Here is a 54,711-nt window from a genome sequence, read left to right as displayed (position 1 = left end):
TAGAACGGGCCGAGCACGACGCGACGCAGCTGCTTGGGATGCAGCGGCTCGAAATCCTTGTCGAGGTTGACCGCGATGGTCGCCGGCGACAGCGCGTAGGCGGAATTCTTCTCGGTGAAATCGTCGAAACGGTGGGCAAGCTCGGGATTGAGCAAGCCGTCGACCGGCAGCGGAATGTCGACCCTCTCATTAAGTTTGCCACTGGAGTCGACAAGCTGCCGGATCATGTCGTCCGAGGAATCCTCGACCGTCACCATATAGACAAGCGGCAGGTTGGCGCTGCCGTCGAAGCAGGCCCAGTGGACCAGATAATAGGGCCGCAACGTCTTCGGATTGACCGACACCTTGACCGTCTGGGCCAGGGTGAACGGGCCGAAGGGGGTCTCGCTCTTGACGTCCTCGAGGTAAAGCCGCTCGGCCATCGACTTCTGCAGCGCTTCGGGGAATTCCTTGTGGCGCAGGATGAAGTCCGCCATTTCCTCGCGCAGCTCGTCGGCCAGCGGGAGATTGGCGAGGCGCGCATCAGCCTGGAGCCGGTCGTTTTCCAGCTCCAGCAGGTTCTGGAAGACCGGGAAACCGCTTTCGGCGCGCGAGATGCGGAACGTCTCGGTGAAGCCCAGCCGGTTGCGCCAGCACGAGAACGACTTGTCGAGCCGCGCAATATATTCGGCGACGACCTTGGCGACGATGCCGTGCCGGTAGAGCGGCGAGCGATCGTCGCGCATGAACACTTCGAGGCCGCCAAGTGCCGCCGCGATCGCCGAGAAATAGCGCGCCGCGGCTTCGTTTTCGGGGGTCATGCTGCCAGCCCTTGGAAGCAGTGCACGTGCAGCAATTACGACTGAACGTAATTTGCCGAATTGTGCTTCTTCATCACATCGTCGAAGCGGCGGGCGAAGGCATCGTCGGCGAGCTTCTTGCGGCGCTGGATGTCGGCGGTGGCGACCATGTTCTTCTCATGCATTTCAAGCAGATCGCCGATGTGCTTTTGCGAGGCGGCACCGATGCCGGCCATGGTCTCTTCGGCGGTGTTGTCGACCTGGCTGCCCAGCGTGTTGATCTTGTGGGCGACATCCTGCTGGGCGGCGGTCTTCAGCGAATCTTCCAGCGCCTTGTACAGTACGATGCGCTGCTCGGTATCGATGGTCAGTTTGTTGATCAGCGTCGATTGCGCCGCGATCTGGTTGTTGAGCGAATCGACGAAGGTCTGGAACATCGAGGTATAGCGCTCCAGCGTCTGGCTTTCGGCCAGCAATTCCTGCTCCTTGGCTTGCTTCTCGTTGTATTCCGTGGCCAGTTTCGAGCGTTCGCCTTCAAGCTGCGTGCGCTCCTTCTGGCTGGTCGAGGCGGCGATCTTGTTCTCGATGTCGAGCAGCATCGGGTTGAGTTCCTCGATGCGCTTCTGCACGGTCTCGAGATTGGACATGGTGGTCTTGCGGCGCTCGATCACCTGCGACAGGCTGGCCTCGGAGGTCTTGTAGCGGGTGTCGAGAACCTGCTTCTGCGCCTTGAGGATGCCGACGATGGTGTCGGATTTCGCCAGCAGCTCCTGCAAATTGCCGGCCAGCGACATGTTGCGGACGCGGTCGGTGCGCAGGCGCTGCTTGCGCTGGCTGGAGAAGACACCGACGAAATTTTCCCAGCCGGTGTAGTTCTTCATGCTCTCGAATTCGGCGCCGAAGACGTTGGTGGCGTCCTCGAGGCCGATGATCAGGTCGGCAATATTGCCTTCCATCACCTTCTGCTGCTTCAGCACATCCTCGATGCGGGCATTCTCGATATCGAAATTGGCGTCCCCGATCTTCTTGTCGGCGGTGGCGAGCGTGTCGAGCACGGTACCGGACTGCTCGATCTTGGTGCGCATGTCCTCCACGACCTGCTTGGTCTTGGCAATCTCGGCATCGAAATTCTGCAATGTCGCCATTGGGGCCTCCCGCTTCGGCATCGGTTTCGTTTCGCAAACCGCCGCGAATATATGTGCCGGGTTTGGCGAATGAAAGACGGAAGACATGGGATTACAGGAAAACAAAAGAATTTCAGGAGGCCGACCGCAGGATAGTCAGGCAATGATTACGGTGTAACTGCCGTCCGGTCAGACACCGCTTCAACCATGCTCGGGAGCGACGCTCAGGGCTTGGGATCGGCCTTGAGGTAGGCGATGACGTTGGCGATGTCGTCGTCGCTGGTCAGGCCGGAGAAGGCCATTTTGTTGCCGGGGACCTTCTGCCGCGGCGCGCGCAGGTATTCGGCAAGGTTTGCTTCGTCCCAGACCAGGCCGGTGGCGCCGGCGTCCTTCATCCCCTGCGAGTAGCGGCCGAGATAGCTGTCCGCGGTGCCGGCGGTGCGGCCGACGACACCCAGCAGATGCGGGCCGACCTTGTCGCGGTCGCTCGTTGCCTCGTGACAGGCCATGCATCTGTTGAAGACTTTCTTGCCGAGAGCAGCATCGCCGTCGGCATGCGCGGCAAGAGCGCCGGCGATGAGGAAAGCAGCGGCAGACGAAATGGCTCGAAGCATGAGAACTCCCCGACGGCTCTGGCTGCGGATCAAAATAGGCGGCACGCTTAACAAACGCCGCATGATGGCGGAAACGATTGCTGTTTCAAGCTGTTCGGCGTGCGCCAAGTCAAGGCCGGATGAAACAAATAGCGCTGGTCAGGTTTTGGTGAAGCCGATGAAATCGTCGGGCACGGCGCGGCCCATTTCTTCTTCCCAATGGCGGCGGCAGAGCGAGACATAGACATCCTTGCCGATCGCCACCTGTTCGCCCTGTTTCGCCACCTTGCCGTCGGCGCCGAGGCGCACCACCATCGTCGCCTTGCGGCCGCAACGGCAGATGGTGCGCACCTCGCGCAGGTCGTCGGCGATCGCCAGCAGGGCGCGCGAGCCGGAAAACAGCTTGCCCTGGAAATCGGTGCGCAGGCCGTAGCACATGACAGGGATGTTGAGCCGGTCGGCGATGCGGGCGAGTTGCCAGACTTGCTCCTCTTCCAGGAATTGCGCCTCGTCGACGAAGACGCAATGGACCGTGGCGTGGTCGTGATGCTCGGCGACCCGGGCAAACAGATCGTCGCCGTCCCGGAACATCTCGGCTTCCGTCTCCAGGCCAATGCGCGACGAGATCAGCCCGGTATCGCCCTTGCGGTAGTGGCCGGCGATGAACAGCATCGTCGTCATGCCGCGCTCGCGGTAATTGTACGAGGCCTGCAACAGCATCGTCGTCTTGCCGGCATTCATCGTCGCATAATGGAAGTACAGCTTGGCCATGCCGTCCTTTTAAGCCGAGTTGCAACAAAGCGGGGAGGGGGAGAGCCTACATTCCACCGGGAAAAGGCGACTTCCATCCGGAAAGCGGCGGGCGTGTCGCTGATCGGCCAGCCCGCGCCGTTGTTCGTGATTGCCTTAGTGCTTGAAACCGCAGCAGAATGATGTTTGGCTGACGTGACAAGGCGGAGATAAAACCGTCGCTTCACTTCACCGAGAACTGAAATGGGAGAATTTTCATGTCGCGTATGAGTTCATTCGTCGCCGGCCTCGGCCTGGCGGCTTTTCTATCCACGACTGGGGCATTTGCCGGCGATCCGGAAAGCTGCAAGACGGTGCGGCTGTCCGATGTCGGCTGGACCGACATCCAGGCGACCACCGGCGTCGCCTCGGTGCTGCTCACGGCGCTCGGCTACGAGCCGCAGGTGATCCAGCTTTCGGTGCCGGTGACCTATGCGTCCCTGAAGAACAAAGACCTCGACGTGTTTCTTGGAAACTGGATGCCGTCGATGACCAACGACATCAAGGACTACACCGCCGAAGGCTCGGTCGAGACCGTCAGCGAAAACCTCAGCGGTGCCGGCTACGGCATCGTGGTCCCGACCTATGTCGCCGATGCCGGTGTCAAGACGCTGACCGATCTCGGCAAGTTCAAGGACAAGTTCGACGGCAAGATCTACGGTATCGAGGCCGGCAATGACGGCAACCGCATCATCCTCGATATGATCAAGGATCCGAAGACCAATCTCGAAGGCTTCGAACTGGTCGAATCTTCCGAGGCCGGCATGCTCACCCAGGCCGAGCAGTCGATGAAGAACAATGAATGGATCGCCTTCCTCGGCTGGACGCCGCATCCGGTGATGGGCGCCATGAAGATCACCTATCTCGAGGGGATGGGCGATAGCGGCTTTGGCGCTGCCACCGTGCATACCAATGTGCGCAAGGGCTACATGAGCGAATGCCCCAATGCCGGCAAGTTCATCGCCAACCTGAAGTTCAACCTGGACATGGAAGGCGAGATGATGGACGCGATCCTGAAGGGCGGCGACGCCAATACGGTCGCCACCGACTGGTTGAAGAAGCACCCGGACGCGGTCGCTCCCTGGATCGCCGGCATCACCACCTTCGACGGCGGCGATGCGGCGGCAGCGGTGAAAACAGCGCTCGGAAGCTGACCCGACCATCTGGCATGACGAGACAAGGGGCAGCCACGGTAGAAATGGCTGCCCTTTTTCATATCCTGTGACAAGATGACCGTCCGGCAAGGACGGCGCCGGCAGAAGAGGGGCTAGATGGATCCGATCTCCAAATTCCTGGTCAGCTACAAGATCCCCATTGGGGCGTGGGGGAAGGCGTTTTTCGGCTTTCTCACCGACAATTTCGACACCGTCTTCAGGGCTTTTTCCAACAGCCTCAACTTTCTGCTCGACGGCATCGTCGACGGACTGCTGTTGCTGCCGCCGGTTCTGCTGATCGCCCTGATCGCTTTGCTCGCCTATTTCCTGCAGCGTTCGAAAGGCCTGGCCCTCGCGGTGTTCATCGGATTGCTGTTCATTCTGAACCAGAACCTGTGGAAGCAGACGGTGGAGACGCTGGTGCTGGTCGTTGCCGCGGCCGCCGTCTCGATGGCTATCGGCGTGCCGCTCGGCATCTGGGCCGCGCACAAGCCGAAAGTCTATCGCGTCATGCTGCCGGTGCTCGACCTGATGCAGACGCTGCCGACCTTCGTCTACCTGATCCCGGTGCTGACCCTGTTCGGCCTCGGCAACGCGCCCGGCCTGATCGTCACCATCATCTTCGTCATTCCGACCTCGGTTCGGCTCACCCATCTCGGCGTCATCTCGGTGCCGAAATCGATCGTCGAGGCGGGTGAGGCGTTCGGCGCCACCAAGCGCCAGCTGCTGTGGAAGGTCGAGCTGCCTTCGGCGCTGCCGACCATCATGGCCGGGCTGACCCAGTCGATCATGCTGTCGCTGTCGATGGTGGTGTTCGCCGCGCTGATCGGCGCCGGCGGCCTCGGTACGGAAATCAACCGGGCGCTCGGGTCGCGCAGGATCGACCTCGGGCTTGAGGCAGGGTTGGCCATCGTCGTGCTCGCCATCGTGCTCGACCGGATGACGCGCATCGGCGTGGGAGGCAAGAAATGACCGTCGCCGTCGATTTCAGGAATGTCGACATCGTCTTCGGCGCCGACCAGGCAGGCTCGCTGGCGCTGATCGACAGTGGTGCCACCCGAGCCGAGATCCTCGAACAGACGGGCAACGTGCTGGGCTGCGCCGGCGCCAGCCTCACCGTGAACGAGGGCGAGATCTCGGTGCTGATGGGGCTTTCCGGCTCCGGCAAATCGACGCTGCTCAGAGCCGTCAACCGGCTGAACGTCGTCTCGCGCGGTCAGGTGCTGGTCAAGGACGGCGACGGTACGGTCGACGTCGTCACCTGCGACGAGGCGACGCTTCGTCGGCTGCGGCAGAAGCAGGTGGCGATGGTGTTCCAGCAGTTCGGCCTGCTGCCGTGGCGCACCGTGGAGGAGAATGTCGGCCTTGGCCTCGAGCTCGCCGGGGTACCCGAAGCCGAGCGCAAGGAGCGGGTGAACAGGCAGCTGAAGCTGGTCCATCTCGACCAGTGGTCGAAAAAGTATGCGCATGAGCTTTCCGGCGGCATGCAGCAGCGCGTCGGCCTGGCGCGCGCCTTTGCCACCGAGGCGCCGATCCTGTTGATGGACGAGCCGTTCTCGGCGCTCGATCCGCTGATCCGGACCAAGCTGCAGGACGAGTTGCTGCAGCTCCAGGCCGAGCTGAAGAAGACCATTATCTTCGTCAGCCACGACCTCGAGGAGGCGCTGAAGATCGGCACCCATATCACCATCATGGAGGGCGGGCGCATCGTGCAGACCGGTGCGCCGGAAGACATCGTGCTGCGGCCCGCCAACGACTATGTCCGCGACTTCATCGCCAATGTGAACCCGCTCTCGGTGCTGACCGCCTGGAACGTCATGCGCGACCGCCGCGACCTCGAGCACGGCGAGAACGGCTGGGTGTGGCTCGACCGGCGCAAGACGACGCGTTTCAAGATCGACGAACACGGGCTGGTGGCGGCGGCCGAGCGCGACGGCAAGCCGGCGGTATGGGTGTCCTGCGCCGATGTCGAAGCCCAGCCGGAGGAGACGGCGCAGGTATTCTGGGCCAATCCCGGCACGTCGCTGAAAACCGTGATGCTGGCCATGCATCGCTCGCAGACCGCACCGGTGGCGCTGTTCGACGACCAGTCACGCTTCGTCGGCGCCATCGGCGTCAGGGATGTGCTGAGCGCGGTGCTGCGAAGATAGTTTTTCTCCTTGGGAGAGAACCAAGACCAAACGTCGGCTTAGCCCGATACCGCAAGCTAAACCGCCAGCGGCAGGCGCAGCTCGGTCAGCAGGCCGCCATCGGGATGGTTGGACAGGCTGACTTCGCCGCCGGCGCTACGGGCGATGTTGCGGGCGATGGTCAAGCCGAGGCCGAGGCCGCCGGTCTGGCGGTTGCGCGATTGTTCCAGGCGCACGAACGAGCCGAACACGGCGTCGAGCTCGGCCTGCGGTATGCCCGGACCCTCGTCATGGATCGCCAGCGTGATGATCCTGCCCGATTGACGCAGGCTGAGATGCGCCTTCTTGCCGTAGGTCACCGCGTTCTGGACGAGGTTGGTGACGCAGCGCCGGAGCGCGACCGGCCGCGCGACGCAGATCAGGCCGCGCGAGCGCGCATCGTCATTGTCGAAGGAGACCTCGTCGAAGCCGTCGGCGATCGATTCCACCAGCGACCAGAAATCGATCCTCTCGCTCTTCTCCTCGGTCACCTCGAAAGTGGCGAAGTCGATAACCGAGCTGGCAATACCTTCGATGTCGGCGAGGTCGTGCGCCAGTGCGGCGCGCACGGACGAATTCCTCAGCAGTTCGAGGCGCAGCCGCATCCTGGTCAGCGGCGTGCGCAGGTCGTGCGCCAGTGCGGCCGCAAGATGCTCGCGGTCCTCGACATAGGCGCGCAGCCTCGCCTGCATGGCATTGACCGCCTTTGCCGCGGTACGCACCTCGCGGCTGCCGCTCTCGGCGATCGGCGGGCTCTTCAGGTCCTTGCCGATCCGCTTCACCGCGGTCTCCATCATCCGGTAGGGCGCCGTCAGCCGGCGCAGCGACCAGATCGAGGAAGCTACCACCAGCCCGGCGATCAAGGCATAGAGCGGCAGGCTGTCGAAGCTCAGTATCGGCCCAGCCGGTGTGTTCGGCTCGGTGAAGTTCAGCCATTGGCCGTCGGCAAAGCGAAGCGAGGCGGTCAGCTTGTCGCTCTGGGCGAAATCGGCCGCCAGCACCAGCAGGTCGCGCTCGACCTGGCCGATATCGGGACCGGCGACCGTCCCACCGGGAGCGTCGGCTTCGTGCGTTGCAGGGTCGCGGCGGACCCGCGCGTCGGTGATGCCGAACTTCGATAACCGGCCGACCAATATGTCTTCCAATTCGGCCAGTTCGTCGTCGCCGGCTATCGAGGAAGTAACAGCGGGCGTGTTGGAAACGGTGAGCGCATAAGTGGCGTTGAACAGGCCGGAGGCCGTCGCCTTGCGCTGTTCCGGCGTAGCGTCATGCATCAGCTGTACCAGTGAGAAGGCGCGGTCGTTGAGCCGGTAGAGATCGACGACGTCATTGGCGGCGGCACGGTCGCGCGAAACGATGTAAAGGGTCGCGATCTGGCTGATCAGCAGGCCGGCGATGACGATGAGCAGCACCCAGACCGGCAGCGTTTGCGGCAGGATGCGTCTCATTCGGAGGTCGTCTCAGGCAGGAACTGATAGCCGCCGCTGCGCACGGTCAGGATCAGCTTCGGCGTTTTCGGGTCGTCCTCCATCTTGCGCCGCAGCCGGCTGACCAGAATGTCGACGCTGCGGTCGAAGCTGTAGCCGCTGTCGCCGCCGGACAGCTCGATCAGCTGCTCGCGGCTCAGTACGCGCTGCGCGCTCTTGACGAAGGTCTGCAGGAGATTGAATTCGGCCATCGTCAGCTCGATCCTGACGTCGCCGGGCGCCATCAGCCGGCGGCGCGAACAGTCCATCGTCCAGCCGGCGAAATGGTAGATCTGCCGCGAGGCGGCGCGTCGCGGTTCGGCGGCGCCATTGCGCCTCAAGACGGCACGGATGCGGGCGAGCAGCTCGCGCGGATCGAAGGGTTTCGGCACGTAGTCGTCGGCGCCCATCTCCAGGCCGACGACGCGGTCGGTAGTTTCGGTAACCGCGGTCAGCATGATGATCGGCGTCGAATAATTGGCGCGCAACTCGCGGCAGAGCTCCAGCCCGCTCTTGCCGGGCAGCATGACGTCCAGGACGATCAGGTCGACCTGGGCGCGGCGCAGGACGGTCTCCATCTCGGTGCCGTCGGCGGCGACCGATGTATGCAGCCCTCGCTTCTGGAAGAATTCCTGAAGCAGGTCGCGAATGCCCTTGTCGTCGTCGACGATCAGTATGTGGGGGTCGGATTTCACAGGGAACCTGTCATTTGTGGATCGCCCAAGCGGTGCTTCGGCCGTCAGCCAGACGATAGAATTCAGGCCATAAGTTGGCCAGTGGAGATCGGCGGCCCGATCCGGGCTGCCCAGAAACAATCCAGAAACAAAATTCTACAATCCGGAAAAACTGCCGAAAAAAATCAAAGGCATAAGTGGTGCCGTGGCGGTCAGGTCATCGGCTGCGACACGCGTTACGGGATTACGGATAGACCAATGCAAAGGTTCGCGATCAGTCTGATGGGTGCGTTGCTTTCCATTTCGCTCGTCACGGCCGCGGTTGAACAAGCCGATGCAAAACTGGCCGATGCAAAGGTGGCCAATGCAAAGGCGGCCGATGCAAAGGTGGCGACCACCCGCAGCGAGCGTTGCATCGATCTGAACCGCCAGTTTGACGAAGCCCTCGAAACCCATGCCGCGGCAACGCAGGTCACCGCGGCGAAAGCACTTCAAAGAAAGGGAAACCGGTTCTGCGCCAACAAGAAACAGGCACAGGGAATCCGGATGCTCGCGAACGCTTTGAAGCTGCTTGGAGTGACACCGATCGATCCCGTTCAGTGACACTCAATCCGATCTGCACAAAAAGGAAGTGAAGCCATGAAAAAGTCCCTCCTCTCCGCCCTCGGTCTCGCCATCGCGCTGGCTGTCTCGATGCCCGTTCTCGGCGCCAGCAGCGCCAATGCCGCGACCACTACCCCGGCTGCGACGACAACGACGACCGCTGCGCCGGCCAAGGCCGTGAAGAAGGTCGCTGCCAAGAAGACCGTGAAGAAGCACAAGAAGCACGTGGTCAAGGCAGCTCCGAAGGCCTGATCAAGCGACACCTTTCTACCCCATGAGAAGACCGCTCCAGTTGCGATTTGCCTGGAGCGGTCGTCTTTGTTGGCGTGCGGACAGTAGGGCCAGTCCCGGCCCACACTGCCAGTTGAACGCCAGACGGCAGTTCCCACATAGGCACGGACTTTTGAACTGCGCCCGCCGGGAAGCCGATCGCGCGCGGTTGAATGGACGACCGCTTTTGCCCATGTCAAAATGACCGCAAAGCTGTCGTACGCAATTGCCGGTCCAATGCCTGAAATCACGACAAAACCCCGTACCAGCACGAAGCCGAAGGTCGAACGGCCGAAGCTCTACAAGGTCATCCTGGTCAATGACGATTTCACGCCGCGCGAGTTCGTCGTGACGGTGCTGAAGGCCGAGTTCAAGCTCAGCGAAGACCAGGCGCATAGGATAATGATCACCGCGCACCGGCGCGGCGTCTGCGTTGTCGCCGTCTTCACCAGGGATGTCGCCGAGACCAAGGCGGCGCGGGCAACCGATGCCGGCAAGGCCAAGGGCTACCCGCTGATGTTCACGACGGAGCCGGAGGAGTAGGCGGCGGTTTGTCCTTCTCCCCTTGTGGGAGAAGGTGGCCGAGCGAAGCTCGGTCGGATGAGGGGTGTTCCAGCTTGGCGCCGACAGCGTTCCGTTCAGCACCCCTCAACCGTCTTGGCGCTTCGCGCCAATCCACCTTCTCCCACAAGGGGAGAAGGATAGACCGCCGCGCTACCGCCCTTCGCGATACCACATCGAGCCCATCGCCAGAAGCAGCAGGCCGAGGCCGAGGAAGCCGCCGAACAGCGGCACGCGCGAGACGGCCTTGAGTACGCTGTCGTCGGTGGTGCGCAGGCCGATCCAGTCATTGCCTGAGGCTGCGCCCGAGGAACGGACCGGAACGATTGAGGGCAGCGTGACCGTGCTGGTGAGATTGCCGAGCGCCGAGGCCGGCGCCAGCCGACGAACGCTGCCGCCGGTTGCCTCAGCCGGTGGTTTGAGCCGGTTCTCGGTGGAGACGACGTCGGTGAATTCCGGCGCGTTGACCGGCCCGACATGGGCCAACGCCGTCAGGTCGCCATTGCCGACCTGATAGAGACCGATTTCGCTGGTCTCGACGCTGCCGAGGAAGACGCCTGGTTCGGATTTCTCGAGCCTGACGATCAGTGCCTTGCCGGACGGCGTGATGACTTGCGCCGGGCCGGGGTCGTCGCTCATCGTCTGGCGGCGGATTTCCAGCACCATGCCGCGGCCGTCGGCGGTCAGCCGCTCTTCCTCGAGTTCGGGCTCCTTCATCAGCCAGTGGGCGATGCGCCGGTAGAGCTGGACGTGCGGGCCACCGCCCTCGAAGCCGCGCGCCCACAGCCAGCCCTGGTCGGACAGAAGCATGCCGACGCGGCCTTCGCCCTTGCGGTCGAGCAGCAGCAGCGGCCGGTTGTCGGCGCCCTTCATCACCACCTCGCCCTCGGGGTTCTCGACGCCGATGGTGCGGAACCAGCGGCTCCAATGCGGCGGCTCGGTGGCGGAGCCGTCGAGCCCGCGCGTTACCGGATGACGCTGGCCGGTATCGGTGAGGCGCGGATAGAAGGCCTTGTCGATGACTTCGCCGGTCGGCATTGCCGGCAGCGCCGACATCAGCGGCGTGCGGGCGATCGAGCTTTCGCCGGCATATTCGGGGCCCGCCGCGATCAGCAGCGCGCCGCCCTTTTCGACATATTCGGAGATATAGTCGTAATAGAGGATCGGCAGCACGTCGCGGTGCTGATAGCGGTCGAAGATGATCAGGTCGAAATCCTTGATCTTCTCGACGAACAGCTCGCGCGTCGGGAAGGCGATCAGCGACAATTCGTTGATCGGAGTACCGTCCTGCTTTTCCGGCGGGCGCAGGATGGTGAAGTGCACGAGGTCGACCGAAGCGTCGGATTTCAGCAAATTGCGCCAGGTGCGCTCGCCGGCATGCGGTTCGCCGGAAACAAGCAGCACGCGCAGATTTTCGCGGATGCCGTCGATCAGCGCGATGGCGCGGTTGTTGGTGTCGGTGAGTTCGCCCGGCTCGTGGTTGATGGCGAGTTCGACGATGTTGCGCCCGGCGCTGGGAATCGTCACCTGCAGCGGCATCGCCTGGCCGATGTTGGCGTGCTCGACCGATACCTGCTCGCCGTTGACCGATACGCGGACATCGACCGGACCGGTTTCGTTGTTGGTGGCGATGACGCGATAGGTCATGTCGAGCGGCTTGCCAACGAGGCCGAAGCGCGGCGCATTCTCGAAGCGGATGCGGCGGTCCTTCTCATGCTCGTTGCCGGTAATCAGCGCGTGCAGCGGGGCATTGAAGTCAGGTGCGCCGGGTGGCGCGTCATGCACCTCGCCATCGGTGATCATGATGGCGCCGCCAATGCGCGACGGCGGCACGTCGCGGAAAGCATTTTCGAGTGAGGAAAACAACCGCGTCTCGGTGCGCTCGTCGGCGGCTTCGGACTTGCCGGTTTCGACGACACGAACGTCGAACTGCTTGAAGCGGCCGAGACGCTGCCGAAGCCCGGCCAACGCCGCATCGGTCTGCTTGGTACGGTCGCCGATATCCTGGCTCTGGCTGCGATCGACGACGACGGCGACGATGCTTTTCAGCGGCTCGCGTTCTTCGTCGAGGAACACGGGATTGAGCAGCGCCGCAGCCAGGGCAATCAGGGCTGCCAGGCGGAAGACCGCGCCGCGCTGGCGAAACCAAAGGCCGACCAGCGCCAGCAGCAGCAGCGGCACCAGAACCACTGCGAGCAGCGGCCAGGTGGTGAGCGGTTCGAAGGCGAGCGACCAGTTCACGGTCTATTGCCCCAGCCGTTCGAGCAGCACCGGGACGTGCACCTGATCGGATTTGTAGTTGCCGGTCAGCATGTACATCATGATGTTGACGCCGGCGCGCAGCGCATAGATGCGCTGCATCGGATCCGATGGCACGGTCGGCAATAGCGGGTCGCCATTCTCGTCGACGGCCCAAGCGCCGGCGAAATCATTGGCGGTGATCATGATTGGCGAAACGCCGTCGCCGGTGCGCACCGGGCGGTTCTCGGTGTTGCTGGCTTCAAGCGATGCCTCGACCCAAAGCGGGCTGCCGGCAAAACGGCCGGGAAACTCCGGAAGGATGTAGAAGGATTTGGTCAGCACGTGGTCCGACGGCACCGGTTCCAGCGGTGGCACGTTGAGGTTGCCGAGGATGTCACGCAGCCGCTCCGTCGCCGGGCTGGTCGAATCCGCACCAATGCCATTGGCGAACTGGTCGCGGGTGTCGAACAAGACCGTTCCGCCCTGCTGCATGTAGGCGTCGATGCGGGCGATAGCGGCCTCGCTCGGCATCGGGGCCGAGGGATCGATCGGCCAGTAGATCAGTGGATAGAAGGAAAGTTCGTCCTTCGAGATGTCGACGCCGGCCGGTGCTCCGGGTTCGAGCGCGGTTTTTTCTATGAGGAAGCGGGTCAGGCCTTCGAGCCCGGCGCGGCTGATCGAATCGACACCCGGCTCGCCGGTCAGCACGTAGGCGATCCGGGTCTTTGAAATGTCCCCGATCGCCTCCGTATCTCCCGGTTTGGCGTCGTCGGCACGCGCGACGTCCGCGTGGCCAATCAGGCCGCCGAGCGCAATCAGCAGGACGGCTGCCGTCGCCGCAGCGCCGGCACGGCGCGGCCGGCGCGACAACAGGCCGCCCATCCAGAATACGGCAAGCGTGTCGAGCACCATCAGCACCAGGGCCGCCGTGACCAGCGGACCTTTGAGGTTGCGCTGCTCGTCGAAGGCATACTGGATGGTGGTGACCGGTACCGTGATTTCAGGCCGGGCCAGCGGCGTGAATGCGCTGTCGCCACCGAGCAGATTGTGAGCGAACACTCCCGTCTCGGAGCCGTAGAGGCCGGGCGGGTTTTCCAGCGTCACCGGCAGCGGGCCGGCGCCGGGCACCAGCGGCCTGGCATCCGGCGTCGGCGGCACCAGCGTGCCGTCGGCGGCGATCATGCGATAAGGTGCCAGCGACGTGGCGGCGGCCTCGGCATTGGCGACAGCCGCGCCCTGGTTGCGCGACAATTGCACGATGCGCCGCAGCATCTCGACGAAGCTGCCGGAGATCGGCAGGTTGGACCACGTCGCCTCGGGGGTGACGTGGAACAGCACGAGGGTGCCCTTGTCCTTCTTCATCCCGGTCACCAACGGCGTGCCGTCGGCAAGCGTGGCCCAGGTGCGCTCGACGATGTCGGGCGTCGGTTCGCCCAGCACCTGCCTGGTGACGGTGACCTCGGTGGGCGGCGCGAGGTCGGCGAAGGGGCCGGTTTTCGGGAATTCGGTGACCGGCTGCGGCGCCGTCCATGACAGCGCGCCGCCAAGCGATCGCTCGCCGGTGCGCAGCCGGACCGGCAGCAGGTCGTCGTCATTGCCGGCAGCGGCCAGCCGCGAACCGGCAAAACGCACCAGCGTGCCGCCCTTGTCGACCCAGTCGACCAGCCTTTGCCGCGCCTGTTCCGGAATGGTGCCGACATCCGCCATGACGATCATTGCCGGCTTCTGGTCGAGCAGTTGCGGGATGGCGTCGGCGAGATCGACGCTCGACGGCTCGACGAGATCGGCGAAGGGCTGCAGGGCGCGGCGAATGTAGTAGAGCGGCGACAGCAGCGGTTGCGCCTGATCGGCCTCGGACTGCGAAAGCAGCCCGACGCGGCGGCGTTTTGAGCTCTCATCGAGCACGCGGACGGCACCGGCCTGGCGCTCCCCATCGAGCGCGATGTAGGCGAAGTCGTTACGCAGTTCGAACGGCACCGCCATCGTGCCGGTGGCGGTGGTTCCGCCCGGGGCGAAGGTCAGCGTCGCGTCGGCAATGCGGCGGCCCTTGTCGTCAAAGGCGCCGGCGGTCACCTGTGCAGGTGCCGGATCGCCCGGTGCGCGGATGGCGGTCAGGGCGAAGCCGTCGACCTGATTGTCGGCGCCGGTCAGGCCGGTCAGCGACAGCCGGTCGGAGACGGCCCAGACGACGCGTGCCGCGTTCTTTGACAACAACGTGTTGAACGCGGCTTCGTCGCCTTGCGCCGCCAAGCCATCGGCGAGCACCGCGACGCTGGCGCCCGGCAGCGACTCCAAGGCTGACGCGACGCGGGCGTAGACGGCGGGGCGGTCGGTCGGGATCGGCCGCGGCTTTGCCGCGCGCAGCCGGTCGAGCGCGGCAGCGGCATCGAAGGGACCGATCTCGGCATTCGGCTTCTCGGCGGTGAAAGCGATGAGCACCGGCACGCCGTTCGAATTGGCATCGGCGATCAGCCGCTCGGCGGTGGCGACGCGCTTGCCCCAGTCGGCGGCACTTGCCCAGTCATTGTCGATCACCAGCGCCAAGGCGGCGCCCTCGGCCGGCAGCTTTTCGCGCGGGTTGAAGACGGGTTCGGCAAGTGCCGCCACGACAAGCGCGGCCATCAGCAGCCTGAGCAGCGTCAGCCACCAAGGGCTCTGCTGCGGCGTTTCTTCGCGCCTCAGCACGCGGGCGAGAATCCTGAGCGGCGGAAACACCTCAGTTTGCGGCCTGGGCGGGGTCAGCCGCAGAAGCCACCAGATCACCGGCAGCGCCAGCAGGCCCCACAGCACCATCGGCGCCCCGAAAGAGAGCGGCAGCCAACTCATGCGCGGGCCCTCCCGGCAAAGCTGCCCTCGGCGGTCATGGCCATGTGGATGCGCACCAGCGCCTCGGAGGCAAGGCGATCGGTATGATTGACGGTAAAGCTCCAGCCAAGCCGTTTGCACCAGGCGGCCAGTTCCTGGCGGCGGGCGGCATAAAGCAGGCGATATTCCTCGCCCAGCATTTCGGCACGGCCGGCGGTCAGCTTGTCGCCGGTCTCAGGATCGGTGAATTCGGTGCGCCCGGCATAGGGGAAGCTTTCCTCGGCCGGATCGGCGACCTCGATCAGATGGGCGCGCACGCCGTGGCGGGCGAGCACGTCCAGCCAGGCTATGGTGTCCTCGACCGGGTCGAGGAAATCGCTGACGAGGACGATGTCGCAGAAGCGGCGAATGCCGGACAGGTCGGGCTTTGCCGGCAGGTCGGCGGCGTGCATCAGTTGCGCAGCGATGCGCTCGGCGCCATTGCGGGCGGTGAATGGGTCAGTCAGGCCCGGCCAGGCAATGCGCTCGCCGCTGCGCGACAAAAGCTCGGCCATGGCCAGCGCCAGCACCAGGGCGCGCGATTCCTTGGAAACGCTGGCTCCGGTCGATTTGTAGAGCATGGAAGGCGAGGGGTCGGCCCACAGCCACACCGTATGGGCGGCCTCCCATTCACGGTCGCGGACATAGGTGTGGTCGTCGCGAGCGGAACGGCGCCAGTCAATGCGCGAGGAATCGCCTTCGACATAGGGCCGGAACTGCCAGAAATTCTCGCCGATGCCGCGCTTGCGGCGGCCATGCCAGCCGGCAATTACCGTGTTGACGATGCGGCGCGCCTCGACCAGCAGGTCCGGCACCAACGAAGCCCGCAACCGGCCTCTGGCGAGCGCATCGCGCGTCGCTGCCGGTGCCTGCGCTTCACCGATGCGCGCCATCAAATCCCTTTCGCGAGCTTCGCCACAACATCGCGAACCGTGGTACCCTCGGCGCGGGCGGCGAACGTCAGCGCCATGCGGTGCTGCAGCACCGGCTCGGCCAGCGCCCGGACGTCGTCGACCGACGGCGCCAGTCGGCCGTCATAGAGGGCGCGGGCGCGGGCGCACAGCGTCAGCGCCTGACTGGCGCGCGGGCCTGGGCCCCAGGCGACGTGCTTGTCGGTATCGGCATTGCCCTGGCCAGGACGCGCCGAGCGTACCAGCTTCAGGATCGCCTCGACGACGCTTTCCGGTACCGGCATGCGGCGGATGAGCGTCTGGATGTCCTTCAGTCGCGCCGGCTGCAGCACGTTTTCGGCCTTGGCATCCTCGATACCTGTGGTCTCCAGCAGGATGCGGCGCTCCGCCTCGATCTCGGGGTAGAGGATGTCGACCTGCATCAGGAAACGGTCGAGCTGTGCCTCGGGCAGCGGATAGGTGCCTTCCTGCTCCAGCGGGTTCTGCGTCGCGAGAACGTGGAACGGTGACGGCAGGTCATGGCGCACGCCGGCAATGGTGACGTGGTATTCCTGCATCGCCTGCAGCAGCGCCGACTGGGTACGCGGCGAGGCGCGGTTGATCTCGTCGGCCATCAGCAATTGCGCGAAGATCGGCCCGGAAATGAAGCGGAACGAACGCTTGCCGAATTCATCCTGCTCCATCACCTCTGAGCCGAGAATGTCGGACGGCATTAGGTCGGGCGTGAACTGGATGCGACGCGAATCGAGGCCGAGCACGATGCCCAGCGTTTCGACCAGCTTGGTCTTGGCTAGGCCGGGCACGCCGACCAGCAGTGCGTGGCCGCCGGCCAGCAATGCGACGAGCGTGCGCTCGACGACGCTTTCCTGGCCGAAAATGACCCGCCCGACGCCGTCACGGACCCTCGAAATGTCGGCCAGCGCTTTCTCGGCCTGCGCCACCATGTCCTTTTCGCTGATCGGGCTTTCCTTGATCATAACGCTCATGCAGCATCGATCCTTCTGTTGGAAACACCGCTTGGCACCTTGGTGCCGCAGAGAATGCCGCGATTCGGCCTCGCATGGCGCCTGCAATGAACTTAAATCACAGACTTAGGCTGACAAGCGGAACAACAGTGACTATTTCGTGACCATGACGGAAGCCGCCGACCATCGTGAAGAGAGCCTGACGGCCGCGACCGAGGCGCGCGGGCTGGAAGCGCTGGTCTCGCGTGCGACGCGCGCCGGCAAGGGGCCGGCGCCGGTGGAACGCTGGAATCCGGCGTTCTGTGGCGATCTCGACATGGAAATCAAGCAGGACGGCACCTGGTTCTACCTGGGAACGCCGATCGGCCGGATGCCGCTGGTGCAGCTTTTCTCCTCGGTGCTGCGTAAGGACGAGGACGGCAGGACCTACCTGGTGACGCCGGTGGAAAAGGTCGGCATCCGCGTCGCCGACGCGCCCTTTATTGCCGTCGAGATGGACGTGTCGGGCGCAGGCGACGGACAAATCATAACCTTTCGCACCAATGTCGGGGACTTGGTCGAGGCTGGGGCGGGGCACCCGTTGCGCTTCGTCGATGAGGACGAGACAGGTGGCCTGAAGCCCTATGTGCTGGTGCGCGGGCGGCTGGAGGCGCTGGTGGCGCGGCCGGTGATGTACGAGCTGGTCGAGCACGGCGAAGAGATCGACATCGGTGGCAAGACGATGTTTGCCGTCCGTTCCAAGGGCGAGGTCTATCCAATCATGCCGGCTGAGAAACTGAAACGGCTGAGCGCATGATGGACCGCCTATGATGGATCAGGTGACGCCGCTGCCGTTTTCCGCTGCCGAGTTTCGCCAGCGCGTGGCGGCGCAGCCGTTGGCGCATGCCGGCGACGATTTTGGCGACCACCGCTTCAATCCGGGCCATCCCAGGCTGAAGCTAGCCAAGGCGCTGCGCGATGCCGCCGTGCTGATCCCGGTCGTCGATCATGGCCATGAAGCCACGGTCCTTTTGACCAGGCGGGCGGAAAAGCTGCGCAACCATTCGGGGCAGGTGGCTTTTCCCGGTGGAACCATCGATCCAACCGATGCGAGTCCGGAAGCGGCGGCGTTGCGCGAGACATTCGAGGAGATCGGTCTCGATAGGGATCACATCGAGGTCATCGGCCGTCTGCCGGACTACGTCTCCGGCAGCGGCTATCGCATCGCCCCGGTGCTCGGGATTGTGCGGCCCGGTTTCGGCCTGACACTGAATCCCGACGAGGTCGATGCCGTCTTCGAGGTGCCGCTGGGCTTTCTGATGGACCCCGCCAACCACAGCAGGGACAGTCGCATGTGGAACGACCTCGAATGGTTCTATTACGAGATGCCCTATGGCGGCCAGCGCATCTGGGGCGTCACCGCGGGCATCATCCGAACGCTTTATGAAAGGCTCTATTCGTGAGCAATCCGGTGTCGATTGCTGGCAAGGCCGGCTGGCTCGGCGAAAGCCACCTGCAGCGCCTGCTCGCCGCGCTCACCGACGGCGGCGAGGAGGCGCGTGTCGCCGGCGGTGCGGTGCGCAACGCGCTCATCGGCCAGCCGGTCGCCGACATCGACATCGCCACCACGACGGTGCCCGAGGAAACCATCCGGCGCGCCGAGGCGGCGGGCTTCAAGACGGTGCCGACCGGCATCGAGCATGGCACCGTCACCGCGGTCGCCCACGGCAAGGCCTATGAGGTCACCACGCTGCGTGCCGATATCGAAACCGACGGCCGGCGCGCCAAAGTGTCGTTCGGCCGCGACTGGAAAGCCGACGCTGAGCGGCGCGATTTCACCATCAATGCACTCTATGCCGAAGCCGATGGAACGGTCGTCGATCTGGTCGGCGGTATCGCCGATATCGAAGCGCGGCGGCTGCGCTTCATCGGCGATCCGGAAGCGCGTATCCGCGAGGATTATCTGCGCATCCTGCGTTTCTTCCGTTTCTTCGCCTGGTATGGCGACGGCAGGCCGGATGCCGAAGGATTGAAGGCTTGTGCCAGGCTGAAGCAGGGGCTCGACCAGCTCTCGGTCGAGCGCGTCTGGTGGGAATTGAAGAAATTGCTGTCAGCGCCAGATCCGTCGCGGGCGCTGCTGTGGATGCGCCAGGCCGGCGTTCTGACCGCCGTTTTGCCGGAAAGCGAGAAATGGGGCATCGATGCCATTCACGGGCTGACCAAGACCGAGAAGGATCTGGCCTGGGCGCCGGACCCGCTGCTCAGGCTGGAAGCCATCGTGCCGCCGGATGCCGCGCGCATGAAAACGCTTGCCGAGAGATTGAGGCTTTCCGTGAGCGAGGCAAGCCGGCTGCGGAATTGGGCGATCACGGCGGCCGTCGATCCGAAAACAACCGAAGGAGAGTTGGCGAAAAGGCTCTATTTTGGCGACCGCCAAGGCTTTGTCGATCGGTTGCGGCTGTTGCTCGCTTCCGCTCGAGCCCGCGCGGTCGAAGACAATGACGCACTGCTCGAAGCCGGCGGCTTCTCGCGCCTGCTTGCCTTCGCTGCAAAATGGCAAAACCCTGTTTTTCCGGTCAAGGGCGCCGATCTGACGACGCTTGGCGCATCACCGGGGCCGAAGCTTGGTGCAACGTTGAAGAATCTCGAAAAGGAATGGGTCGAGTCCGGTTTTGCGCTTGATCGCGGCGCGCTGCTCAAGCGCGCCGCGGAGGCACTCGAATCCTGACCGTCACGCTGCGTCGCGGACCTTTTCGATGCGCGAGCGGATCGCCTCGATCATCGTCTCGCGGATCACCGTCTCGCCATGCGTCTCGCGCAGATGCTCGACGGCACGACGCATGACCTCAGCCTCCTCCTCGGCGCGTGTGTGCCACTCGCAGCCGGGTACGAGCGACCCGCAATGGAATTCCTTCATTTGGCTTCTCCTCATCTCCTCCTTGGAGCGTCGCGCCGCGCAATGACACGGAAGCTCCAGACCTTTGATTGCGCGATCCGGAAACCGGGTCCGGTATCCGGGTTACACGCTGGCCAGCTAAGCATAACACGATCGAACGGTTTTGGTTGCCCTACGCCGCGCGTGCAAGCCGACACGCAGTGCTCAAGGGGTACGGATTGCGAAAAAGGCGGAGCAGCGCTGCTCCGCCCTCTTGCGCTACCCCGGAGGCAAGACCTCCGGCGGGCAGGACATCACTTCACGATCTTGACTGCCTCGGCAATTTTGTCCTTGCCGCTCATATCCCACGTGACGCGGACCTTTTCGCCGACCTTCAGGCCAGGATCCTTGAAGGTCTGGGGCAACGTAAAGGTGGCTCCGTTATCCAGAACCAGGCTCATTGCCGTTCCATCAAAGCTTTTGATCGTGCCGGTGGTGTGCTTGACCGCAGCGAGTGCGGCAGTACCAGAGGCGAGAACGGCAGCGGCGGCTGCGGTCATAATAAGCTTGCGCATGGCATGCTCTCCTGGAAAATGCGGGCACCCGCTTGGGAAGGTGCCCCATTCAATCATGGGCCGTCCGGTCACGTCGGGTCGCGGCTCTCGGGAGTAAAGGACCGCCGGCGTTTCCCGGCCCGACGCGACAAATAGCCCAATCTTTTCAATAGAATATTAGACGAAAAAGATATTTTCTGGCGCGCCTTGCGCCACATTTGCCGTCAAATTCTGGGGATTTAGACCCGATTGCGGCTCACATCATGCTCACCGAGATTTTACGGCCATTTCACCTCAGGCGGCAGGCTGGACAGGATCGAGGCGACATTGCCGCCGGTCTTCAGCCCGAAGATGGTGCCGCGATCGTGAAGCAAGTTGAATTCGACATAGCGGCCGCGGCGGATGAGCTGCTCGTCACGGTCGCCATCGGTCCAGTTGTCATTGAAGTTGGCGCGCACCAGATGTCCGTAGACGACGAGAAAAGATCGCCCGACGTCCTGGACGAAGTTGAAATCGGCGTCCCAGCCGCCTTTGTCCTCGCCCGAATGCAGCCAGTCGAAGAAGATACCGCCGGTACCGCGTGGCTCGTCGCGGTGCGGCAGATAGAAGTACTCGTCGCACCAGGCCTTGAATTTCGCGTAGTCGGCGATCGCCGCGTTCTTCTCGCAGGCAAATTGCATCGCCCTGTGGAAGGCGATCGTGTCGGGGTCGTCCTGGCTGCGGCGGCGGTCGAGCACCGGTGTCAGGTCGGCGCCGCCGCCGAACCACTGGCGCGAGGTGACGACCATGCGCGTGTTCATATGCACGGCCGGCACGTTGGGGTTCCACGGATGGGCGATCAGCGAAATGCCGCTCGCCCAGAAGGACGGGTCCTCTTCGGCGCCCGGCATCTGCTTCCTGAATTCGGGCGAGAACTCGCCATGGACGGTCGAGGTGTGGACGCCGACCTTCTCGAAGACGCGGCCGTGCATCATCGACATGGTACCGCCGCCGCCCTTGCCGGCATCGCGTTGCCACGGCGTCTTTTCGAAGCGACCGGGCGACCAGCTGGCCTGCGGCCCCTGCAGGTCCTGCTCGATCTGCTCGAAGCTGGCGCAGATGCGCTCGCGCAACGTCTCGAACCACAGCCGTGCCTTCATCTTCTTCTGTTCGATGTCGGCTGGCAGCCCCGCCGGTATCTCGGGTCGTTGCAAATCCTGTCTCCGGTTGCGGGGCGTACCCCGACAAATGACTCGTCTTTTCCGGCCGCGATCCCTAATCTCTTAGGTGCAAGGGTCAAGTGTGAATGGAGTTCTTTCGTGCGCACCCCGGCAAGACCGCCGCTGGATGGCCTGAAGAAGAGGCTCGACCGTTCGCGCGCTGAGAACGCGCGCATGCCGCGCGACGGATTCCTGCGCGAGACCTTCGTGCTGCCGCGCTCCGACGCTCGTCTCAAGGCGAAGGAATGGTTCGAGCGCTTTCCCAAGCAGGCCTATTGGACCGAGATCGAGAGCTGGTTCGAGCGGCCGGGCGACGTCATCGAATTTACAATCAGGCGGCTGCCGGCGGCGGATTAACGCTCGATCAGCAAGCGTCTCGCTCCCGGCCCCCGGATGCTCAGCCTGTCGTCCTTATTCCTCAGCGGACATTTGTCGATCGACATGCAGCCGCAGCCGATGCAGTCGGTCAGCCCGTCGCGCAGCTTCTTGAGCTGACTGATCTTCTGGTCGAGCTCGTCGCGCCAAGCCGTCGAAAGCAGGTTCCAATCCTCGCGCGTCGGCGTTCGGCCTTCGGGCAATGATCGAAGGGCTCTGCCGATCTCGGCCAGCGAAATGCCGACCTCCTGCGCTACCTTGATGATCGCCACCCGCCGCAGCACGTCGCGGCCGTAACGCCGCTGGTTGCCTGATGTGCGGTGGCTGCGGATCAGCCCGCGCGCTTCGTAGAAATGCAGCGCCGACACCGCCACGCCGCTGCGCATCGCCACCTGGCCGACTGTTAATTCCGTTGCCGCAGCCATCTCCGATTTTCCGCTTGACCTCAAGTTAAGTTGAGCTTGTAGCGAAGAAGCCTCGAAGATGCAAACGGCAGGAGAAGGCGATGTGCGTCTGGATGAGAATGACCGGAGAGGACGCAGTGTTGCGTGAGGACGACGCCTTGGTCGCTGCGGCCGGCGATTGCGTACACATCCTAGCGAAGCTGCCGGATCGCTTCGCCCGCCACCATCGCAACGGAAAGCGCGACGTTGATGCTGCGCGCGCCGGGCTGCATCGGAATGGTCAGGCGTGCATCCGCCGCCTCGTGGACGGCATCCGGCACGCCTGCGGATTCGCGGCCGAACAGGAGAATGTCGTCGCCGGCAAAGACGAAATCCGTGTAGGCGACAGCTGCTTTGGTCGACAGCAGCACCAGCCGCCGCTTGGCAAGCTTGCGCCAGTCCTCGAAGGCGTGCCAGTCGACATGCCGGGTGAGCGCCGCCATTTCGAGGTAGTCCATGCCGGCCCGTTTCAGCGCCCGGTCACTGAGCGGGAAGCCCGCCGGTTCGACAATGTCGACGCCGAGACCGAGGCAAGCGGCGAAGCGCAGGATAGTCCCGGTATTGCCGGCGATATCAGGTTGGTAGAGCGCGATGCGGAGACGGTCGTTCATTTCCGCGTCTTTCTAATAAGTGGCAGATCAGCCACAGAGCTCTCGCGGTTTTGGAAATTCCTGGACTGGCGGGTGGTCATTTTCTGCGAAGTCGGTTATACGGCCAGCATTGTCAACCCGAACCGATGGAGGGGTAATTCATGATGGCCATGCACATCCACCACCCCTCTCGTGGGCTTACCAGCCCGACGGCGGTTTCGGTACGACGATTCTCCTGACCTTTTAGACTTCAATCGCACCGATTCCCGCCGAAACCTTTTCGGCCCTTGAAGGAATCCTGCGATGTTTTTCAAGCTGTGGAAGGGGCTGAACGCCCCACCTGAACACGCTTCGACCGATGCCACCTTTGCCGTGCCGCGCATGCCCGCGACCTGGGTTGGTTCACCCTTCTACCTGCATCTTCAACTGGAGGACGGACCGATGTTCGATCCCTGTAGAATACCCGGCTCAAGAAGCCTGCACGAGCGCAAGACTGCGACCTGGGCGCTTTTGATCGGCGAGACCTACTCGTCGGCGGTTCACGCCGAGACCCGCCGGCGTCCGCATCGCGGCATGCTGCCGGACGTCGATTTCTCGCGCGCCGTTCCGGACTATAGCCGGCCGTCGCTGGTGCGCCGGATCATCAGGCTGATCCGGCCTGGTGCAAAAACCGGCGCGAAAATCCGGATCGTCAAAACGTCGTCAGCATCGTCAAACGAGACTGTCGGCGAAAGGCCCGCGACAACCTATATAGCGCGAAGCAGGACCGGCGAGGCGGACGATTCCGTATCGCCGGTCCTTGGCGCCATGCGGTCTGGGCACCTCGTCCGTTCTCGTGCCGCGTGAGCGGAAACAGTACTGTGAGCATCACTATGTTTAGCTGGTTTGAAAAAAGGCTCGATCCGTTCCCTACCAAGGAGCCGGTCGAGCCGCCGCGGACACTGATCGCCTTTTGCGTGCATTATACGCGCGGCGCGTGGCCCTACATCGCTCTCGATGCGGTGCTGGTGACGGCCATCGCCCTTGCCGAGGTGTGGATGTTCGGCTTCATGGGCCGGATCGTCGACTGGCTGTCCGGACAGAATCGCGAGACGTTCCTGCAGACCGAAGGCTTGAAGCTGGCCGGCATGGCCTTCATCGTGGTTTTCGCGCTGCCGGCAACGGTCTGGTTCCATTCGCTGCTCAACCAGCAGACGCTGATGGGCAACTATCCGATGCGTATCCGCTGGCAGGTGCATCGATACCTGCTCAAGCAGTCGATGAGCTTCTATCAGGACGAGTTTGCCGGGCGCATCGCGACCAAGCTGATGCAGACGGCGCTCGCGGTGCGCGAGTGCGTCATCAAGCTCATCGACGTGCTCAATTATATCGTCGTCTATTTTCTCGGCATGCTGTTCATCGTCGGCTCGGCAGACTGGCGGCTGGCCGCGCCGCTTGCCGTCTGGCTTGCCGGATATGTCCTGCTGTTGCGCTATTTCATCCCGCGGCTGGGCAAGGTCGGCGAGGAGCAGGCCAATGCGCGCTCAACCATGACCGGCCGTGTCGTCGACAGCTACTCCAACATCCAGACGGTCAAGCTGTTCTCGCATGCGCGGCGCGAGGCATCCTTCGCCAAGGACGGTATGGCCGGCTTTCTCGACACGGTTTACCGATCGATGCGGTTGGTGACGCAGCTCTACGGCCTGCTCTACGTCCTGAATTCGCTGCTGTTGTTTTCGGTCACCGCAATCTCGCTATGGCTGTGGCTCGGCCAAGCCGTGACGATCGGAGCCGTCGCCCTGGTCATCGGCCTCGTGCTGCGACTCTGGGGCATGTCGCAATGGATCATGTGGGAGATGTCCACGCTGTTCGAGAATATCGGCACGGTGCAGGACGGCATCGCCTCGATCTCGCTGCCGCGCCTCGTCGAAGACCGGCCTGGCGCCAAGGATATTGCCGTGACCAAGGGAGAGATCCGTTTTGAGGACATCCGCTTCCACTACGGCAAGCAGAAGGGCGTGATCGAAAGCCTGTCGCTGACGGTGAAGCCGGGCGAGAAGGTCGGCATCGTCGGCCGTTCGGGTGCCGGCAAGTCGACGCTGGTCAACCTTCTGTTGCGCTTCTACGACCTCGAAAGCGGCAAGGTCCTGATCGACGGCCAGGACATCGCGGCGGTGACGCAGGACTCGCTCCGCGCCCAGATCGGCATGGTAACGCAGGACACCTCGCTGCTGCATCGCTCGGTACGCGAAAATATCCTCTATGGCCGGCCGGACGCCAGCAACGAGATGCTGATCGAGGCGGCGCGGCGCGCCGAGGCGCTGGATTTCATTGCCGGCTTGTCGGATTCGAACGGCCGCAAGGGTTTCGACGCGCATGTCGGCGATCGCGGCGTCAAATTGTCCGGCGGCCAGCGGCAACGCATCGCCATAGCCCGTGTCATGCTGAAGGACGCGCCGATCCTCATCCTCGACGAGGCGACCTCCGCCCTCGATTCCGAGGCCGAGGCGGCCATCCAGGAGAATCTCTACAAGCTGATGCAAGGCAAGACCGTCATCGCCATTGCCCACCGGCTGTCGACGATCGCGGCCATGGACCGGCTCGTCGTCTTGGACAAGGGCCGCGTCGTCGAGGAAGGTTCGCATGAGGAACTCGTTGCCAAAAGCGGGCTCTACGCCCAACTCTGGCACCGCCAGTCGGGCGGATTCCTGCTCGACGACGGCCCCTCTGCCAACGATGCAGCCGCCAACGATGCAATCGCCAAGGGTGAAGCCGCCGAATGATGACTGCCATCTACCGCTGGTTCGAGAACTGGGTCTATCCATTCCGGGAGCCCGCGGACCTTCGGCCACCTGCCGGAGTCAGGGGTTTCCTCTGGCATTATGTCGGGCAGGCGAAGATTGCCTTCTTCGCAATGCTGGTGATCGGCGGCATCGCGCCGCTGGTCGAAGCCGGACTGTTCTATTTCGTCGGGCGGCTGGTCGACATCCTCGATCAGCTTCCCGGCGAACGCAGCTGGCACGCGCTGTGGACTGCCGCCGGCCCGGAACTTGTCTTCATGATCGCGGTGGTGCTGGTCATCCGCACCATCGTCGTCAGCCTGTCGGCGCTGGTCGACGAGCAGACGATCACGCCGGGTTTCTATAATCTGGTGCGCTGGCAGGCGCATCGCCATGTCTCGCGCCAATCCTACGCCTTCTTCCAGAACGACTTTGCCGGACGTATCGCGACCAAGGTCTGGCAGGCGGGACAGGCGACCGGCGATCTGATGGAAAGCTTCATCGAGGTCGTCTGGTTCATGGTCGTGTATACGGTGACGACGCTGGCGCTGGTCGCCGGGCTTGATCTCCGGCTAGCGATGCTGGTGGTGATCTGGATTACCGCCTTCGGCTTGCTGGCCAGGCGCTATGTGCCGGCGATCCGCAAGCATGCCGAAGCCACAGCCGAAGCCGGCTCGATGATCACCGGCCGCCTTGTCGATTCCTATTCGAACGTGCAGACGTTGAAACTGTTCTCGGCCGATGGCGACGACCGCTACATCAGGAACGGCTTCGACATCTATCTCGACGCGCTGCGCCCGTTCACCCGCCGGCTGACAGGCGTGCGCATGGCGCTGACGATGCTGTCGGGCGTCATGATCACGGCGATCGCCTGCTTTGCCGTTTATCTTTGGGTCGAGGGCTCGATCACGGTCGGTGCCGTGGCCTTCACGCTGTCTTTGGTGCTGCGGCTGAACATGCTGCTCGGCCGGCTGATGATGCAGCTAAACGGCATATTGCGAAACCTCGGCGTGCTGGAAAACTCCAAGGCGCTGATCTCGCAGCCGCTCGGTCTGACCGATGCGCCGGACGCGAAAGAGCTTGTCGTCGGCGGCGGGCGCATCGACGTCAGCAATGTCGAGTTCCACTACGGCAAGGGGTCCGGCGTGCTTAACGGCATCGACCTCGTCGTGCGGCCGGGCGAAAAGGTCGGCCTGGTCGGCCCGTCCGGCGCCGGCAAGACGACCTTGGTCAATCTGATCCTGCGCCTCTACGACCTCGAGAGCGGCAAGATCACCATTGACGGGCAGGACGTCTCCCGGGTCACGCAGAATTCGCTGCGCGCCAATATCGGCGTCGTCAGCCAGGATACGGCACTGTTCCACCGCTCGCTGCGCGACAATATCAAGCTCGGCATGCCGGCAGCGACCGACGCCGAGGTGGTTGCGGCAGCGGAGAAGGCCGAGGCGCACGAGTTCATCCTCGGGCTGCGCGACAATCGCGATCGTATTGGCTACGAGGCCTATGTCGGCGAGCGCGGCGTCAAGCTCTCCGGCGGTCAGCGCCAGCGCGTGGCGATCGCCCGCGTCTTCCTCAAGGATGCACCGATCCTGGTGCTCGATGAGGCGACCTCGGCGCTCGATTCCGACATCGAGGCGGCGATCCAGGAGAATCTGGCAAGGCTGATGGAAGGCAAGACGGTCATCGCCATCGCCCATCGGCTGTCGACCATTGCGGCACTCGACCGGCTGGTGGTGCTCGACGAAGGCCGCATCGTCGAGCAAGGCACGCATGACGAGCTGGTCGGGCTCGACGGGCTCTATGCCAGGCTGTGGAGGCGGCAGTCCGGCGGCTTCCTGTTCAACGAGGAGAGCGCGCTGGCCGAGACCCGGCCGGCGGAGTAGTTTTACAAGCGGAGTAGACCATGGCGGTGAGAATGCCATCGAATTTCGGACGGGCCGGCGCGCAGGAGAGCGCGTTGGACCTGCTTGGCCATGAAATCCTCGGCGAGAAGGCGGCCGCGCTCGGCCGCGCCGGCCGGCGCGTCGAGGAAACACTGACGAGGCTGCGCGAGAATTGCGACAGCGACGATCGAGCCCGGCTGCTCAAGGACGCAGCCGAAGCGGTGCACGGCTATTTCATCCAGCGCGAACTCTGCGGCCTGCGCAAGCACGACGCGGTGATCCGGGAATACAACATTCCCAAGGCCGTGCTGGCCAGGCTCGGTGCCAGCGCATGATCCGAACCGGAATTGGTTCGGGAGGCGTTATTCCAGCCACTCGGTGATGAAGCTGCCGTTCTCGTGTATGTCGGTGGTTTCCAGCGGGCCTGGCCCGAGATTGGTGAATTTGTGCGGCGTGTTCGGCGGCACGATCAGGATCTGGCCGGCTGTGGCCTCGATCTGCCGGTCGCCGAGGGTGAACAGACCGGTCCCGGTCCGGACGATAAAAATCTCGCAATAGGGATGGCTGTGCAGCCTGGGGCCGCCGCCGATTTCGGGCAGGTAGTTGAAGATCAGACAGCTGTTCGAGCCGTAAGCTCCGCCTTGCAGCTCGCCCTGCCAGTGATCGGGCCAGCGGTCGGGCGCGTCGGCCCATTTTGTCGCGGTCTATGACATGCGCCATAGGCCGAGGATAAACCGGGCCAGTGCCAGCTGTCGAGGCGAACGCAGCCATTTGGTTTTGCTGCTGTTTTCCAATCATTCCGCCGTGCGAATTACGTCCCCGCGACAATCTGCCCTTGTGCCTTCACCCGTCTGGACAAAAACAGGCTTCACGCATAAACCCAAGTCCCAAATGCCGGAGGAATTCGCTAGCCTGTTCGCCATGCGCTGTCGGGCCGGCGCGATTGAGCGGGAACAAGGCTCGGCCGCCGGCACGGAAGAGGCGAAAGGATCAGGCACCCGTGAGCGCAACCGACACCCAGGATCCCAACCGTCGTGATTTTCTCTACGTTGCCACCGGCATGGCCGCGGTGGTCGGCGCGGGCGCCGTCGCCTGGCCGTTCATCGACCAGATGCGTCCGGATGCCTCGACACTGGCGCTCGCCTCGGTCGAGGTCGACGTCTCCTCGCTGACGCCGGGAATGTCGCTCGTCGTGAAGTGGCGCGGCAAGCCGGTTGTCGTGCGCAACCGCACCGAAAAAGAGATGAAGGAAGCCGAGGCGGTCAATCTCGCCGAGCTCAAGGATCCAATCGCCCGCAATGCCAACCTGCCGGCCGACGCGCCGGCAACCGATGCCAACCGAACCACGCCGGGCAAGGAAGCCTGGATGGTGATGGTACAGGTCTGCACCCATCTTGGCTGCATCCCGCTCGGCCAGGAAGGCGATTTCGGCGGCTGGTTCTGCCCATGCCACGGTTCCGTATACGATACTGCCGGCCGCATCCGGAAGGGTCCGGCGCCGGAGAACATGGCAGTACCGGTGTTCCAATTCGTTTCCGACACCAAGATCCGTATCGGCTGAGGCAGGGGATATTTCCATGAGCGAGGGACACTCGACCTATACGCCCAAGACCGGCATCGGACGCTGGTTCGATTCGCGCATGCCGCTGCCGCGGCTGGTCTATGACAGCTTCATCGCCTATCCGGTGCCGCGCAATCTAAACTATGCCTGGACCTTCGGCGGCATCCTCGCGCTTATGCTGGCGGCGCAGATCCTGACCGGTATCGTGCTGGCCATGCACTACGCAGCCGACAGCACCCTCGCCTTCGATTCGGTCGAGAAGATCATGCGCGACGTGAATTCCGGCTGGCTGCTGCGCTACATGCATTCGAACGGCGCGTCGTTCTTCTTCATCGCCGTCTACATCCATATTTTCCGCGGACTCTACTACGGCTCCTATAAGGCGCCGCGCGAGCTGCTGTGGATCCTCGGCTGCATCATCTACCTGCTGATGATGGCGACCGGGTTCATGGGCTATGTGCTGCCTTGGGGACAGATGTCGTTCTGGGGCGCTACCGTCATCACCGGCTTCTTCACCGCCATACCGCTGGTTGGTGACTGGATCCAGCAGCTTCTGCTCGGCGGCTTCGCGGTCGACAATCCGACGCTGAACCGCTTCTTTGCGCTGCATTACCTTTTGCCGTTCATGATCGCCGGCGTGGTCGTGCTGCACATCTGGGCGCTCCACGTCGTCGGCCAGAACAATCCGACCGGCATCGAGGTCAAATCGAAGACCGACACGCTCGCCTTCACGCCTTACGCGACCATCAAGGATGGGTTCGGCATGATCGTGTTCCTGTTCGTCTTCGCCTATTTCGTGTTCTACCTGCCGAACTATCTCGGCCATCCGGACAATTACACCGTGGCCAACCCGCTGAAGACGCCGGCCCACATTGTGCCGGAATGGTACTTCCTGCCGTTCTACGCGATCCTGCGCGCCATCACCTTCAATATCGGGCCGATCAACTCCAAACTCGGCGGCGTGCTCTGCCTTTTCGGGGCGATCGTCATGCTGTTCCTGGTGCCGTGGCTCGACACCTCAAAGGTGCGCTCGGCGGTCTACCGGCCCTGGTACAAGCTGTTCTTCTGGCTGTTCGTAGCCGACTCCATCCTGCTGGGCTGGCTGGGCTCGCAGCCGGCCGAGGGCAGCTATGTGTTCATGGCGCAGATGGCGACGCTGTTCTACTTCGCCTTCTTCCTGGTAGCGCTCCCGGTGCTCGGGCTGATCGAAAAGCCGCGGCGGCTGCCGAATTCGATCACCGAGGCAGTGCTCGAGAAGAACAAGGGCGGCGGTGGACATCCTGCCGGCGCCACGGCCGCGCCGGAAACCAAGGGCTGAGCATGATTGCGAAAAGTGGAAACCGGTACTCGGACAAGGTCATGCTCGAGACGGTGACAGCGCGTCAGAGAATCTCAAGGGGATTTGGCATGAAGAAGATTCTCACCTCGCTGGCGCTGCTTGGCCTTGTGGCCGCGGGCATCGGGGCCGCAGGCACTGGAGCCAGCGCCCAGGAAGAGGCGCACAATGAGGCGGCGCCGACGCATTTCCCGATACACGAACCGAAGGAAATGGACTGGAGCTTCGCCGGGCCATTCGGCACCTACGACAAGGCCCAGCTGCAGCGCGGGCTGAAGGTCTACAAGGAAGTCTGCTCGGCCTGCCATTCGATGAATTTGGTGGCGTTCCGTACGCTGGAAGGCCTTGGCTATTCGGACGCGCAGATCAAGACGCTGGCGGCCGAATATACGATCCATGACGGCCCGAACGATGCCGGCGACATGTTCGACCGTCCCGGCAAGCCGTCCGACCATTTCCCGGCACCATTCCCTAATGTCGAAGCGGCAGCGGCGGCAAATGGCGGCGCTGCGCCGCCCGACATGTCATTGTTGGCCAAGGCGCGCGGCGTCGAACGCGGCTTCCCGCGCTTCGTCTTCGATATCTTTACCCAGTATGCCCAGGGCGGCCCCGACTACATCCACTCGCTGCTGACCGGCTACGACCAGCAGCCGCCGGCGGGCATGGTCATACCGGAAGGCACGCACTACAATCCGTACTTCCTGTCCGGCGTGTCGCTGAAGATGCCGAAGCCGCTCTCCGACGGCCAGGTTACCTATGATGACGGCGCGCCGCAGACGGTCGACCAGTATTCGCGCGACGTGTCGGCCTTCCTGATGTGGGCGGCCGAGCCACACCTCGAGGATCGCAAGAAGACCGGCTTTCGCGTACTGGTCTTCCTGTTGCTGTTCGGTGCGCTGGTCTACCTGACCAAGCGCAAGGTGTGGGCCGGCGTGCTGCACTGAACCCTGCGATATACGAGAATGCGAGGGCGTCGAAAGGCGCCCTTTTCATTGCAGGCATGTCGATTCATCGCTGCCGGCGCAGAGCAGGCCCTTTGCCGGACAATTTTCCGTCAGGCGTCACATGGCGGTAGCCGGACTTAGCTGCACCGGGTTACGATTGGCCAATTCCCTTCACGTCTTCAGCCGAATCTGAATGGCCCGGAGAGCCGCCTGATGAAGTCCTCGCTCGAAGAGACGCTGCTTGCCGCGATCCGCACCATTCCGGATTATCCTAAGCCGGGCATCCTGTTTCGCGACATGACCACGCTGCTCGGCAATGCGCGGGCCTTCCGCCGCGCCATCGACGAACTGGTGCATCCCTATGCCGGCCTCAAGATCGAGAAGATCGCCGGCATCGAGGCGCGCGGCTTCATCCTCGGCGGCGCCATCGCCCACCAGCTCTCGGCCGGCTTCGTGCCGATCCGCAAGAAGGGCAAGCTGCCTTACGAGACGGTGCGCGTCGCCTACAGCCTGGAATACGGGCTGGACGAGATGGAGATGCACAAGGACGGTGTTTCTCCGGGCGAGAGGGTAATCCTCGTCGACGATTTGATCGCCACCGGCGGCACGGCCGAGGCGGCCGTCAAGCTATTGCGGCAGATCGGCGCCGATATCGTCGCCGCCTGCTTTGTCATCGACCTGCCGGACCTTGGCGGCCGAGAGAGGTTAGAGGCGCTCGGCGTACCGGTGAGGACGCTGATCGGGTTTGAGGGGCATTGAGCGTTTCTTCCTTCTCCCGTTCTGTGGAAGAAGGGAAGAACTCCGCTCACCCCACCTTCACCAGCACGGCACTTTCGAATTCGATGACCTTGTCGCCCGTCGAATCGAAAGCTTCCGAGCGAAGCGTCAGCAGCCGCCAGCCCGGTCGCGAGGCAATGGGGCGATGGGCCAGCGCGGTGCGGGCGAAAGTCACGGTTTCCCCGGCATAGACAGGTTTGGGCCATTTGAGGTTCTTGAAGCCGGGCGAGGGGCCGAATTCCGGCACCGGCCCAGGGCCGGGCCAGCGGGCGACCTCTGCCTCCATGCCAGCCTCGAGGTTCAGTTTCATCCAGGTGGCGGCGGTGTGCCAGCCCGAGGCACAGAGCCCGCCGAATATGCTGTTCCTCGCCGCCTCTTCGTCGATATGGAATATCTGCGGGTCGTATTTGCGGGCGAACGCCTTGATCGCCTCCGGTTCGAATCGATGCGAACCGAGCGTGACGGTGATACCGATGCAGAAGAATTCGTCGAGGCTCACGCACTGCCCTCGCGGGTGAGGAACATGACGGTGTTTTCGAGCTCGAAAACATCTTCGCCGCGCTGGTTGAACAACTCGCTGCGCATGGTAACCAGGCCAAGCCGGGGCTTCGATCTGGATAAACGCTTGGCAAGGACGGTGGTGCTGCCGCTCAACAGGTCGCCGGCCAGGACTGGCCGTTTCCATTTGACCTGGTCGACGCCTGGCGCGCCCTGCGAGGTCGAGTCAAGCAGGAAGGCATCGCACAGCATGCGCATGAACATGGCGCAGGTGTGCCAGCCCGAAGCCGCCAGCCCGCCGAGGATGCTGGCCTTGCCCGCGGCCTCGTCGAGATGCATCGGCTGGGCGTCGAACTCGCCGGCGAATTCGATGATTTCGGCGGCACTTACCAGCTTGGTGCCGAGATCGAGCGAAGCGCCCTCGACAAAATCCTCATAAGCCCAGGTCTTTGCGGTCATGATGGAAATCCGGTTCATGATTGTACGATCGCGGGTCCGGGTCCCGGATGCAGGCAGGGCGGCATTTGGTCAAGCAATTTCTACTGCGCCAGTCCGCTGCGCCCAAGCCGCAGCGGAGCTATTGATGACCCTACAGCCAGCCGCGGCGGCGGAAATACCAGAAGGGCAGGATTGCCGAAAGCACCATCATGCCGATGGCGAAGGGATACCCAAAGTGCCATTTGAGCTCGGGGATGACGTCGAAATTCATGCCGTAGATCGAAGCGACAAGCGTCGGCGGCAGGAAGATGACAGCGGCGACGGAGAAGATCTTGATGATGGCGTTCTGCTCGATCGAGATCATGCCGAGCGTCGCGTCGAGCAGGAAGCTGATCTTCTGTGACAGGAACGTGGCGTGGTCGGCGAGCGACAGCACGTCGCGCGACAAGGTCTTGATGCGGGCGCGGGTATCCTTGCTCATCCTGGTCTGCGTGGAGGCATGGGCGAGGAAGCCGGCAAGGCGCTGCAGCGAGATCAGGCTGTCGCGGATCGAGGAGGCGAGGTCCTCCTTGCGGCCAATGCCTTTCAACAGCTCCTGGAAGTCGCGGTTGCGCTTGGAAACCTTGGTCGAGCGTGCCTCGAAGATGTCGCGCGAGATCACCTCGACGTCGCGGCCGGCGCGCTCCAGAATGTCGGCGAGGCGGTCGACGATCGCCTCCAGCAGTCCGATCAGGATGGTGTCGCCGCTGGTGCAGCCGGTCGCCACCTTCTCGGCGCGCAGCGGAAAGGTCTTGAACGCCTTCGGTTCGTGGTACCGCACGGTGATCAGCCTGCTGCCGGCGAGCACGAAGGTAACCGGCGACATCAACGGATCGTCAACCTCGGTCTGGGCAGGCAGAATGGCGGTCATGAAGTAGGCGCCGTCCTCGACGTAGAGACGGCTCGAGATCTCGATCTCTTCCATCTCTTCGCGGGTCGGAACGGCGATGCCGAGCCAGGTCTCGATTGTCGTCTCTTCTTCCTTTGTCGGGTTGAAGAGGTCGACCCAGACGACAGTGTCGCTGTTTTGCAGGAGATCGTCGACCAGGCGCAGGCGATCATTGTCGACGACGAAGGCCTTGATCATCGCCGGGTCTCCCTTGCTGTTGCCAAAGAGCGTTCGTTTGGAGGGGGCGCGTCAGTCGGGTCGCACGGACACGGGCAGGTGAGGCGCGAGGCCGGTGCAGAGGCCCCTTAGACCCCGCACGACGGCCCGTCAAGCAGCGCAAGAGGCACTGCGACATCGAGCGACGGCAATGGTCGCCACTGGGCTCCCTCGCCGGGTCAGGTGTTGAACTTGAACAGCATGATGTCACCGTCCTGGACGACATACTCCTTGCCTTCGTCGCGCGCCTTGCCGGCCTCCTTGGCCGCCACTTCGCCGCCCAGCCTGACGAAGTCGTCATAGGCGATGGTCTGGGCGCGGATGAAGCCGCGCTCGAAATCGGTGTGGATGACGCCTGCCGCCTGCGGCGCCTTGGCACCCTTGTGAACGGTCCAGGCGCGTGTCTCCTTCGGCCCGACGGTAAAATAGGTAATGAGCTGCAGCAGCTCGTAGCCGGCGCGGATGACCTTGTTCAGGCCCGGCTCGTCGAGCCCAAGCGAGGAGAGGAATTCCATCTCCTCTTCGTCCGAGAGCTGGGCGACCTCGGCTTCGATCGCCGCTGAAATCACGACGGTGCGGGCGCCTTGCGCGGCGGCCATCTTCTCGACCGCCCTGGTATGCGCGTTGCCGGTAGCGGCATCGGCTTCCGCGACGTTGCAGACATAGAGCACGGGGTGAGACGTCAACAGGTTCAGCCCCTGCAGGATGCGCAGGTCCTCGGCCGAGATGCCGTTGAGCAGGATACGGGCGGGCTTGCCGTCCTGCAGCAGTTCAAGCGCCGCTTCCATCATCGGAAGTACGGTCGCTGCTTCCTTGTCCTTGCCGGCGGCACGCTTGCGGATCTGCACGATGCGGCGCTCGAGGCTGTCGAGGTCGGCAAGCATCAATTCGGTCTCGACGGTCTCGGCATCGGCGACAGGATCGATGCGGCCCTCGACATGGGTGATGTCGTCATCCTCGAAGCAGCGCAGCACATGGACGATGGCGTCGACCTCACGGATGTTGGCGAGGAATTGGTTGCCAAGCCCTTCGCCTTTCGAGGCGCCACGCACCAGGCCGGCAATGTCGACGAACGAGATGCGGGTTGGGATGATCTCCTTCGACTTGCCGATCGCGGCGATCTTCTGCAGGCGCGGGTCGGGCACCGCCACCTCGCCGGTATTCGGTTCGATGGTGCAGAACGGATAATTGGCGGCCTGCGCCGCCGCCGTCCTGGTCAACGCATTGAAGAGCGTCGACTTGCCGACATTGGGCAAGCCAACGATGCCGCATTTGAAACCCATTTTGTCTGGTCCTATCGGGAAATCGAAATTTGATCAGGGCTATGGGCGAAAGCGCCGATGATCGTCAAGGCGCAATTCAATTCAGACGCTGCGCGATGTCATCGGTGCCTATCGCCAACGAACGAACGCCGGACGTGCTCAGTATTTGCAGGAGATGCCAGAACGCGTCGACCTCGGCGGTTCCGAAATCAATGGTCAGTTGCCCGTCGAGCAATTGCACACTGTGAATGATGTTTCCGACGGTCTCCGATGTTTCACGCTCGCCATCGATATCGAACCAGCCGCGAAACCATTCGTCGAAGAGATCGCCGTCGAGCTCATTTACGGGGAATTTGAAATGAACCTCGTCCCACTTGAACGGTGAGACGAGGACATCCACTCCACCAATCCCGGCGTGAATATCCGGAGAGAATTTCACATAGGTTTCGCTGTTGATGAATTGCGGATTTGGCTGTCCGTCATTGCCGACGAAATCAATCGCGATGAGATTTCGATAGAACGAATCGACATTCGAAAACTTGATCTCGGTTGCATGCGACCCTTGGCTGTTGCGAGCAAGTTCGCCGGCAGCAGCGACGAAATAATCAACATACTTCTGTCTGATGAGGCGGACCAATTCCTGAACGTCATCCAGATCCATGGCTCAGTCCTTGCCGCCAAAAAGCTTCTTCAGCATGGCCGCCATCGGGCCGGTTTCGGGCAGCTTGGCCGCCGGCTGCTGTGGCCGCGCCTGGCGGACGTGGCTTTGCGCCTTTGGCGCCTTGGGCGGCGGGCGATCGTCGTCGCCCGTCGGCGTGAGCTTGTCGCGCAGGGCCAGCGTCACGCGGTTCATGAACGAATTGTCATCGCCCTTGGCAAGCAATCCGGCACCGTCGGCGATTGCGTCGAGCAGCACGTCCAGCCATTCGCGGTCTGCCTTGGCGAAATCGCCGAGCACATGGCCATGCACCATTTCCTTCACGCCGGGGTGGCCGACGCCGATGCGCACACGGCGAAAATCCTTGCCGACGTGCTGGTCGAGCGAGCGGATACCGTTGTGGCCGCCGGAACCGCCACCGACCTTGACCCGCACCTTGCCGGCGGCAAGGTCGATCTCGTCATAGAAGACAGTCAGCGCCGAAGGGCCGAGCTTGTAGAAGCGCAAGGCTTCGCCGATCGACTGGCCGGACAGGTTCATGAAGGTCTGCGGCTTGATCAGGATCACCTTTTCGCCGGCAAGCGTGCCTTCGGCGATCAGACCCTGGAATTTCTTCGACCAGGGCGAAAAGGAATGGCGGCGGGCGATCGCGTCCGCCGCCATGAAGCCGACATTGTGCCGGTTGTTGGCGTATTTCGCGCCCGGATTGCCGAGGCCTGCAAAGACAAGCATCGTCGCCTCCGGGCGGGAAGGAGTTACTTCTCTTCGGCGGCAGGAGCCGCTTCGGGCGCAGCCGCTTCAGTCGTCTCTTCCGCGGCCTCCGGCTTCATCGCCGAGGAGCCGGCAATGGTCGCGATGGTGAAGTCGCGGTCGGAGATCACCGGCTTGACGCCGACCGGCAAGGTGACGGCCGAAATGTGGATCGAATCGCCGATATCCGTGCCGGTGAGATCGATGGTGATGAAATCCGGGATCGCATTGGCCGGGCAGTGGAACTCGACCTCGTGGCGCACGATGTTGAGCACGCCGCCGCGCTTGATGCCGGGCGACTTGTCTTCATTGATGAAGTGCACGGGCACATCGACGTTGACTTCGGTATCCTTGCCGATGCGCAGGAAATCGACATGGACAGGGAAATCCTTGACCGGGTCGAGCTGGAAATCCTTGGGCAGAACCTGGATCTTGTTGCCGTCGACATCGATCGTGGCGACCGTGGTCAGAAACCCGCCGCCATGGATCTTGTAGTAGATGTCCTTGTAGGTCAGCGCAATCGCCAGGGGAGGCTGCTTGTCGCCGTAAATCACTGCAGGCACTTTACCGTTGCGGCGAACTGCACGGGCGGACCCCTTACCGACCTGTTCGCGCGCTTCGGCCTTGAGCTCGTAAGTATCGTGGCTCATGGCATTTCCTTTCGCGTTGTTCTGGAGCGTTCGCGGCCGGCAAAGTGCCGGGGCCGTAAACGTCGAAAGCCACCGGGCCTGCATATCCGAAAGCCGGCAGCCGCATAAGCAAGCGGACCTTTGTTCGGGATCACAAGGGAAGGCAGCCTTCCGCCGCGTTGCCTCCAAGGGTGTCTACGCGGGTGGCGGCTCTATAGCCGAAGGCGGGAAAGGGTGCAAGTCATGGCTGGCAGTCATGGCAGGCAGGTCTACAAGGGTTTGCCCCATGGCATGGCGACCACCCATGCCGATGCCATCAACGCCGACCTGCTGGCCTTCTTCAGGGCGTAAGGCCTTTCAGAACGTAACAAAAAACACCCGCCATCTGGCGGGTGTTCTTGTGTCAGGTTGTGCCGATGTCAGGCGATGCTCAAGCCGCCATCGATCAGCATTTCCGCACCGACCATGAACGGGCATTCGTCCGAAGCAAGAAAGACCACTGCGTTGGCAATTTCCTCGGCGGTTCCGAAACGACGGGCAGGCACCAGGCCGACCACAGTTTTCGCGCGCGCCTTCGCCGCTTCGGGGTCCAGCCCAAGTTTATCGTTGAGCGGCGTGTCGATCGGACCCGGGCTGATCACATTGGCGCGAATACCGCGTTCTATCAGTTCGCCCGAGAGCGTCCGGGCGAGCGAAATCATGCCGGCCTTGGCCAGCGCATAGACGTGCGTTCCAGCCATTCCCATATGTGCGTTGACCGAGCCGCTGAGGATGATCGAGGACGGGTTCGAAAACAGCGGAACGAGCGCCTTGACCAGGAAATACGGCCCCTTGAGGTCGACATCGATGCTCCTGTCAAACGCGGCCTCGGTCCAGTCGCCAAGCGGGCGCAGGTCGGCGATACCGGCATTGAGGAAGAGAGCGTCGAGCTTGCCGAAGGTTTCCTCGATCCGCCGCGCTATGTCGTTCTGGGCAGCAGCATCTCCGGCGTCGGCGGCAATGACAAGCACATCACTGCCGAGGATGGTGCGCGCCTCCTCGAGACGGCTCGCATTGGTTCCGGTGATAGCGACGCGCGCACCTTCCTCGATGAAACGTCGCGCCGTCACCAGGCCGATGCCGCTGGTGCCGCCGGTAATCAATGCGGCCTTGCCTTTTAGTCTGGACATCAGCGAATTGCCTTTCCTGGCGCGGAGCGCTGCGAAGCATCAGGGCTGAGCCCGGTATGTTCAACTTGAAGGCGTTGCTGACCAAAATTTTGCCTTCAGGGGTGGACCCTCTCTAACAGGCTTTTCACCCCGCGTGTGGTGAAAGAATCATCGAGGGCGCGGCAACTGCCGCGCCCTCGTATCAATTCCGAAAGATGAACTGATTAGCTGGCCGCCGCCTCCACCTTCCTCGCTTCCTTCATGTTAGGCAGGAGGACCGTCAGTAGCCCGAGTAGCGGCAAATACGAGCAGACCTGGAAGACGAAATCGATGCCTTTCATGTCGGCGACGACGCCAAGCACGGCGGCGGCGATGCCGCCCATGCCGAAGGCGAAGCCGAAAAAGATGCCGGCGATCATGCCGACCCGGCCGGGCACCAGTTCCTGGGCGAAGACGACGATATTCGAGAAGGCCGAGGACAGGATCAGGCCGATCAGCACGGTGAGAACCATCGTCCACTCGAAATTGGCGTAGGGCAAGGCCAGGGTGAAGGGCAGCACGCCGACGATCGAGAACCAGATCATCGCCTTCTGCCCGTAGCGGTCGCCGAACGGGCCGCCGAGCAGGATGCCAAGGGCCGAGGCGCCGAGGAACAGGAACAGCATGACCTGCGACATCTGCACCGAAACGCCGAATTTATGGATGGCATAGAAGGTGTAGTAGCTGGACAGGCTGGCGATGTAGGCGTTCTTCGTCAGCACCAGCAAGGTAAGCACCAGCAGCGCGCCCATCACCTTGCGGCGGGGGAAGGGCGAGACGAAGCCTGCCGCCTTGCGGGTGCTCTGCGCGGCACGCAGGCGGCTGTACCAGCCGCCGACCTGCCACAGCACGACGATGCCGACCAGCGAGCCGCCTGCGAACCACGCAATACTGGTCTGGCCGAAAGGCACGACGATGAAGGCTGCCAGCAGCGGCCCCATCGCCTGGCCGAAATTGCCACCGACCTGGAACAGCGACTGCGCAAGACCGAACCTGCCGCCGGAAGCGAAGCGGGCGATGCGCGAGGATTCCGGGTGGAAGATTGCCGAGCCGATGCCGATCAGCGAGGCGCCGATCAGGAGCAGCGAATAATGTCCGGCATAGGCCAGCACGACCAGGCCGATCAGCGAAGAGGCCATGCCGTATGGCAACGAATAAGGCATCGGCCGCTTGTCGGTGATCATGCCGATCACCGGCTGCAGCAAGGATGCCGTCACCTGGAAGGTGAAAGTCAAAAGGCCGATCTGCCAGAAATCGAGGCCGTAATTGTCCTTCAGCAGCGGATAGATCGCCGACAGCAACGACTGCATGATGTCGTTGATGCAGTGGCAGAAGCTCACCGCCAGGATGACGGTGAAGGCCGTCGCCTGAGCTGAAATGTGGCTGGCCGCTGCCGGCTTGGCGTCGGCGGTTGCTGTGGTATCGGTCAAGGCAGGCTCCGTGGTCTTTTGGCGGGCGCTCCCGCAGGCGGTCTTATGGGCCGGCTGCCTTATACGTTGCTTGTCACGCGACTTCTTTCGTGGTTTGGTCCAATAGTTTCGCAAGTGGGCCATAGCTGATGCCGCATGGCAGGGAAATGTTCAGAGCGGGCGATACCGATCTCGGGCTGTTGCATGAGCGTCGCTGGCAATGGCTGGAGCAGGCCGTCGGGCCGGCGGTGGCGCTGCCGACCGAATATCCGGACGGCTATCACGTGCCACGGCACCATCATAGCCGCAGCCAGTTGCTGCACGCGCTGGTCGGTGTCGTGCTGGTGACGACGCGGCATGGGCGCTGGATGGTGCCCCCCGACCACGCCATGTGGATCCCCGCCGGCACCGAACATTCCGTCGAGATGCTGGGCGACGTCAGCATGCGGTCCGTCTATGTGATGCCGGAGGCCATTCCGGGCCTGCCTGACGGGTTGCGCGTCGTCGGCATCACCGACCTGATGCACAGTCTGATCGTGGAATCGGAAAAGCTGCCGCAAGGCGCCGAGTTGGAGGGGCGGGGTGGGCTGATCATGAAGCTCCTGCTGCACGAAATCCCGAACCTGCCGGAACGGCCGCTCGGCCTTCCGTTCCCGTCCGATGCAAGGCTGGCGGCGCTGTGCCGGCGCTTCGTCTCGGCACCATCACCGCATGCGACGATCGATGAATGGGCCGCTATCGTCGGCATGAGCCGCCGCTCTTTCACCCGCGCGTTCCACCGCCAGACCGGATTGTCGCTGTCGACCTGGCGTCAGCAGGCCTGCCTGTTCGCGGCGTTGCCACGGCTGGCCGACGGCGAGCCGATCACGAGGGTGGCGCTCGATCTCGGCTATGACAGCGTGCCGGCGTTCATCACCATGTTCAAGCGCATGCTGGGAGCCTCGCCACGCGGTTATATGCAGGGCGCCCGTGATGCTGGCGAAGGTGTGCGACGAATAAGCGGTCCAGCTCGGCCTGAGTCGCAGCCCTAAAGGGCGTCGCGTTCGGCCGGCCTCATGCGCCGCGCTTTGGGTTCTTGTTTTTATGCATTTCGTTATCGCAAAACCGCTGCACAGTTTTGCGCGACACGCATTAATCGAACAGGCTCGACACCGATTCCTCGGTCGCCGTGCGCGAGATCGCCTCGCCCATCAGTTCGGCGATGGAGATGACGCGGATATTGGTGGCGTCGAGCACTGCCTGGGTCGGCTGGATGGAATCGGTAATGACCAATTCCTGCAGTTTCGAGGCGCCGATGCGGGCGATGGCACCGCCGGACAAAACGCCATGGGTAGTATAGGCGGTGACACTGGTGGCGCCGTCGGCAAGCAGCGCATCGGCCGCATTGCACAGCGTGCCGCCCGAATCGATGATGTCGTCGATCAACAGGCAATCCTTGCCGCGCACGTCACCGATGACGTTCATGACTTCCGATTCGCCGGGGCGCTCGCGGCGCTTGTCGACGATGGCAAGTTGGGCGTCGATGCGCTTGGCGAGCGCGCGGGCGCGGACCACGCCGCCGACATCCGGCGACACCACCATGACATTGGCAAGCTGCTTGTATTTTGCCTTTACGTCGCGGGCCATGACCGGCACGGAAAACAGATTGTCGGTCGGGATGTCGAAGAAGCCTTGAATCTGGCCGGCATGGAGATCCAGGGTCAGCACCCGGTCGACGCCCGCCCTGGTGATCATGTTGGCGACCAGCTTGGCCGAGATCGGTGTGCGGCCGGAGGCGCGGCGGTCCTGCCTGGCATAGCCGAAATAAGGAATAACCGCAGTGATGCGCTTGGCCGAGGAGCGCATGAAGGCGTCGATCATGATGAGCAGTTCCATCAGATGATCGTTGGTCGGGAACGAGGTGGATTGCAGGATGAAGACGTCCTCGCCGCGCACGTTCTCCTGGATCTCGACGAAGATTTCCTGGTCGGCGAAGCGCCTGACACTGGCCTTGCCCAGCGGAATGTTGAGGTAGCGGGCGACTGATTCGGCCAGCACCCTGTTGGAATTGCCCGCGAAGAGCTTCATGCACCGTTCCTGGCGAAGGATTGAGAGACTCCGATAGCACTCCAGCCTCTTAGTCGGGCTTTTAGCGGCCCGCGCCGGTATTGCAAGCGTCGTGAATGGGAATCCGCCGGCTAATCTCAATAAACGCTTACGGCTTGAGCATGCGGCGATAGAGCCAGTTCCATGCCGGCGGAATCGGGCTGGCGCTATCTTTGTGTTTGAGCATGATCTTTCCGAAAACCGGATTCCACTTTTCGGAATCATGCTCCAGGTCAGCCGGCGCCGCCGCCAAGCCAGGTGGCGAACTGGTCGATTGTCTGGTCGGCAATTGCCTGCATGGTCGCCGGCGCGACCGCCGCCCAGCCTTCGCCGCCGCCGACGGAGGGCGCCTTCTGCTGGCCATTGATGCGATGCAGCCGGTTGCCGGCCGGGTCATAGATGTCCCAGACGTAGATGACGGTGGTGTCCTTGCCTTCCGTCATGGTCGAGAAATAGCCCTTGAGCACATGCGTTGGGGTCTGGTCGGTGCTGCCGGCCAACGTGATGCCGCGCTGCCTGGCGCGTGTCTGAAGCTCGGCAGTCAGCGGTGTCGCGGCTTCTACCGAGGCGCCGACGATCGGCGCCACCTGCAGCCGGGTCCGCGCAATGGCAGCCGCGCTTTTGGCGGGCGGCACGGCCGCTGCAGCGGAAGGCTGCGCTGTACCTGCAGTTTGCGCGGTGCCGGCAGGCTGAGCCGGGGTCGCGGGGGGCGTTGCGGCACCTCCGGCTCCGGAGAGCGATTGCGTCGACTGCGGGGCAATGGCCGAGGGTTCGAGAACGTCCTTCGCATTGGTGCAGGCCGCCAGTGCCAGCGCCACGAGCAATGACACGGTCGTCACATGCGATCGTCTCATTAGCCTGAAAACTCCTTGGCGACGAACGCCCCTCACACTCTCTCCATTATGGATTCACTGCACGATCAAGTCGAGATCATGGCGGGACAGCGGCCTCGGCTGGGATTCGGTCGTCAGATAGGTGCGGCCAAGCGTCATCGCGGTTTCGGTTTCGGAGTCCATGATGATCATATGGGCGAACAGCGTCATGTTCGGCGCAATCGCTTCGGGATTACCCTGATAGAACATCGGCATATCCATCCAGGACGGGGTGAAGCGGGCGCCGAGCGAATAGCCGCAGGCATTGAGCCGGTGCTTGGTCAAATTGTGGGCTTCGAGGGTGCGGGCATGGGCGTCGAACACGTCGCCGAACGTATTACCGGGCGTCATCGCCTTCTCGACTGCAAGTAGCGCGGCGCGGGCGGCATCGAACAATTCCTGGTGGCGTTTCGATACCTTGCCGGTCAACACCGTGCGCATCATTGCCGCATGGTAGTGGTGGAAGACACCGGCCCATTCGAGCGTCAGCTGGTCGTTCTTGGTGAGCTTGCGGCGACCGGCCTTGTAGCGGCAAAGCAGGGCGTCGACTCCGGAGCCGATGATGAACTCGTTGGCCGGATAATCGCCGCCGCCGGCAAAGATCGCACCTTGCATGGCGGCCAGGATCAGCGCCTCATCGCCGCCCTGCTTGATCAGCGGCAGTGCTGCGTCCAGCGCGTCGTCGGCCAGATTTGCGGCTTTTTCCGCCTTGGCGATTTCTGCCGGGCTCTTGAACAGCCGTAGCCGGCTGACAATGCCAGAGGCATCCGCGATCTGCCCGAAGGTCTGCAACTGCTCGTCGAGGCGCCGGCCATTATAGGCTGTCAGGCCGTGGGTGTCGTATTCGACGCCGATCCGGGCGCCGAGCAGGTCAAGCTCGTTGAGCAGATTGCGCAGGTCTACCGCCGGATTGGCGCCGTTGCGGTCCGTCCACAAAACGATATTGTCGATGATCGAGGTGTGGCGCGCCTGGCGCAAGTCGGCCGAACGCGTCAGCAGCACCATCGAGCCGTCGGCCTTGACCACCAGGCACTGGAAAAAGCAGAAGCCGAAGGTGTCGTAGCCGGTTAGCCAATACATGCTTTCCTGGGCAAACAGCAGGACGGCGTCGAGCTTCTTTTCGGCGATCTCGATCATCAGTCGATCGCGCCGCGCGTCGAATTCCGAGCGTTCGAAATGCAGCGCCATCAGTCAGCCTCCAAAACGATTGCCGAAACCTGCCGCCCGTAGTCGGGCTCGTTGCGATGCGTGCTGCGCCGATAGGAGTAGAAAAGCTCTTCCTCGGCATAGGTGCAGCGGCCAAGTCCTTCAGCGTTGACGCCAGCCTTGGTCAGTCGGTCGACCGTGTAGCGGTTGAGATCGAACATCGCGTGTCCGGCATTTGCGGAGGGCGCGAAATAGCGAGCATTGCCGGCATCGGCGTCGACGAAACGGGCGACGAATTCCGGTCCGACCTCGTAATTCCGTGGGCCGATGGAAGGACCGAGCACTGCGACGATGCGGTCGCGCCGGGCGCCGAGGCTTTCCATTGCCGCGATGGTGTTTTCCAGCACTCCGGTGAAAGCGCCTTTCCAGCCGGCATGGGCGGCGCCGATAATGCGCGCCTCGGCGTCGGCGAAGAGGACCGGTCCGCAATCGGCGGTCGAGGCACCGACGGCAATGCCCGGCCGGTCGGTGACGATGGCGTCGGCCTTGGGCCGCTCGCCGGCAAAAACCTCCCTGGCAATGGCGACGTCCGGCGAATGAACCTGGTGAGCGGTCAGCAGATGGTTTGCAGGCACGCCCATCCATTCGGCGACCCGGCGGCGATTCTCGCGCACCAGCGTCTGGTCATCGCTCGAGCCGGTGCCGATGTTGAGGCCCCGGTAGATGCCGCTGGAAATGCCGCCGACGCGTGTGAAGTAGCCGTGGCGGATGCCTTGCGCCGTTTCCAGCAAGGGCGACCGAACGGGATCCGGTTTGGTCTGATTCAGCATGGCGGCTTTGTTGTCCGTATGGACGATTTCGTCAAGCGAGTTGAAGACCGGCGAGTTGAAAACGGGTGAGTTGAAGACCGGCGAGTTGAAAACGGGTGAGTTGAAGACCGGCGAGTTGAAGACGGGCGCAGTTGAAGGCTGGTCAGTTAAGGCTGGCGCCGTTGATGTCGGGCGCTAGCCGGAGATGGGAGAGTGGGAGAGGCGGCAGCGAAAAGTCAATCCGTGCTTGGAAACGGCGGAACGGCAATGCCGGCGGGGAGGACGGCAAGCACCTTGAAGAGTTCGCCCATGGCCAGCGGGCCGGCGAGGCGCTCGACGTCGGCCGCTATCTTTTCGCGAGCTGCCTCATCCGCATTGGCGCCGAGCCGGCCAGCCCGTTCGAGAAGCCCCATCTTGAGCAGGAATTCACCTTGCGTTGAGAGGTGGGCATCGAGGCCGTGTGCCCGAACGGTTGCCGCGAGGGCAGCGAAATCGACATGGGCGGTGAGATCGGCCTGCCCCGGATTGGCCAGCACGTCCTCATGACCGTGCTTGCGCAAGGCCTGCAAGGTGTCGCCGATCCCGGGCTGGAAGTGACCGTAGTCGAGAAACAGGCCGGCGCCGCCAAATCCGGCAAGTCGCCCGGCGATGGCCGCCATCAGGGCGGCGCGGTCTGGCGCCACCTCGACGATGGCACCTTGCGGCGCATTCTCGGCACCCTCCGGCAGGAGCATCGGGTCGAGCGAGCCGGCGCCGACGAAAAAGCGCAGCCGGTTCGCATCGTCGAGACCGATCATCCGTTCGCGCCAGCCGGCTCCAGCGCGGACGAACTGGCGGATGGGCACCGCGTCAAACAGCTCGTTACCAACAATCAGAAGCTGCCCCTGCGGTAGTGTATCGATGCTCTCATGCCAGGCGATGCTGACCGACGTCCCGGCAAGCGTCCGTTTCTGGATCTCAGTCAACCGCGGACTGGTCTCGATCAAGGCGAACGATGCGCTGGCGGTAAGCGCTGGATCGAGCCGCGAAAGCGTGCGCAGCATATCTCTCATCAGCGTGCCGCGGCCGGGGCCTATTTCGGCGATGGCGACCGGCGTCGGCCGGCCGATTGCCAGCCACGCCTGGTAGAGCCAGACGGCGACCAGCTCGCCGAACATCTGGCTGATCTCCGGCGCGGTGACGAAGTCGCCGGCGGCGCCGAACGGCTCGCGTGTCGTGTAATAGCCATCCTGTGGATCGAACAGGCAGAGCGCCATGTATTCGCTGATGGGGATCGGGCCCACCGCACCGATCAGCTCGGCGATGCGGGTCTTCAGCCGCGTCATGCCAGCTGCGATTTTGTCACCGGCTTGGCTGTAGCCATCGCCCCGATGCCGGCCAGCACCATCGGCAGTGACAGCACCATTCCCATAGTCAGCCAGCTCGTGCCAAGGAGGTAGCCGAGCTGCTGGTCGGGCTCGCGAAAGAATTCGACGAAGATGCGCGAGGCGCCATAGCCGGCGATGAAGGCGCCGCCGACGAAGCGCGGCGTCTTCAGCTTGAGCCGCGAATGGGTGAGGAAGCGCAGGACAAGGAACAACACCAGCCCTTCGAGCAGCGCCTCGTAGATCTGGCTTGGATGGCGTGCAAATGGGCCGCCATTGGGGAATTCGAATGCCCACGGAACGTCGGTCGGCCGGCCCCATAGTTCGGAATTGATGAAGTTTGCCAGGCGAACGAGGCCAAGCCCCACCGGCACGCCGGCGGCAACCACGTCGAACAGCGACCATGTGCGGATGCCGCGAGACCGGGAAAACAGCGTCATTGCGAGAATGACGCCGAGCAGGCCGCCATGAAACGACATGCCGCCCTGCCAGACGGCGACGATATCGAGCGGATTGGCAATGTAGCGCGGCAGGTCGTAGAACAGCACGTAGCCGGTGCGTCCGCCGAGCACCACACCAATGGCTGCCCAGACGATGAAGTCGTCGAGGTCGACGGGCTTCATCGGCAGGGCGCCGTCGGGCCAGAGTTTCGGGTTGGTGACGAGGCGCTTGGCATACCACCAGGCGAACAGAATGCCGACGATGTAGCCGACGCCGTACCAATGCACCGCCAGTGGTCCGATCCTGACGATGACCGGGTCGATGTTGGGAAAGGGCAGGGCGGCCAGCGGCAGCAAATATTCGCTCAACAGGGTCTCCGGGTTCCAATCAGGTTCGGGCGCGGACCATGCGGCAGGCTTTTGACAGGGTCAAGGCAAGCGTATGCTTGCATTCCGCATCGTGCGCCACTACGTCAATTCCACCAAGCGAGGATTTGCCATGGCGAACGGACCGAACCGCATTCTCGATGAATTCGCCAAGTTGATGACCGACGCAGCCGGTGCCGCGCAAGGCGTGCGGCGCGAGGTGGAGACCGCCTTCAGGGGTCAGGCCGAGCGCATACTCAACTCCATGGACGTGGTGCAGCGCGAGGAATTCGAGGCCGCTCGCGACATGGCGGCGAAGGCCAGGGAAGAAAACACCCGCCTCGCCGCTCGCATCGAGGCGCTCGAGGCCAGGCTTGCCGAATTGACCGGTCAAGCAGCGCCTGCGGCTGCGGCAAAGCCGCGTGCAAAAAAATAACAAGAAATAAATCATTAAACTTTTCCACAAAGCCGGATCGCAAAAAGCGCTTTGTCGTGAATCGCTTACCGGTACTGCGTGAATCTTTGTGACAGTGGCTTTCCACATGCGAATGACGCAGTGCGAAAAATTTGGCTGGTCACGCGACTCCCGATCAATAGACTGAATTTGTTGCATGATTCGGAGCAGGGTCATGCGCCGGGCGGTGGGGTCCGGTCCGGGGTCTTTGCGTTGACGAAGTCCTGGCCGTCCGAGTTCTAGGCAGAATTGTTCGAGTGTGCCTCTCCCGCGGAGCGTGTGGTGGCGCTCCCAGAACGACAGGAAGCATTTCATGGAACTTCTCGAACTCGAATTCTCCCGCGAAATCCATCCGGTGGATGTTATCGAGCAGGTGGCGCACAACAACGACTGGTCCTTCGAACGGGCCGGCGACGACGAGATCTCGATTTCGGTTGCCGGAAGCTGGACCGACTACCACGTTTCATTCTCCTGGATGGAGGACTACGAGGCGCTGCACCTGGCCTGCGCCTTCGACATCAAGGTGCCTGAGGCGCGCGCGCTCGAGGTGATGCGGCTGCTTTCGCTGATCAACGAGCAGATGCTGTTTGGCCATTTCGACCTCTGGGAGCAGGAAGGCGCCATCATGTTCCGCCAGTCGCTGCTGCTGGCCGGTGGGGTCGAGCCGTCGAGCCAGCAGGTCGAGGTGCTGCTGTCGTCGGCGCTGGAAGCCTGCGAATGCTATTTCCAGGCGTTCCAGTTCGTCGTCTGGTCAGGCACTTCGGCCAAGGATGCGCTGGCCGGCGTGCTGTTCGAAACCTACGGAAACGCCTGACCGACGATGAGTTCGAGCAACGCGCGAAAACCCGAGATCAGCTTTGCCGATTTCGACCGCATCGACATCCGCGCCGGCACGATCGTCGAGGCCGAGCCTTTTCCCGAGGCGCGCAAGCCGGCGATCAAGTTGAAAATCGACTTTGGTCCCGTGATCGGGGTGAAGAAATCCTCGGCCCAGATCACGAAATACTATACGCCCGAAACCTTGATCGGCCGGCAGGTGTTCGCTGTGGTCAATTTCCCGCCTCGCCAGATCGGGCCATTCATGTCGGAAGTGCTGGCGCTCGGCTTTCCCGACGAAGAGGGCGCCGTCGTCCTCGGCGCGATCGAGCGCAGGGTGCCGGACGGCGGCAGATTGTTTTAACTGCGCTTTTGCTCAGGCGGCCAGTTTACGCGTGGTACCGAGCGCTTCTTCGACCGTTTCCATGAACATTTCCGCGCAGGCCTTCCAGCTGTAGCGCATCGCGCGTTGCCGCGCCTCGGCGCGGTCGACGTGAAGGGCCGCGAGCGCTGCTTGCCGCAGGTCGTCCGATACCGCACCGCCGATGCCGTCACCCACAATATCGATCGGACCGGTGACTGGATAGGCTGCGACCGGCGTGCCGCTGGCCAGCGCCTCTATGATGACGTTGCCGAATGTGTCGGTGCGGCTGGGGAAGACGAAAACATCGGCCGAAGCGTAGATCTCGGCCAGTTCGTCGTTCGGGCGATGGCCGAGGAAATGGGCATGGGGATATCTGGCCTTCAGCTTCGCCAATTCCGGCCCTTCGCCTACGACCACCTTGCTGCCCGGCAGGTCGAGGTCGAGGAAGGCCGGCAGGTTCTTTTCGATCGCGACGCGGCCGACGCAGAGGAAGATCGGTCCGGGAAATCCCAGGTCTTTTCTTTTGTCCGGCCGAAAATGATCAGTGTCGACGCCGCGCGTCCACGGCCGGAGCTTCGTGAAGCCGCGCGCCGCAAGATCGTCGGCAAGCGACTGTGTGGCGACCAGCGTGCCCTGCCCGGAATTGTGGAAATCGCGCAGCCAGCGATAGGCCCATGCTTCAGGCACCGGCAGGCGCGCGCTCAGATATTCCGGAAAACGTGTGTGATAGCTGGTCGTGAACGGGCGGCCGGCGTTGCGGCAGTAGCGCCGGGCCATAATGCCGAGCGGTCCTTCGGTGACGATATGGATGTGGTCCACCTTGCGTGCCTCGATCAGCTGCGCCACGCGGTGCGGCGTCGTCAGCGCCAGCCTGATATCGGGATAGGTCGGCAGAGGCAGGGTGCGAAAGATGTTCGGCGTCAGGAAGTCCGTCTCGACATCGAAGGATTTCAGGGTCTCCGAGAGACGCTCCAGCGTGTGGACGACGCCGTTGACTTGCGGGCGCCAGGCGTCGGTGACCATCAGGATGCGCATGGCGGTCCCTTGGCGGAGAGCTTGATTGCCTTGCCGCGATACCTGAACGGCGACCACGCCGCAGCTCTGGCCTCGCACCGGCGCACCCGGGCCGGCGCGGGGTCGAAATGAGGCCGCAGGGCCGAATCAATCAGAATCGCGCGCTTCATTGGCGCTCTTCACCATGGTTTCGTGACGGGCCGATGAAGGCCGGGTCTCGCTGCCGTCAAGCCGGGACCTTGATCACCGCCCGAAGGCCGCCGAGCGGGCTGCGTTCGAGGGCGATGTCGCCGCCATGGCTGCGGGCAATGTCGCGTGCGATGGAGAGGCCAAGGCCGGTGCCGCTGGCGTCCAGGTTGCGGGCCTCGTCCAGCCGCACGAAAGGCTTGAATACATCCTCCCGCTTTTCGGGCGGAATGCCCGGGCCGTCATCGTCGATGGTGACGAGCAGCGAACCGCGACCATGACTGGCATTGATCTCCACCGTCTTGGCATAGCGGAATGCATTGCCGACGACGTTGGACAGCAGCCGGGCAAAGGCATTGGGGCGCACATGCACATGCGGATCGCCGACAAGCACGGTCGATAGCTTGCGCTTGCGCAGCGCGGCTTCCTCGCGAAGCTTGTCGAAGAAGGCTTCGAGATCGAACTGACCGGCGTCTTCCGACGCTTCGCCGCGTGCAAAGGCAAGGTAGCCTTCCAGCATCGACTGCATGTCGTCGATGTCCTGGTCGAGTGCCTGGGTATCGGCCGCCTTGGTCCCGGCAAGCGCCAATTGTAGCTTGAAGCGGGTGAGGATGGTCCTCAGATCGTGGCTGACGCCGCTCAGCATGGCGGTACGCTGCTCGAGCTGGCGTTCGATGCGTTCGCGCATCTGGATGAAGGCAAAGCCGGCGCGGCGGACTTCCTCAGCTCCGCGCGGGCGAAAATCGCGCGGCATCGGCCGGCCTTTGCCGAAACTCTCGGCCGCCTCGGCCAGCGTCAGAATCGGCCGGATCTGGTTGCGCAGGAAGGGAATGGCGATCATCAGCAGCACCAGCGAGGTGCCAACCATCCAGATCAGGAAAATATGGGTGTTCGATGCATAGGCCTGGCTGCGGCGCACGAAGACGCGCAGCACCTTGTTCTCGAGCTGGACGCGGACCTCGACGATATTGGAATTGCCGACGGTATCGATCCAGAACGGACGGTTGATCTGGCGGGTGATCTCGGACGAAAGGATCTCGTCGAGAATCGAGAAGAACGGCTTTGGCCCGGGTGGCGGCAGCGGGTCGGGTGGCAGGAGGTCGACCTTCAGCTGCATGCGATCCTGGGCGATGCGAATGACGTTGGCGTAATCAGCGTCGTGCGGATAGGTCTCTATCAGGTCGATAATGGCGGCGATGTCGCGCACCGTGGCCTGCGACAGGCGCTGCGTCACGGTCTGCCAGTGGCGCTCCATGAAAACAAAGGCGACGACCGACTGCAGCATGATCATCGGCGCGATGACGATGATCAGCGAGCGGGCATAGAGCCGCTTCGGCATGTAAAGCGACACGAGGCGCCAGAAACGGTTCCAAGCGCGCGGCACGGCCTTGAGCGCCCGCGTCGCGCGAGCGCTCAAGCCGCCATCTCCCGGCCGTTCGAGTTGCGTGGTCGCCATTCGTCTTTTCGCTCACCGGCGGCCCGGCAAAGGACCGCTGTCGGCGGCATTCTATTCCACGCTGAGCCGATACCCAATACCGCGCACTGTCTGCAGCCACACCGGATTGGACGGATCGCGTTCGATCTTGCGGCGCAGCCGGTTGATCTGGACGTCGATCGTGCGCTCGCCGACCTCGGACTCGTCGCCGACAAGCTCATGCCGCGGTATCGTCTCGCCGGCACGCGCTGCGAAGATCGCCAGGATCTCCTGCTCGCGGTCGGTCAGCTTGAGCGCCTCGCCGCCGCGCTTCAGCTCACGCCTGGCGATCTGGAACGTATAGGGGCCGAAGACCAGCTGTTCGACCTTGGGCGTCGTCGCGGGACCGCCGCGGCGCAGGATATTGTTGATGCGCAGGATCAGTTCGCGCGGGTCGAACGGTTTAGGCAGATAGTCGTCGGCGCCGGCCTCGAGCCCGGTGATCCGGCTGTCGGTTTCGGACAGTGCGGTGAGCATCAGGATCGGCACGTTTTTCTCCGCCCGCAGCGCCTTGGTGAGATCGACGCCGCTTTCACCCGGCATCATGACGTCGAGCACGATCAGATCGAAGTCGAGGCCGGCGAGCTTGCGCCGCGCCTCTCCGGAATTTCCGGCGACGGTAACGCGAAAGCCGTTTTCGGTCAGATACTGTTTCAGAAGATTGCGGATACGGGTGTCGTCATCGACCACAAGCAGATGCGGCGCATCGTCTTCCGGTGCTGTCGGATGATCAACCCTCTCAATGGTCTCCATGGCTTTTCCCTGACATCTTTGCGGGCACAATGTCGATCTGCGCCCTTAGTTCCGGATTGACCATCGCTTCCAGGAACCGTTCGATAACGGCGCGTTCGGTGGCTCCGGAATCTTCCAATGCAGCATGGATGCGGCGCGACTGTGGCCGCGCCAGCGCCAGCGCCAGCGCACGGCCCTTGGCCGTCGGGTAGAGTTCGCGCTGGCGGCGGTCGCGAGGGCCCTGCAATTGCACGATATGGTCGGTGTCGATCAGTTGCTTGAGCACGCGCGCCAGGCTCTGCTTGGTGATCTTGAGCACGTCGAGGAGTTCGGCGACCGTCAGACCGGGCCGGCGATTGACGAAATGCAGCACCCGGTGATGGGCACGGCCAAAACCGTAATCGGCCAGGATCTGGTCCGGATCGGAGGTAAAGTCGCGATAGGCGAAGAAGAACAGCTCGATGATGGCGAAATCGATGCCGTCCTCGTCGGTGATCGCCGTCCTGATCGGCTCTGCGGCTGCGTGGCTCGTCATCTTCTCTCCGTGTGAAGCAGGAAATTATGTCAGCACTATTGACGTATTTTCCGCGTGATGGTAATTTTTGGCAAGCTTTTCGGCGGATTGCGAACGAAAAGGCAAGCGAAGCCGTTTTTTCCGGAACTTCCTGAGTTTGCCAGACCTTAAATATCCGCCTACGCTTTAGGACAATGGCGGCCTGCAGCGGCCGAAACGAAACACGCAACGACACAATGATGTGCGGGCTGCCGCCCGCGGGAGGTTACCATGGCATCCGTTCCCTTCGACCAACTGGACGGCTTTATCTGGATGAACGGCGAATTCGTCAAATGGGCCGACGCCAAGATCCACGTCTTGACCCACGGGCTGCACTACGCCAGCGCGGTATTCGAGGGCGAGCGCGCCTATGGCGGCGAAATTTTCAAGCTGACCGACCACACCGAACGCCTGCATGAATCGGCGCGCCTGCTTGGCTTCAAGATACCCTACTCGGTCGCCGAGATCGACGACGCCTGCCGTACGCTGTTGAAGAAGCAAGGTTTCCAGGACGCCTATGTCCGGCCGATCGCATGGCGCGGCAGTGAACAGATGGGCGTTTCCGCACAGAACAGCCGGATCAACTGCGCCATCGCAATCTGGCAGTGGCCGAGCTATTTCGACCCGGCGCAGAAGCTCAAGGGCATCCGCCTCGACATGGCCGAATGGCGCCGCCCCGACCCGCGCACCGCACCGTCGAAATCAAAGGCGGCCGGCCTCTACATGATCTGCACCATGTCCAAGCATGCCGCCGAGGCCAAGGGCTATGCCGACGCCATGATGCTCGACTGGCGTGGCCAGGTGGCGGAAGCGACAGGTGCCAACATCTTCTTCGTCAAGGACGGCAAGATCCATACGCCCAAACCCGATTGCTTCCTCGACGGCATCACCCGCCGCACGGTCATCGGCCTTGCCAAGGACCGTGGTTTGGAGGTGATCGAGCGCGCCATCATGCCGGAAGAGCTTGAAGGCTTCCAGCAGTGCTTCCTCACCGGGACGGCAGCCGAGGTGACGCCGGTTTCGGAGATCGGTCCCTACCGATTCGAGGTCGGCGATATCGCCAAGACATTGATGAACGACTATTCTGCGGCGGTTCAACCCAACCACGCGATTGCAGCAGAATAACGAAAGTCACAGGTTTTTTATCAAGTAGGGGCGGTTTTCGGGCCGCCCCTTTTATTTAAGCGTTTGCGCATTTGACTTTCATTCAATTCGGCGTCTCATGATAGCGTCGGCCTGGGAGGCTGGCGGCTATGGAGGGACTGGAAATATGGATATGAACACGCTTCTTCCGATCATTATTCAGGTGATTACGGGCATCATCGGTGGTCAGGCGGTGGGTGCGGCTATCAAGACTGCGGCGATGGGGCAGCTTACCAAAATCCTGGGCGGCGCTGTCGGCGGCGTCGGCGGTGCGGCCATCCTCAACAGTCTGCTGGGTGGCTCGGTCGATCCGGCAGCAGCCGCCACGGCGGCAGGGGCCGGCAGCGCGTTGAACATTTCAAATATCGTTGGCGGTGCCGGCGGTGGCGCCATCCTGACCGGCATCATCGGTGCGGTCATGAACGCGATGAAGAAATAAGCTTCGACGTTTCAGGTTTTCAAATGGGCGGCTTCAGCCGCCCATTTCGTTTGCCGTTTGTG

59 protein-coding genes and 2 pseudogenes (1 of these 61 cut by a window edge) are annotated in these 54,711 nt (G+C 63.0%); 26 read left to right on the top strand and 35 right to left on the bottom strand.

Translation table 11 applies throughout. From position 1 onward, the window contains the following. The 4 genes from AC0L2X_RS20600 to AC0L2X_RS20585 form a co-directional block, all read right to left on the bottom strand. Positions 1-800 carry the 5' portion of a hypothetical protein gene (locus AC0L2X_RS20600; protein ID WP_473558976.1) on the bottom strand. The gene continues 346 nt to the left of window position 1, outside the view, so only the first 800 of its 1,146 coding nucleotides appear in the window; the start codon lies at positions 798-800; its stop codon lies beyond the left edge, outside the window. Positions 801-835: 35 nt separating this feature from the next. Beyond that, on the bottom strand, positions 836-1,924 hold the full coding sequence (locus AC0L2X_RS20595) for a hypothetical protein (protein ID WP_352450536.1): 1,089 nt from the start codon (positions 1,922-1,924) through the stop codon (positions 836-838). Positions 1,925-2,127: 203 nt separating this feature from the next. Next, positions 2,128-2,517, bottom strand: a complete 390-nt coding sequence (locus AC0L2X_RS20590; protein ID WP_473558978.1) for a c-type cytochrome — start codon at positions 2,515-2,517, stop codon at positions 2,128-2,130. A 138-nt stretch (positions 2,518-2,655) separates the two neighbouring features. Then, on the bottom strand, positions 2,656-3,267 hold the full coding sequence (locus AC0L2X_RS20585; protein WP_352466807.1) for a thymidine kinase: 612 nt from the start codon (positions 3,265-3,267) through the stop codon (positions 2,656-2,658). 236 nt (positions 3,268-3,503) lie between these two features. On the opposite strand from AC0L2X_RS20585, the gene AC0L2X_RS20580 reads away from it, so the two are divergent. The 3 genes from AC0L2X_RS20580 to choV all read left to right on the top strand — a co-directional run bounded on the left by AC0L2X_RS20580 (position 3,504) and on the right by choV (position 6,589). Further along, a complete protein-coding gene (locus AC0L2X_RS20580; protein WP_473558980.1) occupies positions 3,504-4,439 on the top strand; it encodes a choline ABC transporter substrate-binding protein in 936 nt (311 codons plus the stop codon). A gap of 117 nt (positions 4,440-4,556) precedes the next feature. Further along, complete coding sequence (choW, locus tag AC0L2X_RS20575; RefSeq protein ID WP_473558982.1) at positions 4,557-5,411, top strand: choline ABC transporter permease subunit; 855 nt, start codon at positions 4,557-4,559, stop codon at positions 5,409-5,411. Further along, positions 5,408-6,589, top strand: a complete 1,182-nt coding sequence (choV, locus tag AC0L2X_RS20570) for a choline ABC transporter ATP-binding protein (RefSeq protein WP_352466810.1) — start codon at positions 5,408-5,410, stop codon at positions 6,587-6,589. Before choW ends, choV begins: the two co-directional genes overlap by 4 nt. 56 nt (positions 6,590-6,645) lie before the next feature. Here the strand turns inward: choV and AC0L2X_RS20565 are convergent, their stop codons facing one another. Together AC0L2X_RS20565 and AC0L2X_RS20560 are read right to left on the bottom strand one after the other, a co-directional pair. Continuing rightward, positions 6,646-8,055 (bottom strand): ATP-binding protein, encoded by a 1,410-nt coding sequence (locus AC0L2X_RS20565; protein ID WP_473558984.1) that lies wholly within the window; start codon positions 8,053-8,055, stop codon positions 6,646-6,648. Then, positions 8,052-8,768, bottom strand: coding sequence for a response regulator (locus AC0L2X_RS20560; protein WP_254819161.1), 717 nt, complete (start codon positions 8,766-8,768; stop codon positions 8,052-8,054). Before AC0L2X_RS20560 ends, AC0L2X_RS20565 begins: the two co-directional genes overlap by 4 nt. 237 nt (positions 8,769-9,005) lie before the next feature. Between AC0L2X_RS20560 and AC0L2X_RS20555 the strand changes: the two genes are divergently transcribed. From AC0L2X_RS20555 to clpS, 3 genes are all read left to right on the top strand, one after another. Continuing rightward, the gene (locus AC0L2X_RS20555) at positions 9,006-9,350 is read left to right on the top strand and encodes a hypothetical protein (RefSeq protein WP_352489132.1); all 345 of its coding nucleotides are present in this window, start codon (positions 9,006-9,008) and stop codon (positions 9,348-9,350) included. A 36-nt stretch (positions 9,351-9,386) separates the two neighbouring features. Continuing rightward, positions 9,387-9,602 carry a hypothetical protein gene (locus AC0L2X_RS20550; RefSeq protein ID WP_254819162.1) on the top strand — a complete coding sequence of 72 codons (216 nt, stop codon included), beginning with the start codon at positions 9,387-9,389 and terminating at the stop codon, positions 9,600-9,602. A 255-nt stretch (positions 9,603-9,857) separates the two neighbouring features. Continuing rightward, on the top strand, positions 9,858-10,163 hold the full coding sequence (gene clpS / locus AC0L2X_RS20545; RefSeq protein ID WP_023679498.1) for an ATP-dependent Clp protease adapter ClpS: 306 nt from the start codon (positions 9,858-9,860) through the stop codon (positions 10,161-10,163). Between the two features lie 171 nt (positions 10,164-10,334). On the opposite strand, the gene AC0L2X_RS20540 is transcribed toward clpS, so the two are convergent. From AC0L2X_RS20540 to AC0L2X_RS20525, 4 genes are read right to left on the bottom strand one after another with little or no spacing between them, the layout of a single operon-like run. After that, on the bottom strand, positions 10,335-12,422 hold the full coding sequence (locus AC0L2X_RS20540; RefSeq protein WP_473558986.1) for a hypothetical protein: 2,088 nt from the start codon (positions 12,420-12,422) through the stop codon (positions 10,335-10,337). Between the two features lie 3 nt (positions 12,423-12,425). Then, on the bottom strand, positions 12,426-15,248 hold the full coding sequence (locus AC0L2X_RS20535) for a DUF4159 domain-containing protein (protein ID WP_473558988.1): 2,823 nt from the start codon (positions 15,246-15,248) through the stop codon (positions 12,426-12,428). Then, positions 15,245-16,159 carry a DUF58 domain-containing protein gene (locus tag AC0L2X_RS20530; RefSeq protein ID WP_473558990.1) on the bottom strand — a complete coding sequence of 305 codons (915 nt, stop codon included), beginning with the start codon at positions 16,157-16,159 and terminating at the stop codon, positions 15,245-15,247. Before AC0L2X_RS20530 ends, AC0L2X_RS20535 begins: the two co-directional genes overlap by 4 nt. Next, entirely contained in the window at positions 16,159-17,163 is a 1,005-nt protein-coding gene (locus AC0L2X_RS20525; RefSeq protein ID WP_473558992.1) for an AAA family ATPase, read from the bottom strand. The genes AC0L2X_RS20530 and AC0L2X_RS20525 overlap by 1 nt, the downstream gene beginning before the upstream one ends. Positions 17,164-17,308: 145 nt before the next feature. Between AC0L2X_RS20525 and AC0L2X_RS20520 the strand changes: the two genes are divergently transcribed. The 3 genes from AC0L2X_RS20520 to AC0L2X_RS20510 are packed head-to-tail and all read left to right on the top strand — an operon-like array spanning position 17,309 to position 19,849. Next, entirely contained in the window at positions 17,309-17,938 is a 630-nt protein-coding gene (locus AC0L2X_RS20520; RefSeq protein WP_473559135.1) for a DUF1285 domain-containing protein, read from the top strand. 13 nt (positions 17,939-17,951) lie between these two features. Next, entirely contained in the window at positions 17,952-18,584 is a 633-nt protein-coding gene (locus AC0L2X_RS20515) for a CoA pyrophosphatase (protein ID WP_473558993.1), read from the top strand. Beyond that, positions 18,581-19,849 (top strand): CCA tRNA nucleotidyltransferase, encoded by a 1,269-nt coding sequence (locus AC0L2X_RS20510; protein ID WP_473558994.1) that lies wholly within the window; start codon positions 18,581-18,583, stop codon positions 19,847-19,849. Before AC0L2X_RS20515 ends, AC0L2X_RS20510 begins: the two co-directional genes overlap by 4 nt. 3 nt (positions 19,850-19,852) lie before the next feature. Here AC0L2X_RS20510 and AC0L2X_RS20505 read toward each other — a convergent pair whose 3' ends face one another. From AC0L2X_RS20505 to hemF, 3 genes are all read right to left on the bottom strand, one after another. Then, positions 19,853-20,038: a DUF1059 domain-containing protein gene (locus AC0L2X_RS20505; RefSeq protein WP_023679490.1), complete on the bottom strand. Its 186-nt coding sequence runs from the start codon at positions 20,036-20,038 to the stop codon at positions 19,853-19,855. A 272-nt stretch (positions 20,039-20,310) separates the two neighbouring features. After that, on the bottom strand, positions 20,311-20,571 hold the full coding sequence (locus tag AC0L2X_RS20500) for a DUF1344 domain-containing protein (protein WP_473558996.1): 261 nt from the start codon (positions 20,569-20,571) through the stop codon (positions 20,311-20,313). Between the two features lie 257 nt (positions 20,572-20,828). Next, the gene (gene hemF / locus AC0L2X_RS20495) at positions 20,829-21,743 is read right to left on the bottom strand and encodes an oxygen-dependent coproporphyrinogen oxidase (protein ID WP_473558998.1); all 915 of its coding nucleotides are present in this window, start codon (positions 21,741-21,743) and stop codon (positions 20,829-20,831) included. A gap of 105 nt (positions 21,744-21,848) precedes the next feature. Between hemF and AC0L2X_RS20490 the strand changes: the two genes are divergently transcribed. Continuing rightward, entirely contained in the window at positions 21,849-22,106 is a 258-nt protein-coding gene (locus tag AC0L2X_RS20490) for a hypothetical protein (RefSeq protein ID WP_023679487.1), read from the top strand. Here the strand turns inward: AC0L2X_RS20490 and soxR are convergent. Continuing rightward, positions 22,103-22,549, bottom strand: a complete 447-nt coding sequence (gene soxR / locus AC0L2X_RS20485; RefSeq protein ID WP_352488985.1) for a redox-sensitive transcriptional activator SoxR — start codon at positions 22,547-22,549, stop codon at positions 22,103-22,105. The two genes, AC0L2X_RS20490 and soxR, sit on opposite strands and share 4 nt — an antisense overlap. Before the next feature lie 170 nt (positions 22,550-22,719). Next, the gene (locus AC0L2X_RS20480) at positions 22,720-23,178 is read right to left on the bottom strand and encodes a tRNA (cytidine(34)-2'-O)-methyltransferase (RefSeq protein WP_352664642.1); all 459 of its coding nucleotides are present in this window, start codon (positions 23,176-23,178) and stop codon (positions 22,720-22,722) included. Between the two features lie 282 nt (positions 23,179-23,460). Here AC0L2X_RS20480 and AC0L2X_RS20475 point away from each other — a divergent pair, with 282 nt between their 5' ends. The 4 genes from AC0L2X_RS20475 to AC0L2X_RS20460 are packed head-to-tail and all read left to right on the top strand — an operon-like array spanning position 23,461 to position 28,134. Beyond that, on the top strand, positions 23,461-24,003 hold the full coding sequence (locus tag AC0L2X_RS20475; protein ID WP_352488987.1) for a hypothetical protein: 543 nt from the start codon (positions 23,461-23,463) through the stop codon (positions 24,001-24,003). A gap of 26 nt (positions 24,004-24,029) precedes the next feature. Beyond that, positions 24,030-25,919, top strand: coding sequence for an ABC transporter ATP-binding protein (locus tag AC0L2X_RS20470; protein ID WP_352489137.1), 1,890 nt, complete (start codon positions 24,030-24,032; stop codon positions 25,917-25,919). Next, entirely contained in the window at positions 25,916-27,799 is a 1,884-nt protein-coding gene (locus AC0L2X_RS20465; protein ID WP_473559001.1) for an ABC transporter ATP-binding protein, read from the top strand. Before AC0L2X_RS20470 ends, AC0L2X_RS20465 begins: the two co-directional genes overlap by 4 nt. Before the next feature lie 20 nt (positions 27,800-27,819). Continuing rightward, positions 27,820-28,134: a DUF6665 family protein gene (locus tag AC0L2X_RS20460; protein ID WP_473559003.1), complete on the top strand. Its 315-nt coding sequence runs from the start codon at positions 27,820-27,822 to the stop codon at positions 28,132-28,134. 27 nt (positions 28,135-28,161) lie between these two features. On the opposite strand, the pseudogene AC0L2X_RS20455 reads toward AC0L2X_RS20460, so the two are convergent. Beyond that, a pseudogene (locus AC0L2X_RS20455) lies at positions 28,162-28,519 on the bottom strand (cupin domain-containing protein). 280 nt (positions 28,520-28,799) lie between these two features. Here AC0L2X_RS20455 and petA point away from each other — a divergent pair. The 4 genes from petA (at position 28,800) to AC0L2X_RS20435 (ending at position 32,399) form a co-directional block, all read left to right on the top strand. Then, positions 28,800-29,360: a ubiquinol-cytochrome c reductase iron-sulfur subunit gene (gene petA / locus AC0L2X_RS20450; RefSeq protein ID WP_352488992.1), complete on the top strand. Its 561-nt coding sequence runs from the start codon at positions 28,800-28,802 to the stop codon at positions 29,358-29,360. Positions 29,361-29,376: 16 nt separating this feature from the next. Continuing rightward, complete coding sequence (locus tag AC0L2X_RS20445) at positions 29,377-30,678, top strand: cytochrome b (protein WP_352488993.1); 1,302 nt, start codon at positions 29,377-29,379, stop codon at positions 30,676-30,678. A gap of 89 nt (positions 30,679-30,767) precedes the next feature. Continuing rightward, positions 30,768-31,640 (top strand): cytochrome c1, encoded by an 873-nt coding sequence (locus tag AC0L2X_RS20440; protein WP_473559006.1) that lies wholly within the window; start codon positions 30,768-30,770, stop codon positions 31,638-31,640. A 213-nt stretch (positions 31,641-31,853) separates the two neighbouring features. Next, positions 31,854-32,399 carry an adenine phosphoribosyltransferase gene (locus tag AC0L2X_RS20435; protein ID WP_473600272.1) on the top strand — a complete coding sequence of 182 codons (546 nt, stop codon included), beginning with the start codon at positions 31,854-31,856 and terminating at the stop codon, positions 32,397-32,399. Positions 32,400-32,445: 46 nt separating this feature from the next. On the opposite strand, the gene AC0L2X_RS20430 is transcribed toward AC0L2X_RS20435, so the two are convergent. The 7 genes from AC0L2X_RS20430 to AC0L2X_RS20400 form a co-directional block, all read right to left on the bottom strand. Continuing rightward, the gene (locus AC0L2X_RS20430; RefSeq protein ID WP_473559008.1) at positions 32,446-32,916 is read right to left on the bottom strand and encodes a MaoC family dehydratase; all 471 of its coding nucleotides are present in this window, start codon (positions 32,914-32,916) and stop codon (positions 32,446-32,448) included. Continuing rightward, a complete protein-coding gene (locus AC0L2X_RS20425; protein ID WP_473559010.1) occupies positions 32,913-33,374 on the bottom strand; it encodes a MaoC family dehydratase in 462 nt (153 codons plus the stop codon). Before AC0L2X_RS20425 ends, AC0L2X_RS20430 begins: the two co-directional genes overlap by 4 nt. A 130-nt stretch (positions 33,375-33,504) precedes the next feature. After that, positions 33,505-34,479, bottom strand: a complete 975-nt coding sequence (gene corA / locus AC0L2X_RS20420; protein ID WP_473559011.1) for a magnesium/cobalt transporter CorA — start codon at positions 34,477-34,479, stop codon at positions 33,505-33,507. Positions 34,480-34,676: 197 nt separating this feature from the next. Continuing rightward, positions 34,677-35,780, bottom strand: coding sequence for a redox-regulated ATPase YchF (gene ychF / locus AC0L2X_RS20415; protein ID WP_473559013.1), 1,104 nt, complete (start codon positions 35,778-35,780; stop codon positions 34,677-34,679). A gap of 76 nt (positions 35,781-35,856) precedes the next feature. Beyond that, complete coding sequence (locus tag AC0L2X_RS20410) at positions 35,857-36,420, bottom strand: hypothetical protein (protein WP_473559015.1); 564 nt, start codon at positions 36,418-36,420, stop codon at positions 35,857-35,859. A gap of 3 nt (positions 36,421-36,423) precedes the next feature. After that, a complete protein-coding gene (gene pth / locus AC0L2X_RS20405) occupies positions 36,424-37,149 on the bottom strand; it encodes an aminoacyl-tRNA hydrolase (protein WP_473559017.1) in 726 nt (241 codons plus the stop codon). Positions 37,150-37,172: 23 nt separating this feature from the next. Beyond that, positions 37,173-37,817, bottom strand: a complete 645-nt coding sequence (locus AC0L2X_RS20400; protein WP_473559019.1) for a 50S ribosomal protein L25/general stress protein Ctc — start codon at positions 37,815-37,817, stop codon at positions 37,173-37,175. Between the two features lie 243 nt (positions 37,818-38,060). Here AC0L2X_RS20400 and AC0L2X_RS20395 point away from each other — a divergent pair. After that, positions 38,061-38,147, top strand: a pseudogene (locus AC0L2X_RS20395) (alpha/beta fold hydrolase); the annotation flags it as partial. A 68-nt stretch (positions 38,148-38,215) separates the two neighbouring features. Here the strand turns inward: AC0L2X_RS20395 and AC0L2X_RS20390 are convergent. Further along, a complete protein-coding gene (locus tag AC0L2X_RS20390) occupies positions 38,216-38,965 on the bottom strand; it encodes an SDR family oxidoreductase (protein ID WP_473559020.1) in 750 nt (249 codons plus the stop codon). Positions 38,966-39,168: 203 nt separating this feature from the next. Continuing rightward, positions 39,169-40,413 carry an MFS transporter gene (locus AC0L2X_RS20385; RefSeq protein WP_473559022.1) on the bottom strand — a complete coding sequence of 415 codons (1,245 nt, stop codon included), beginning with the start codon at positions 40,411-40,413 and terminating at the stop codon, positions 39,169-39,171. Positions 40,414-40,541: 128 nt separating this feature from the next. Here AC0L2X_RS20385 and AC0L2X_RS20380 point away from each other — a divergent pair, with 128 nt between their 5' ends. Then, positions 40,542-41,423 (top strand): AraC family transcriptional regulator, encoded by an 882-nt coding sequence (locus tag AC0L2X_RS20380; RefSeq protein ID WP_473559024.1) that lies wholly within the window; start codon positions 40,542-40,544, stop codon positions 41,421-41,423. 100 nt (positions 41,424-41,523) lie between these two features. On the opposite strand, the gene AC0L2X_RS20375 is transcribed toward AC0L2X_RS20380, so the two are convergent. The 4 genes from AC0L2X_RS20375 to pgeF all read right to left on the bottom strand — a co-directional run bounded on the left by AC0L2X_RS20375 (position 41,524) and on the right by pgeF (position 45,325). Further along, positions 41,524-42,459 carry a ribose-phosphate pyrophosphokinase gene (locus tag AC0L2X_RS20375; protein ID WP_352489004.1) on the bottom strand — a complete coding sequence of 312 codons (936 nt, stop codon included), beginning with the start codon at positions 42,457-42,459 and terminating at the stop codon, positions 41,524-41,526. Between the two features lie 251 nt (positions 42,460-42,710). Further along, positions 42,711-43,331, bottom strand: a complete 621-nt coding sequence (locus AC0L2X_RS20370) for a hypothetical protein (protein ID WP_473559026.1) — start codon at positions 43,329-43,331, stop codon at positions 42,711-42,713. A 54-nt stretch (positions 43,332-43,385) separates the two neighbouring features. Then, a complete protein-coding gene (locus AC0L2X_RS20365) occupies positions 43,386-44,537 on the bottom strand; it encodes a M24 family metallopeptidase (protein ID WP_473559027.1) in 1,152 nt (383 codons plus the stop codon). Then, entirely contained in the window at positions 44,537-45,325 is a 789-nt protein-coding gene (gene pgeF, locus AC0L2X_RS20360) for a peptidoglycan editing factor PgeF (protein WP_473559028.1), read from the bottom strand. Before pgeF ends, AC0L2X_RS20365 begins: the two co-directional genes overlap by 1 nt. On the opposite strand from pgeF, the gene AC0L2X_RS20355 reads away from it, so the two are divergent. After that, on the top strand, positions 45,324-45,503 hold the full coding sequence (locus AC0L2X_RS20355; RefSeq protein ID WP_473559029.1) for a hypothetical protein: 180 nt from the start codon (positions 45,324-45,326) through the stop codon (positions 45,501-45,503). The genes pgeF and AC0L2X_RS20355 overlap by 2 nt on opposite strands. A 37-nt stretch (positions 45,504-45,540) precedes the next feature. Here AC0L2X_RS20355 and AC0L2X_RS20350 read toward each other — a convergent pair whose 3' ends face one another. Both AC0L2X_RS20350 and lgt read right to left on the bottom strand, forming a co-directional pair. Next, positions 45,541-46,629: a class I SAM-dependent methyltransferase gene (locus tag AC0L2X_RS20350; RefSeq protein ID WP_473559030.1), complete on the bottom strand. Its 1,089-nt coding sequence runs from the start codon at positions 46,627-46,629 to the stop codon at positions 45,541-45,543. Next, complete coding sequence (gene lgt / locus AC0L2X_RS20345) at positions 46,626-47,477, bottom strand: prolipoprotein diacylglyceryl transferase (RefSeq protein WP_473559031.1); 852 nt, start codon at positions 47,475-47,477, stop codon at positions 46,626-46,628. Before lgt ends, AC0L2X_RS20350 begins: the two co-directional genes overlap by 4 nt. A gap of 130 nt (positions 47,478-47,607) precedes the next feature. Here lgt and AC0L2X_RS20340 point away from each other — a divergent pair, with 130 nt between their 5' ends. From AC0L2X_RS20340 to AC0L2X_RS20330, 3 genes are all read left to right on the top strand, one after another. Further along, positions 47,608-47,910, top strand: a complete 303-nt coding sequence (locus AC0L2X_RS20340) for an accessory factor UbiK family protein (RefSeq protein WP_352489138.1) — start codon at positions 47,608-47,610, stop codon at positions 47,908-47,910. Between the two features lie 331 nt (positions 47,911-48,241). Then, the gene (locus AC0L2X_RS20335; protein WP_023678420.1) at positions 48,242-48,742 is read left to right on the top strand and encodes a type III secretion system chaperone family protein; all 501 of its coding nucleotides are present in this window, start codon (positions 48,242-48,244) and stop codon (positions 48,740-48,742) included. Positions 48,743-48,748: 6 nt separating this feature from the next. Continuing rightward, the gene (locus tag AC0L2X_RS20330; protein WP_352489009.1) at positions 48,749-49,108 is read left to right on the top strand and encodes a tRNA-binding protein; all 360 of its coding nucleotides are present in this window, start codon (positions 48,749-48,751) and stop codon (positions 49,106-49,108) included. A gap of 12 nt (positions 49,109-49,120) precedes the next feature. Here AC0L2X_RS20330 and AC0L2X_RS20325 read toward each other — a convergent pair whose 3' ends face one another. From AC0L2X_RS20325 to AC0L2X_RS20310, 4 genes are all read right to left on the bottom strand, one after another. Beyond that, positions 49,121-50,143 carry a glycosyltransferase family 4 protein gene (locus AC0L2X_RS20325; protein ID WP_473559033.1) on the bottom strand — a complete coding sequence of 341 codons (1,023 nt, stop codon included), beginning with the start codon at positions 50,141-50,143 and terminating at the stop codon, positions 49,121-49,123. Positions 50,144-50,348: 205 nt separating this feature from the next. After that, positions 50,349-51,764, bottom strand: a complete 1,416-nt coding sequence (locus AC0L2X_RS20320) for an ATP-binding protein (protein ID WP_352489011.1) — start codon at positions 51,762-51,764, stop codon at positions 50,349-50,351. A gap of 51 nt (positions 51,765-51,815) precedes the next feature. Beyond that, positions 51,816-52,535: a response regulator gene (locus AC0L2X_RS20315; RefSeq protein WP_023678415.1), complete on the bottom strand. Its 720-nt coding sequence runs from the start codon at positions 52,533-52,535 to the stop codon at positions 51,816-51,818. After that, positions 52,522-53,049: a MarR family winged helix-turn-helix transcriptional regulator gene (locus tag AC0L2X_RS20310; protein WP_023719182.1), complete on the bottom strand. Its 528-nt coding sequence runs from the start codon at positions 53,047-53,049 to the stop codon at positions 52,522-52,524. The genes AC0L2X_RS20315 and AC0L2X_RS20310 overlap by 14 nt, the downstream gene beginning before the upstream one ends. 249 nt (positions 53,050-53,298) lie before the next feature. Here AC0L2X_RS20310 and AC0L2X_RS20305 point away from each other — a divergent pair, with 249 nt between their 5' ends. Both AC0L2X_RS20305 and AC0L2X_RS20300 read left to right on the top strand, forming a co-directional pair. Next, on the top strand, positions 53,299-54,192 hold the full coding sequence (locus AC0L2X_RS20305) for a branched-chain amino acid aminotransferase (RefSeq protein ID WP_352489012.1): 894 nt from the start codon (positions 53,299-53,301) through the stop codon (positions 54,190-54,192). A gap of 145 nt (positions 54,193-54,337) precedes the next feature. Continuing rightward, on the top strand, positions 54,338-54,649 hold the full coding sequence (locus AC0L2X_RS20300) for a hypothetical protein (protein WP_352450492.1): 312 nt from the start codon (positions 54,338-54,340) through the stop codon (positions 54,647-54,649). Positions 54,650-54,711 lie beyond the last annotated feature (62 nt).

It is taken from the genome of Mesorhizobium sp. WSM4828 (assembly GCF_055811175.1).
Note: the sequence above shows the minus strand (reverse complement) of the source record. Positions and strands in the feature narration are given on the sequence as shown.

Coding starts and splice junctions, on each gene's coding strand:
- AC0L2X_RS20500 (WP_473558996.1), bottom strand. CDS start 20,571: ATGCGCAAGCTTATTATGACCGCAGCCGCCGCTGCCGTTCTCGCCTCT.
- AC0L2X_RS20505 (WP_023679490.1), bottom strand. CDS start 20,038: ATGAAGGAATTCCATTGCGGGTCGCTCGTACCCGGCTGCGAGTGGCAC.
- AC0L2X_RS20410 (WP_473559015.1), bottom strand. CDS start 36,420: ATGGATCTGGATGACGTTCAGGAATTGGTCCGCCTCATCAGACAGAAG.
- AC0L2X_RS20370 (WP_473559026.1), bottom strand. CDS start 43,331: ATGAGACGATCGCATGTGACGACCGTGTCATTGCTCGTGGCGCTGGCA.
- AC0L2X_RS20425 (WP_473559010.1), bottom strand. CDS start 33,374: ATGACCGCAAAGACCTGGGCTTATGAGGATTTTGTCGAGGGCGCTTCG.
- AC0L2X_RS20355 (WP_473559029.1), top strand. CDS start 45,324: ATGGCGGCTTTGTTGTCCGTATGGACGATTTCGTCAAGCGAGTTGAAG.
- AC0L2X_RS20350 (WP_473559030.1), bottom strand. CDS start 46,629: ATGACGCGGCTGAAGACCCGCATCGCCGAGCTGATCGGTGCGGTGGGC.
- AC0L2X_RS20300 (WP_352450492.1), top strand. CDS start 54,338: ATGGATATGAACACGCTTCTTCCGATCATTATTCAGGTGATTACGGGC.
- AC0L2X_RS20465 (WP_473559001.1), top strand. CDS start 25,916: ATGATGACTGCCATCTACCGCTGGTTCGAGAACTGGGTCTATCCATTC.
- AC0L2X_RS20515 (WP_473558993.1), top strand. CDS start 17,952: ATGGATCAGGTGACGCCGCTGCCGTTTTCCGCTGCCGAGTTTCGCCAG.
- AC0L2X_RS20460 (WP_473559003.1), top strand. CDS start 27,820: ATGGCGGTGAGAATGCCATCGAATTTCGGACGGGCCGGCGCGCAGGAG.
- AC0L2X_RS20305 (WP_352489012.1), top strand. CDS start 53,299: ATGGCATCCGTTCCCTTCGACCAACTGGACGGCTTTATCTGGATGAAC.
- soxR (WP_352488985.1), bottom strand. CDS start 22,549: ATGGCTGCGGCAACGGAATTAACAGTCGGCCAGGTGGCGATGCGCAGC.
- pgeF (WP_473559028.1), bottom strand. CDS start 45,325: ATGCTGAATCAGACCAAACCGGATCCCGTTCGGTCGCCCTTGCTGGAA.
- AC0L2X_RS20320 (WP_352489011.1), bottom strand. CDS start 51,764: ATGGCGACCACGCAACTCGAACGGCCGGGAGATGGCGGCTTGAGCGCT.
- AC0L2X_RS20380 (WP_473559024.1), top strand. CDS start 40,542: ATGCCGCATGGCAGGGAAATGTTCAGAGCGGGCGATACCGATCTCGGG.
- AC0L2X_RS20325 (WP_473559033.1), bottom strand. CDS start 50,143: ATGCGCATCCTGATGGTCACCGACGCCTGGCGCCCGCAAGTCAACGGC.
- AC0L2X_RS20590 (WP_473558978.1), bottom strand. CDS start 2,517: ATGCTTCGAGCCATTTCGTCTGCCGCTGCTTTCCTCATCGCCGGCGCT.
- AC0L2X_RS20375 (WP_352489004.1), bottom strand. CDS start 42,459: ATGAAGCTCTTCGCGGGCAATTCCAACAGGGTGCTGGCCGAATCAGTC.
- choW (WP_473558982.1), top strand. CDS start 4,557: ATGGATCCGATCTCCAAATTCCTGGTCAGCTACAAGATCCCCATTGGG.
- AC0L2X_RS20475 (WP_352488987.1), top strand. CDS start 23,461: ATGTTTTTCAAGCTGTGGAAGGGGCTGAACGCCCCACCTGAACACGCT.
- ychF (WP_473559013.1), bottom strand. CDS start 35,780: ATGGGTTTCAAATGCGGCATCGTTGGCTTGCCCAATGTCGGCAAGTCG.
- AC0L2X_RS20565 (WP_473558984.1), bottom strand. CDS start 8,055: ATGAGACGCATCCTGCCGCAAACGCTGCCGGTCTGGGTGCTGCTCATC.
- AC0L2X_RS20445 (WP_352488993.1), top strand. CDS start 29,377: ATGAGCGAGGGACACTCGACCTATACGCCCAAGACCGGCATCGGACGC.
- clpS (WP_023679498.1), top strand. CDS start 9,858: ATGCCTGAAATCACGACAAAACCCCGTACCAGCACGAAGCCGAAGGTC.
- AC0L2X_RS20435 (WP_473600272.1), top strand. CDS start 31,854: ATGAAGTCCTCGCTCGAAGAGACGCTGCTTGCCGCGATCCGCACCATT.
- AC0L2X_RS20525 (WP_473558992.1), bottom strand. CDS start 17,163: ATGAGCGTTATGATCAAGGAAAGCCCGATCAGCGAAAAGGACATGGTG.
- AC0L2X_RS20530 (WP_473558990.1), bottom strand. CDS start 16,159: ATGGCGCGCATCGGTGAAGCGCAGGCACCGGCAGCGACGCGCGATGCG.
- AC0L2X_RS20440 (WP_473559006.1), top strand. CDS start 30,768: ATGAAGAAGATTCTCACCTCGCTGGCGCTGCTTGGCCTTGTGGCCGCG.
- AC0L2X_RS20335 (WP_023678420.1), top strand. CDS start 48,242: ATGGAACTTCTCGAACTCGAATTCTCCCGCGAAATCCATCCGGTGGAT.
- AC0L2X_RS20340 (WP_352489138.1), top strand. CDS start 47,608: ATGGCGAACGGACCGAACCGCATTCTCGATGAATTCGCCAAGTTGATG.
- AC0L2X_RS20520 (WP_473559135.1), top strand. CDS start 17,309: ATGACGGAAGCCGCCGACCATCGTGAAGAGAGCCTGACGGCCGCGACC.
- AC0L2X_RS20535 (WP_473558988.1), bottom strand. CDS start 15,248: ATGAGTTGGCTGCCGCTCTCTTTCGGGGCGCCGATGGTGCTGTGGGGC.
- AC0L2X_RS20470 (WP_352489137.1), top strand. CDS start 24,030: ATGTTTAGCTGGTTTGAAAAAAGGCTCGATCCGTTCCCTACCAAGGAG.
- AC0L2X_RS20365 (WP_473559027.1), bottom strand. CDS start 44,537: ATGGCGCTGCATTTCGAACGCTCGGAATTCGACGCGCGGCGCGATCGA.
- AC0L2X_RS20550 (WP_254819162.1), top strand. CDS start 9,387: ATGAAAAAGTCCCTCCTCTCCGCCCTCGGTCTCGCCATCGCGCTGGCT.
- AC0L2X_RS20595 (WP_352450536.1), bottom strand. CDS start 1,924: ATGGCGACATTGCAGAATTTCGATGCCGAGATTGCCAAGACCAAGCAG.
- AC0L2X_RS20330 (WP_352489009.1), top strand. CDS start 48,749: ATGAGTTCGAGCAACGCGCGAAAACCCGAGATCAGCTTTGCCGATTTC.
- choV (WP_352466810.1), top strand. CDS start 5,408: ATGACCGTCGCCGTCGATTTCAGGAATGTCGACATCGTCTTCGGCGCC.
- AC0L2X_RS20585 (WP_352466807.1), bottom strand. CDS start 3,267: ATGGCCAAGCTGTACTTCCATTATGCGACGATGAATGCCGGCAAGACG.
- AC0L2X_RS20390 (WP_473559020.1), bottom strand. CDS start 38,965: ATGTCCAGACTAAAAGGCAAGGCCGCATTGATTACCGGCGGCACCAGC.
- AC0L2X_RS20580 (WP_473558980.1), top strand. CDS start 3,504: ATGTCGCGTATGAGTTCATTCGTCGCCGGCCTCGGCCTGGCGGCTTTT.
- AC0L2X_RS20555 (WP_352489132.1), top strand. CDS start 9,006: ATGCAAAGGTTCGCGATCAGTCTGATGGGTGCGTTGCTTTCCATTTCG.
- corA (WP_473559011.1), bottom strand. CDS start 34,479: ATGATCAAGGCCTTCGTCGTCGACAATGATCGCCTGCGCCTGGTCGAC.
- AC0L2X_RS20315 (WP_023678415.1), bottom strand. CDS start 52,535: ATGGAGACCATTGAGAGGGTTGATCATCCGACAGCACCGGAAGACGAT.
- AC0L2X_RS20310 (WP_023719182.1), bottom strand. CDS start 53,049: ATGACGAGCCACGCAGCCGCAGAGCCGATCAGGACGGCGATCACCGAC.
- AC0L2X_RS20400 (WP_473559019.1), bottom strand. CDS start 37,817: ATGAGCCACGATACTTACGAGCTCAAGGCCGAAGCGCGCGAACAGGTC.
- AC0L2X_RS20480 (WP_352664642.1), bottom strand. CDS start 23,178: ATGAACGACCGTCTCCGCATCGCGCTCTACCAACCTGATATCGCCGGC.
- pth (WP_473559017.1), bottom strand. CDS start 37,149: ATGCTTGTCTTTGCAGGCCTCGGCAATCCGGGCGCGAAATACGCCAAC.